This window comes from Thiohalobacter sp. (assembly GCF_027000115.1).
Lineage (GTDB): Bacteria > Pseudomonadota > Gammaproteobacteria > Thiohalobacterales > Thiohalobacteraceae > JALTON01.
This window is the reverse complement of record NZ_JALTON010000016.1, coordinates 1-56,269: the sequence shown is the minus strand read 5'-3', so window position 1 is coordinate 56,269 and position 56,269 is coordinate 1. Positions and strand designations below refer to the sequence as shown.

The 56,269-nt window shown below is 65.6% G+C and carries 52 protein-coding genes (1 of these 52 cut by a window edge); 31 read left to right on the top strand and 21 right to left on the bottom strand.

Going from position 1 to position 56,269, the window contains the following annotated elements:
- The 4 genes from hemL to MVF76_RS02325 form a co-directional block, all read right to left on the bottom strand.
- A protein-coding gene (gene hemL, locus MVF76_RS02340) for a glutamate-1-semialdehyde 2,1-aminomutase (RefSeq protein ID WP_297527177.1) crosses the window boundary here: on the bottom strand, positions 1–518 show its start. It extends 766 nt beyond the left edge of the window; 518 of the gene's 1,284 nt are visible here — the first part of the coding sequence; its start codon is at positions 516–518; the stop codon falls past the left edge of the window.
- Positions 519–656: 138 nt separating this feature from the next.
- Positions 657–1,295, bottom strand: a complete 639-nt coding sequence (gene thiE / locus MVF76_RS02335) for a thiamine phosphate synthase (protein WP_297527176.1) — start codon at positions 1,293–1,295, stop codon at positions 657–659.
- 62 nt (positions 1,296–1,357) lie between these two features.
- Positions 1,358–2,164 carry a bifunctional hydroxymethylpyrimidine kinase/phosphomethylpyrimidine kinase gene (thiD, locus tag MVF76_RS02330; RefSeq protein ID WP_297527175.1) on the bottom strand — a complete coding sequence of 269 codons (807 nt, stop codon included), beginning with the start codon at positions 2,162–2,164 and terminating at the stop codon, positions 1,358–1,360.
- A gap of 58 nt (positions 2,165–2,222) precedes the next feature.
- Entirely contained in the window at positions 2,223–2,789 is a 567-nt protein-coding gene (locus MVF76_RS02325) for a class II aldolase/adducin family protein (RefSeq protein ID WP_297527174.1), read from the bottom strand.
- A 151-nt stretch (positions 2,790–2,940) separates the two neighbouring features.
- On the opposite strand from MVF76_RS02325, the gene gspG reads away from it, so the two are divergent.
- The 12 genes from gspG (at position 2,941) to MVF76_RS02265 (ending at position 11,475) form a co-directional block, all read left to right on the top strand.
- Entirely contained in the window at positions 2,941–3,384 is a 444-nt protein-coding gene (gspG, locus tag MVF76_RS02320) for a type II secretion system major pseudopilin GspG (protein ID WP_297527173.1), read from the top strand.
- Positions 3,362–3,898, top strand: a complete 537-nt coding sequence (gene gspH / locus MVF76_RS02315; RefSeq protein WP_297527172.1) for a type II secretion system minor pseudopilin GspH — start codon at positions 3,362–3,364, stop codon at positions 3,896–3,898. Before gspG ends, gspH begins: the two co-directional genes overlap by 23 nt.
- Positions 3,895–4,266 (top strand): type II secretion system minor pseudopilin GspI, encoded by a 372-nt coding sequence (gene gspI / locus MVF76_RS02310; protein WP_297527171.1) that lies wholly within the window; start codon positions 3,895–3,897, stop codon positions 4,264–4,266. The genes gspH and gspI overlap by 4 nt, the downstream gene beginning before the upstream one ends.
- Positions 4,263–4,880, top strand: coding sequence for a type II secretion system minor pseudopilin GspJ (gene gspJ / locus MVF76_RS02305; protein WP_297527170.1), 618 nt, complete (start codon positions 4,263–4,265; stop codon positions 4,878–4,880). The genes gspI and gspJ overlap by 4 nt, the downstream gene beginning before the upstream one ends.
- Positions 4,835–5,770, top strand: a complete 936-nt coding sequence (gene gspK, locus MVF76_RS02300; protein ID WP_297527169.1) for a type II secretion system minor pseudopilin GspK — start codon at positions 4,835–4,837, stop codon at positions 5,768–5,770. The genes gspJ and gspK overlap by 46 nt, the downstream gene beginning before the upstream one ends.
- Positions 5,771–5,954: 184 nt before the next feature.
- Complete coding sequence (gspL, locus tag MVF76_RS02295) at positions 5,955–7,163, top strand: type II secretion system protein GspL (protein WP_297527168.1); 1,209 nt, start codon at positions 5,955–5,957, stop codon at positions 7,161–7,163.
- On the top strand, positions 7,160–7,651 hold the full coding sequence (gspM, locus tag MVF76_RS02290; protein ID WP_297527167.1) for a type II secretion system protein GspM: 492 nt from the start codon (positions 7,160–7,162) through the stop codon (positions 7,649–7,651). The genes gspL and gspM overlap by 4 nt, the downstream gene beginning before the upstream one ends.
- Positions 7,648–8,406, top strand: coding sequence for a type II secretion system protein N (locus MVF76_RS02285; RefSeq protein WP_297527166.1), 759 nt, complete (start codon positions 7,648–7,650; stop codon positions 8,404–8,406). Before gspM ends, MVF76_RS02285 begins: the two co-directional genes overlap by 4 nt.
- Before the next feature lie 128 nt (positions 8,407–8,534).
- Positions 8,535–8,678: a hypothetical protein gene (locus MVF76_RS02280; RefSeq protein WP_297527165.1), complete on the top strand. Its 144-nt coding sequence runs from the start codon at positions 8,535–8,537 to the stop codon at positions 8,676–8,678.
- Positions 8,679–8,691: 13 nt separating this feature from the next.
- Positions 8,692–10,374 (top strand): hypothetical protein, encoded by a 1,683-nt coding sequence (locus tag MVF76_RS02275; protein WP_297527164.1) that lies wholly within the window; start codon positions 8,692–8,694, stop codon positions 10,372–10,374.
- 13 nt (positions 10,375–10,387) lie between these two features.
- Positions 10,388–11,023 carry a hypothetical protein gene (locus MVF76_RS02270; protein WP_297527163.1) on the top strand — a complete coding sequence of 212 codons (636 nt, stop codon included), beginning with the start codon at positions 10,388–10,390 and terminating at the stop codon, positions 11,021–11,023.
- 56 nt (positions 11,024–11,079) lie between these two features.
- Positions 11,080–11,475 carry a YkgJ family cysteine cluster protein gene (locus MVF76_RS02265; protein ID WP_297527162.1) on the top strand — a complete coding sequence of 132 codons (396 nt, stop codon included), beginning with the start codon at positions 11,080–11,082 and terminating at the stop codon, positions 11,473–11,475.
- A 391-nt stretch (positions 11,476–11,866) separates the two neighbouring features.
- On the opposite strand, the gene yrfG is transcribed toward MVF76_RS02265, so the two are convergent.
- Positions 11,867–12,544 carry a GMP/IMP nucleotidase gene (yrfG, locus tag MVF76_RS02260; RefSeq protein WP_297527161.1) on the bottom strand — a complete coding sequence of 226 codons (678 nt, stop codon included), beginning with the start codon at positions 12,542–12,544 and terminating at the stop codon, positions 11,867–11,869.
- Between the two features lie 160 nt (positions 12,545–12,704).
- On the opposite strand from yrfG, the gene nudE reads away from it, so the two are divergent.
- Genes nudE through MVF76_RS02245 form a run of 3 tightly spaced genes read left to right on the top strand, consistent with a single transcriptional unit; the run spans position 12,705 to position 14,470 of the window.
- The gene (nudE, locus tag MVF76_RS02255) at positions 12,705–13,253 is read left to right on the top strand and encodes an ADP compounds hydrolase NudE (RefSeq protein WP_297527160.1); all 549 of its coding nucleotides are present in this window, start codon (positions 12,705–12,707) and stop codon (positions 13,251–13,253) included.
- On the top strand, positions 13,243–14,052 hold the full coding sequence (gene cysQ / locus MVF76_RS02250) for a 3'(2'),5'-bisphosphate nucleotidase CysQ (protein ID WP_297527159.1): 810 nt from the start codon (positions 13,243–13,245) through the stop codon (positions 14,050–14,052). The genes nudE and cysQ overlap by 11 nt, the downstream gene beginning before the upstream one ends.
- A 10-nt stretch (positions 14,053–14,062) precedes the next feature.
- Positions 14,063–14,470 (top strand): VanZ family protein, encoded by a 408-nt coding sequence (locus MVF76_RS02245; RefSeq protein WP_297527158.1) that lies wholly within the window; start codon positions 14,063–14,065, stop codon positions 14,468–14,470.
- Positions 14,471–14,672: 202 nt separating this feature from the next.
- On the opposite strand, the gene MVF76_RS02240 is transcribed toward MVF76_RS02245, so the two are convergent.
- The 8 genes from MVF76_RS02240 to MVF76_RS02205 all read right to left on the bottom strand — a co-directional run bounded on the left by MVF76_RS02240 (position 14,673) and on the right by MVF76_RS02205 (position 25,562).
- Positions 14,673–16,034, bottom strand: a complete 1,362-nt coding sequence (locus MVF76_RS02240; RefSeq protein ID WP_297527157.1) for an ExeA family protein — start codon at positions 16,032–16,034, stop codon at positions 14,673–14,675.
- A 22-nt stretch (positions 16,035–16,056) separates the two neighbouring features.
- Positions 16,057–16,854, bottom strand: a complete 798-nt coding sequence (locus MVF76_RS02235) for an exopolysaccharide biosynthesis protein (protein ID WP_297527156.1) — start codon at positions 16,852–16,854, stop codon at positions 16,057–16,059.
- Between the two features lie 568 nt (positions 16,855–17,422).
- Complete coding sequence (locus tag MVF76_RS02230; RefSeq protein ID WP_297527155.1) at positions 17,423–19,165, bottom strand: GumC family protein; 1,743 nt, start codon at positions 19,163–19,165, stop codon at positions 17,423–17,425.
- Between the two features lie 172 nt (positions 19,166–19,337).
- The gene (locus tag MVF76_RS02225; RefSeq protein ID WP_297527154.1) at positions 19,338–20,630 is read right to left on the bottom strand and encodes a hypothetical protein; all 1,293 of its coding nucleotides are present in this window, start codon (positions 20,628–20,630) and stop codon (positions 19,338–19,340) included.
- 100 nt (positions 20,631–20,730) lie between these two features.
- Complete coding sequence (locus MVF76_RS02220; RefSeq protein ID WP_297527153.1) at positions 20,731–21,294, bottom strand: polysaccharide biosynthesis/export family protein; 564 nt, start codon at positions 21,292–21,294, stop codon at positions 20,731–20,733.
- A gap of 139 nt (positions 21,295–21,433) precedes the next feature.
- Complete coding sequence (locus MVF76_RS02215; protein WP_297527152.1) at positions 21,434–22,846, bottom strand: choice-of-anchor U domain-containing protein; 1,413 nt, start codon at positions 22,844–22,846, stop codon at positions 21,434–21,436.
- A gap of 76 nt (positions 22,847–22,922) precedes the next feature.
- The gene (locus tag MVF76_RS02210) at positions 22,923–24,344 is read right to left on the bottom strand and encodes an OmpP1/FadL family transporter (protein ID WP_297527151.1); all 1,422 of its coding nucleotides are present in this window, start codon (positions 24,342–24,344) and stop codon (positions 22,923–22,925) included.
- Between the two features lie 324 nt (positions 24,345–24,668).
- Positions 24,669–25,562 (bottom strand): sulfite exporter TauE/SafE family protein, encoded by an 894-nt coding sequence (locus tag MVF76_RS02205; protein ID WP_297527150.1) that lies wholly within the window; start codon positions 25,560–25,562, stop codon positions 24,669–24,671.
- Positions 25,563–25,660: 98 nt separating this feature from the next.
- On the opposite strand from MVF76_RS02205, the gene MVF76_RS02200 reads away from it, so the two are divergent.
- Positions 25,661–26,935, top strand: coding sequence for a tetratricopeptide repeat-containing sulfotransferase family protein (locus MVF76_RS02200; protein ID WP_297527149.1), 1,275 nt, complete (start codon positions 25,661–25,663; stop codon positions 26,933–26,935).
- Between the two features lie 52 nt (positions 26,936–26,987).
- Here the strand turns inward: MVF76_RS02200 and MVF76_RS02195 are convergent, their stop codons facing one another.
- Positions 26,988–28,568 carry a tryptophan halogenase family protein gene (locus MVF76_RS02195; protein ID WP_297527148.1) on the bottom strand — a complete coding sequence of 527 codons (1,581 nt, stop codon included), beginning with the start codon at positions 28,566–28,568 and terminating at the stop codon, positions 26,988–26,990.
- 310 nt (positions 28,569–28,878) lie between these two features.
- Here MVF76_RS02195 and MVF76_RS02190 point away from each other — a divergent pair, with 310 nt between their 5' ends.
- Positions 28,879–30,771: an O-linked N-acetylglucosamine transferase, SPINDLY family protein gene (locus MVF76_RS02190; RefSeq protein WP_297527147.1), complete on the top strand. Its 1,893-nt coding sequence runs from the start codon at positions 28,879–28,881 to the stop codon at positions 30,769–30,771.
- Here the strand turns inward: MVF76_RS02190 and MVF76_RS02185 are convergent.
- The 3 genes from MVF76_RS02185 to MVF76_RS02175 form a co-directional block, all read right to left on the bottom strand.
- The gene (locus MVF76_RS02185) at positions 30,759–32,720 is read right to left on the bottom strand and encodes a tetratricopeptide repeat-containing sulfotransferase family protein (protein WP_297527146.1); all 1,962 of its coding nucleotides are present in this window, start codon (positions 32,718–32,720) and stop codon (positions 30,759–30,761) included. The genes MVF76_RS02190 and MVF76_RS02185 overlap by 13 nt on opposite strands.
- A 3-nt stretch (positions 32,721–32,723) precedes the next feature.
- On the bottom strand, positions 32,724–34,523 hold the full coding sequence (locus MVF76_RS02180; protein WP_297527185.1) for a tetratricopeptide repeat protein: 1,800 nt from the start codon (positions 34,521–34,523) through the stop codon (positions 32,724–32,726).
- 92 nt (positions 34,524–34,615) lie between these two features.
- Positions 34,616–35,185 carry a VPLPA-CTERM sorting domain-containing protein gene (locus MVF76_RS02175; RefSeq protein WP_297527145.1) on the bottom strand — a complete coding sequence of 190 codons (570 nt, stop codon included), beginning with the start codon at positions 35,183–35,185 and terminating at the stop codon, positions 34,616–34,618.
- Between the two features lie 925 nt (positions 35,186–36,110).
- Between MVF76_RS02175 and MVF76_RS02170 the strand changes: the two genes are divergently transcribed.
- On the top strand, positions 36,111–36,773 hold the full coding sequence (locus tag MVF76_RS02170; protein WP_297527144.1) for a 2OG-Fe(II) oxygenase: 663 nt from the start codon (positions 36,111–36,113) through the stop codon (positions 36,771–36,773).
- 325 nt (positions 36,774–37,098) lie between these two features.
- Entirely contained in the window at positions 37,099–38,091 is a 993-nt protein-coding gene (locus MVF76_RS02165; protein WP_297527143.1) for a tetratricopeptide repeat protein, read from the top strand.
- A gap of 131 nt (positions 38,092–38,222) precedes the next feature.
- Here the strand turns inward: MVF76_RS02165 and MVF76_RS02160 are convergent, their stop codons facing one another.
- From MVF76_RS02160 to MVF76_RS02150, 3 genes are all read right to left on the bottom strand, one after another.
- Positions 38,223–40,085 carry a tetratricopeptide repeat-containing sulfotransferase family protein gene (locus MVF76_RS02160; RefSeq protein ID WP_297527142.1) on the bottom strand — a complete coding sequence of 621 codons (1,863 nt, stop codon included), beginning with the start codon at positions 40,083–40,085 and terminating at the stop codon, positions 38,223–38,225.
- 56 nt (positions 40,086–40,141) lie between these two features.
- The gene (locus tag MVF76_RS02155; RefSeq protein ID WP_297527141.1) at positions 40,142–41,257 is read right to left on the bottom strand and encodes a hypothetical protein; all 1,116 of its coding nucleotides are present in this window, start codon (positions 41,255–41,257) and stop codon (positions 40,142–40,144) included.
- A gap of 222 nt (positions 41,258–41,479) precedes the next feature.
- Positions 41,480–43,111 carry a YcaO-like family protein gene (locus MVF76_RS02150; RefSeq protein ID WP_297527140.1) on the bottom strand — a complete coding sequence of 544 codons (1,632 nt, stop codon included), beginning with the start codon at positions 43,109–43,111 and terminating at the stop codon, positions 41,480–41,482.
- A 549-nt stretch (positions 43,112–43,660) separates the two neighbouring features.
- Between MVF76_RS02150 and MVF76_RS02145 the strand changes: the two genes are divergently transcribed.
- The 6 genes from MVF76_RS02145 to MVF76_RS02120 all read left to right on the top strand — a co-directional run bounded on the left by MVF76_RS02145 (position 43,661) and on the right by MVF76_RS02120 (position 50,777).
- Positions 43,661–44,992 (top strand): hypothetical protein, encoded by a 1,332-nt coding sequence (locus tag MVF76_RS02145; protein WP_297527139.1) that lies wholly within the window; start codon positions 43,661–43,663, stop codon positions 44,990–44,992.
- A 141-nt stretch (positions 44,993–45,133) separates the two neighbouring features.
- Complete coding sequence (locus MVF76_RS02140; protein WP_297527138.1) at positions 45,134–46,237, top strand: beta-propeller fold lactonase family protein; 1,104 nt, start codon at positions 45,134–45,136, stop codon at positions 46,235–46,237.
- A 196-nt stretch (positions 46,238–46,433) separates the two neighbouring features.
- Positions 46,434–48,383, top strand: coding sequence for a S8 family serine peptidase (locus MVF76_RS02135; protein WP_297527137.1), 1,950 nt, complete (start codon positions 46,434–46,436; stop codon positions 48,381–48,383).
- Entirely contained in the window at positions 48,380–49,285 is a 906-nt protein-coding gene (locus MVF76_RS13075) for a hypothetical protein (RefSeq protein WP_297527136.1), read from the top strand. The genes MVF76_RS02135 and MVF76_RS13075 overlap by 4 nt, the downstream gene beginning before the upstream one ends.
- Positions 49,286–49,435: 150 nt before the next feature.
- Positions 49,436–50,029: a VPLPA-CTERM sorting domain-containing protein gene (locus MVF76_RS02125; RefSeq protein ID WP_297527135.1), complete on the top strand. Its 594-nt coding sequence runs from the start codon at positions 49,436–49,438 to the stop codon at positions 50,027–50,029.
- A gap of 70 nt (positions 50,030–50,099) precedes the next feature.
- The gene (locus tag MVF76_RS02120; protein ID WP_297527134.1) at positions 50,100–50,777 is read left to right on the top strand and encodes a hypothetical protein; all 678 of its coding nucleotides are present in this window, start codon (positions 50,100–50,102) and stop codon (positions 50,775–50,777) included.
- 198 nt (positions 50,778–50,975) lie between these two features.
- Here the strand turns inward: MVF76_RS02120 and MVF76_RS02115 are convergent, their stop codons facing one another.
- Complete coding sequence (locus MVF76_RS02115; RefSeq protein WP_297527133.1) at positions 50,976–51,548, bottom strand: Uma2 family endonuclease; 573 nt, start codon at positions 51,546–51,548, stop codon at positions 50,976–50,978.
- A 192-nt stretch (positions 51,549–51,740) separates the two neighbouring features.
- Between MVF76_RS02115 and aroQ the strand changes: the two genes are divergently transcribed.
- The 6 genes from aroQ to MVF76_RS02085 all read left to right on the top strand — a co-directional run.
- The gene (gene aroQ, locus MVF76_RS02110; protein ID WP_297527132.1) at positions 51,741–52,193 is read left to right on the top strand and encodes a type II 3-dehydroquinate dehydratase; all 453 of its coding nucleotides are present in this window, start codon (positions 51,741–51,743) and stop codon (positions 52,191–52,193) included.
- A gap of 6 nt (positions 52,194–52,199) precedes the next feature.
- Positions 52,200–52,670 carry an acetyl-CoA carboxylase biotin carboxyl carrier protein gene (gene accB / locus MVF76_RS02105; RefSeq protein ID WP_297527131.1) on the top strand — a complete coding sequence of 157 codons (471 nt, stop codon included), beginning with the start codon at positions 52,200–52,202 and terminating at the stop codon, positions 52,668–52,670.
- Positions 52,671–52,782: 112 nt separating this feature from the next.
- Complete coding sequence (locus MVF76_RS02100) at positions 52,783–53,148, top strand: GxxExxY protein (RefSeq protein ID WP_297527130.1); 366 nt, start codon at positions 52,783–52,785, stop codon at positions 53,146–53,148.
- 68 nt (positions 53,149–53,216) lie between these two features.
- Positions 53,217–54,557 (top strand): acetyl-CoA carboxylase biotin carboxylase subunit, encoded by a 1,341-nt coding sequence (gene accC, locus MVF76_RS02095; protein ID WP_297527129.1) that lies wholly within the window; start codon positions 53,217–53,219, stop codon positions 54,555–54,557.
- A gap of 347 nt (positions 54,558–54,904) precedes the next feature.
- Positions 54,905–55,822, top strand: coding sequence for a 50S ribosomal protein L11 methyltransferase (prmA, locus tag MVF76_RS02090; RefSeq protein ID WP_411293538.1), 918 nt, complete (start codon positions 54,905–54,907; stop codon positions 55,820–55,822).
- A 143-nt stretch (positions 55,823–55,965) separates the two neighbouring features.
- The coding region (locus tag MVF76_RS02085) for a zinc-ribbon domain-containing protein (RefSeq protein WP_297527127.1) at positions 55,966–56,269 on the top strand (304 nt) is incomplete at its 3' end.

Here is a 56,269-nt window from a genome sequence, read left to right as displayed (position 1 = left end):
GCCAGCGCCACCGGCACGCCCGGCGAGGTCGGCACGCCGAGGGTGAGCGCGCCCGAGCCGGCCTTGACCAGCAGGGAATCCGAATGGCCGTGGTAGCAGCCCTCGAACTTGACGATCTTGTCCCGCCCGGTGAAGCCGCGCGCCAGCCGGATGGCGCTCATGGTGGCCTCGGTGCCCGAGCTGACCATGCGTACCATGTCCATCGACGGCACCCGCTCGCAGAGCAGGTCGGCCATCTCGATCTCGATCTCCGTCGGCGCGCCGAAGCCCAGCCCGCGCGCCGCTGTTTCCTGCACCGCCCGCAACACATCCGGGTGGGCATGGCCCAGGATCATCGGTCCCCAGGAGGCGACATAGTCGAGGTAACGCCGGCCGTCGGCATCATACAGGTACGGCCCCTCGCCACGCTCGAAGAACACCGGCTCGCCGCCCACGCCCTTGAAGGCGCGCACGGGGGAGTTCACGCCGCCGGGGATATGCCGCTGGGCACGCTGGAACAGGTCATGGGATCGGGTCATGGGGTACCTCGGGGTTGGAAGTCAGGAGCGGAAGTCAGGAGTCAGAAGCCAGAAGTCGGGATTCGGCAGTCAGGTGCCGGAAGCCGATGGGCCATTTTCCGGGCTGGATTCCGGGTTGGCAAGGCGCGCGGCGCCGGGCTATTCCCGGTTCCGGGAAAACAGGCCGGCCAGCGCGCGTGCGGCGGCCTCGATGTCCGGCTGGCCGAAGACGCCGTGAATGACGGCCAGCATGTCAGCGCCGGCAGCGATGAGCCCGGCCCCGTTGTCCGCGGTGATGCCGCCGATGGCGGCCAGCGGTCGCCCCAGGCGGCGCGCGTCGCCGAGCAGCGCCGGGTCGGCCGGCAGGGCATCGGGCTTGGTGCGCGAGGGAAAGAAACGGCCGAAGGCGAGATAGTCGGCCTCGGCCGCGAACCGCTCTGCACGCGCGGGGTCGGCATAGCAGGACACGCCGATGATGGCCGACTCGCCCAGCAGACGGCGCGCCTCGGCGACCGGGGCATCGTCGCGCCCCAGGTGCACGCCATGGGCCCCGGCCTTGGCCGCCAGCTCGGGATCGTCGTTGACGATCAGCAGGGCGTCCGATTCGCTGCAGAGTCGTGCCAGCCCCCGCGCCTGAGCGAGGCGGCGGTCGCGGTCCCTGCCCTTGTCGCGATACTGGACCAGCCGCGCGCCGCCCCGGATGGCCGCGGCCACGCCCGCCAGCAGGCGTTCGTCCGGCAGCAGGACCGGATCGGTGATGGCATAGAGGCCGCGCAGGCGGGGATCGGGCGGGGTCATGTCCGGGGCAACAGGGATTCCCGGCTTCCGCTGCGCTCCATCCGGGCTACACTTCGAACGTCTCACGCCTCATCCGACTGCGCCCAGAACAACCGGTTCGGCAGCGACTGGCCCATGCCGACGCGGTAGCCGTGCTTGAGCGTCTCCCAGGTGTATTCCTGGGCCTCGTGAATGGCGCTGAAGGGTTCCAGCCCCTGTGCCAGCAGGCCGGCGATGCTGGCGGCGAGAGTACAGCCGGAGCCGTGGAACTGGCCGTTGATGCGCTCCCAGGTGAAGCTCTCCAGCAGGCGGTTGTTGCCATACAGGCGGTTGACCACGTGCGGCGTGTTTTCGTGGGTGCCGGTGATGAGCACGAATTCGCAGCCGCGTTCCAGCAGTGACATGGCGCAGGCATCGAGGCTGTCCGCCTCGGGCGACAGGATGCGCGCCTCCACGCTGTTGGGCGTGAGCACGGTGGTGTGCGGCAGCAGAAGGCTGTCCATGGCCTCCAGTACCTCGTCGTCGGCCAGCCCGGTGCCCTTGCCCGAGGCCAGCACCGGATCGAGTACCACCGGGATGTTGGGATAATCCTCCAGCACCGCGCTGATGCTCTCGACCACGTCGGCACTGCCCAGCAGGCCGATCTTGATGCCGGCCACCGGCATGTCCTCCAGCACGGCGCGTGCCTGCTCCATCACCAGCAGGCCGTCCAGCGGCGCGATGCTCTGCACGTCCTGGGTGTCCTGTACCGTCAGCGTGGTGATGATGGGCGCGCAGTGGCAACCGTGGCTGACCAGCGACTCGATGTCGGCCTGGATGCCGGCGCCGCCGCTGGGATCGTTGCCGGAGAAGGCGAGGACGACGGGAACGGGGGAACTGGCCTGGCTCATGGGCGGGCGATTCTGCTCGGCTGGGATACGGCGGCCAAGTGTATCACCAGGCCACCGGCTATCGCGCCGGCAGGGTGCCGGCCAGCCGGCCCAGCAGGCTGAGCCGGGCGCTGGACTCGAAGGAACAGGTGCGCTTGTAGGCCAGATCCAGGTTCGGCGCGCACACGTACACGCCATGGCCACGGACCACGCACACCGGGAAGCGCGCCAGGCTGGCGGCGACCCGCCGGGGCGACTCGCTGACATAGTCGTCGAAGGCGATGTCCAGTACCGGGATCCTTTCGAAGTAGTAACGGCCCTCGAAGTCGTCGGGCACGAAGTCGTGGCCGTCCAGGGTCATGGCGATCGCGTGCGGGCCATGGCTGTGCAGCACCGTGGCGGCATCGGCGACCCGTCGGTACACCGCCTGGTGCAGCGGCGCGTCGAGCGAGGCGCCGTCGGGAATCTCGCCCTCGACCGGACAGCGCACCAGGTCGTCGGCCTCCAGGCTGTCGGCACAGGCGCCGGTGGGCGTGATCCAGAAGTCGTCGCCCTCGCGCACCGAGGCATTGCCGCTGTGGGAGTCATTGAGGCCGTGCCGGCGCAGCCAGCGATGGGTTCGGACCAGTGCCTCTCGGGAGTTCATGGTGAGACGCAAGATACAAGATGCAAGAGGCGGGATACAAGGGGTTGCAGGGCGTGCAGGGGCGCGCAGCGACATGCCCAACACCGGCAACGAATCGGTTAGAATGGGCGGCATTCCTGAATTTGATATGCGACAGGGCAGGGACAGAGGGATGGTCATGGGATTCGGGCGGGCGACGCCCGCCGGCGGGCGCGAGCGGGGCTTCACCCTGATCGAGATCATGGTGGTGGTGGTGATCCTCGGCATCCTCGCCGCCATCGTGGTGCCGCGCATCATGGACCGGCCGGACGAGGCGCGCATCGTCAAGGCCCGCCAGGACATCCGTGCGCTGGAAGCGGCGCTGAACCTCTACCGGCTCGACAACTACGACTATCCCAGCACCGATCAGGGCCTGGAAGCGCTGGTGAAGAAGCCGACCGATCCCGAGCCGCCGCGCTGGAAGGCCGGGGGCTATATCGACCGCTTGCCGAAGGATCCCTGGGGGCGCCCCTACCAGTACCTGAACCCGGGCCAGCACGGCGCCATCGACCTCTATTCGCTGGGGCCCGACGGTCGTCCCAGCGACGACGACATTGGCAACTGGAATCTCGAGTAACGGCCGGTTTCGTTCCGGCGGCTTCACCCTGCTGGAACTGCTGGTCGTCATCGCCCTGATCGGCATCATCCTCACCTTCGCCACCCTCAACCTCGGCGGCGACCGCCGCGCCGAACGTCTCGAAGAGGCCGCGGAGCGCTTCCGCCAGCTCACCCGGCTTGCCGCCGAACAGGCCGTGCTGCGTGGCGAGGAATGGGGCCTGGCCCTGGACGAGGCGGGCTATCGCTTCCTCTATCTCGAGGACGACGGCTGGCGGCCGGTGGCGGACCCCACCTTCCGGCCGCGGCACTGGCCCGAGGGCATCGAGGCCCGGTTGCTGCTGGACGGCCAGCCGGCGGCACTTGCCGATGCCGCCGATGGAGACGCTGACGCCCCGTCGCCCGACATCCTGTTGTTGTCCTCCGGCGAGCTGACCGGCTTCGAGCTGGTGCTGCGCGATGCCGGCACCGAGCATGTGGCGCGCGTCTTCGGCTACCCCGACGGCCGCCTCGAACGCCACGCGGAAGCGACATGAGGCAGGCCCGCGGCTTCACCCTGCTGGAAGTGCTGGTGGCGCTCGCCGTGCTGGCGCTGGCGCTGTTCGCCGCCGTGCGCGCCGTGGGCGACTACACCGGCAACCAGGCCTACCTGCAGGAACGCACCCTCGCGCACTGGATCGCCCGCAACCGGCTTGTCGAGCTGCAACTCGCGCGGGAATGGCCGGCCGTGGGCCGGGCCAGCGACCGGCTGCGCTTCGCCGGCCGCGACTGGATCTGGCAGACCCGCGTCGAGCCCACCCCGGATGCCGACGTGCGCCGGGTGCTGATCCGGGTGCGGCCGGCCAACGCCGGCGAGGACGAGGTGCTGGCCGAACTCACCGGCTACCTGGGACGGCCGGAATGAGGCGGCACGGCGGCTTCACCCTCATCGAACTGCTGGTGGCGCTGGCCATCTTCGCCGTGCTCGCGCTGCTGGCCTACGGCGGCCTGAACACGGTGATGAGCACCCGTGCGGCGGTCGCGGAGCAGGCCGAGGCGCTGGGCCGCCTGCAGCTGCTGTACCGCCGGCTGGAGCGTGATCTCACCCAGGCCGTCGACCGGCCGGTGCGCGACGCCTTCGGGGACCGGCGCCCGGCGCTGCTCGGCCATCTCGACGGCAATCTCGTCGAATTGACCCGCGCCGGCTGGCGCAATCCGGCCGGGCAGCCGCGCAGCGAGCTGCGGCGGGTGGTCTGGCGCCTGACCGACGACGGCGGCCTGGAGCGGGCGGGCTGGTGGGCGCTGGATCGGGTGCAGGGCGAGGCCCCGCGGCGCGAGCGGCTGGGCGAGGGCATCGAGCGCGCGGAAGTGCGCTTTCTCGACGAGGCCGACGCCTGGCATGAAGAATGGCCCCCGCGCAACCGGCCGCAGGCGCCGGCCCTGCCGCGTGCGGTGGAGCTGATCCTCGAGACCGAAGGCTACGGAGAACTGCGATGGCTGTTCCGGCTGCCGGACGCCAGTCCGGCGTCGCCCTCCTGACCGCGCTGCTGGTGGTGGCGCTGGCGACGCTGGCCGCGGTGGCCATGGCCACCCGGCAGCACTACGACGTGCGGCGCACCGCCAACCAGCTCGATGCCGACCAGGCCGCGGCCTACGCCGCGGGGGTCGAGGACTGGGCGCGGGTGCTGCTGCGGCGCGACCTGGAGGACGGGCCGGTGGATCACCTGGACGAGGACTGGGCCCGTGAACTGCCGCCGCTGGCGGTCACCGGCGGCCAGATCGCCGGCCGTATCGAGGACCTCGAGGGTCGTTTCAATCTCAACAACCTGCTGACCACTGACGGAGCGCCCGACGAACGCGCCGTGGCACGCTTCCGGCGCCTGCTGGAGTTGCTGGAACTGGACCCTGCGCTGGCGAATGCCGTGCTGGACTGGATGGATGCCGATCTCGAAACCCGCTTTCCGGGTGGCGCCGAGGACGACCGCTACAGCACCCGCGAGCCGCCCTATCGTGCCGCCAACGCCCCCTTCGCCAGCGTCAGCGAGCTGCGCCTGGTCGAGGGCTTCGATGCCGAGGCCGTGCGGCGCCTGCGGCCCTACCTGAGCGCCCTGCCGGGACGGGCGTCCGTCAACGTCAACACCGCGCCGCCGCTGCTGCTGCAGGCCCTGTTCCCCGACCTTTCCGCCGCGGACGCCGAGGCGCTGGTGGATGCCCGCAGCGACAAGCCCTTCGACACCGTTGCTGACTTCCTCGCCCACGACACATTCGCCGGCCGGGCGGTCGGCCCCGAGGGTCTGGCCACCGGCAGCGGCCATTTCGCCGTGTTCGCCGATGTCCGCCTCGGCACCGCGCGTGCGCGCCAGGTCTCGGTGCTGGAACGCCAGGGGGGGGATGTGAGCGTGCGCCTGCGGAGTCTTGGGGGATTGTGAGGGGCGTGAGGCGCTGTTGCCCCGGATTCCGGCCTTCGGCCTGTATCCGGGGTATGCCGTCAAATGGCACGGTGGCGTGCCCGGCCACCGCATGGCGATCCCGCCGCCGGTGGTTCGGAATCGGCCCGAAATGGGGTATGGTCACGCCTGAAACCATAACGACAGGCCAACCGCCACCGATACCATGACCGATGCCCTGCTGATCCGCTTCCGAACCGGCGACGATGCCGTCGAGGCCGCGTGGGTGACGCCGGAGGGCGAGCTGCGCACCCGCCCGGAGCGGACCGATCCGGCGACGCTGGCGGCCCGCTGGCAGGGCGAGCCGGTGTGGGTGGTGTTGCCGGCGGCCGAGACCCTGCTCACCCGCGCGACGGTGCCCACACGCAACCGCCAGCGCCTGCGCCAGGCCGTCCCCTATGCCCTCGAGGACCAGCTCGCGGAGGATCTGGAGGCCCTGCATTTCGCCATCGGCCGGGCCGGAAACGAACAGCCGGTCCCGGTGGTGGTGATCGCCCGGCGCTGCCTGGAACACTGGCTGGCGCGCCTGGCCGAGGCGGGCCTGGAAGCGACCCATGTCTACGCCGAGGGCGATCTGCTGCCGCGCGGCGAGGGCTGGGTGCTGCTGGAGACCGACGCCGACGAGGCACTGCTGCGCACCGGCGAGACGGTGCTGGCGGTGCGCCACGCCGACCTGCCCACCTTGAAGACCCTGCTGGCGCCCGACACCACGCCGCCGCTGCAGGTGTTCTCCACCCAGGAGGCCCTACCCGAGGACATCAGCCGGCATTTTCCCGAGGCCCGGCTGGAACGGGTGACCCATCCGCTGGTGGTACTGGCCCGCGAGGCGGCCCGCGGCGAGGCCATCGACCTGCTGCAGGGCGACTATGCCCGCCAGTCCGGGGCGCGCCGGCTGTGGGCCCCCTGGCGCGCGGTTGCGGTGCTGCTGGTGGCGGTGGTTGCGGTGGCGGGGCTGCGCCAGGGGGTCGAGTACTGGCGGCTGCAGCAGACGGCGGCGGAGCTGGATGCGCGCATGGAAACGCTGTACCGCAACACCTTTCCCCAGGCCCGGCGGGTAGTGAATGCGCCGGTACAGATGCGCCAGCAGCTCGAGGCGCTGGCGCGGGGGCAGGGCGCGGCCGGGGACGAGTTCCTCGCGTTGCTGGCCGCCGCCGGCGAACCGCTGGCCGGGGCGCAGGGGGTCCGGCTGAAGGGCCTGCACTTCCGCGACGGCCGGCTCGATCTCTCGGTCACGGCCCCCGACGTGCAGACCCTCGAAGCCCTGCGCCAGCGGCTTGCGCAGCGGCCCGATCTGCAGGTCGAGCTGCAGTCGGCCAGCGCCAGCGGGGAGCAGGGCGTCGAGGGCCGGCTGCGGCTGGCGAGGGTGCGCTCATGAAGCACTGGTGGCAGGGGCTGGCACCGCGCGAACGCCTGCTGGTCGGTGGCGGTGGTCTGCTGGCGCTGATCCTGCTCGGCTGGGCGCTGCTGTGGTCGCCCTTCAGCCAGCGCCTGGCCGAACTGGACAGCAGCGTCTCCGAGCAGCGCGTGACCTACGAGGCCATGCGCGAGGACGCCGGTCGCATTCGCCAGCTTCAGGCCGGCGGCGGGGCGCGCTCTGCCGGGCTGGGTGGACGCTCGCTGCTGGCCGTGGTCGACCAGTCGGTGCGCGCCGGCCGGCTGGCCCCGGCGCTGCGCCATCTGGAACCCGAGGGCCGCGACCGCGTGCGCCTGCGGCTGGAGGGCGCGGCCTTCGATGAGCTGGTGCTCTGGCTGGATCAGCTTCAGACCCGCCACGGCATCCGTGCCGAGGCCGTCGATATCGAGGCGGCCGAGGCCCCGGGGCGGGTCGATGCGCGCCTGACCCTGGCCGCGGCCGCGCCATGAGGTCACGCCTCGCCGCGGGTCTCGCGGCGCTCTGTGTCCTGGCCCTGTTCCTGTTGTTCACCTGGCCGGCGGAACGCTGGCTGAGCGGCCTGCCCGAGCCGCTTGCCGTTCAGGCCCCCGAGGGCACGCTCTGGCGCGGCCAGGCCGCCGTGCTTGCGGCCGGTCCGCTGCGTTTCGAGTCCCTGCGCTGGCGGCTGCGGCCCGCCAGCCTGGTACTGGGCCGGCTCGGCTTCCGGCTGACCACCGGATCGCCCGCGATCGAGGCCCGGATCGCGGCCGGTCTCACCGGCCGCTGGTGGCTGCGCATGCCCCGCGCCGAACTCCCGGCCGAGTTCTTCCGGCCGCTGCTGGACCGCTGGGGCATCGAAGCGAGCGGCCGGCTCCTGATCCGGGAACTGGCCGCCAGCGGGCGCGGCGACTGGCCCGACCGGCTGGAGGGCGCGCTCGTCTGGAAGTCCGCTGCACTGGCCGCGCCGCTGAACCTGCCGCTGGGCGACCTGCAGGTCCGACTGCGTGGCGAAGGCGATGCGCTGCTGGCCGAGATGCAAGACCAGGGCGGTCCGCTGGCGCTGGCCGGCAGTGCCCGCCTCGAACGCGATGGCCACTACCGGTTGGACCTGAAGCTGCGGGCCCGCGCCGACGCTGCTCGCGCGCTGCGCGATGCCCTCGGGCTGCTGGGCGCGCCGGATGCGTCGGGCGACCATCGGCTGACGCTGGTGGGTCGCCTGCCTCGTCAAATTGTGGGCGCCGACTGACCCCATCCGTCACCCTCCTCTTCCAGTTTTCGGTAACGTGCTGATTTATCGCCAGGCCTCGTGATTGGCACGGCTGATGCAGCCTCGCGCCTGTCAGTCCCGTATTTCCACAGGAGGGAGGGAAGATCATGTTTTCAGTACCAACGACAGTGCGCCGCGTCGCCGCGGTGCTGGGTGTCCTGCTGGTGGTGGCCGTCGGTGTCACCGGCTGTGGCGGTGGCGGAAGTGGTTCGGGCAGCAGCTCGGGCGGTATCTCGGGCAGTGCGTCCTGAGGGGGTAATCACGATGAAACTGCATCAATTCATTGCGCGCGAGGTGCGCGGTCTTGCGGCCGGTGCCGGTCTGGCGCTGGCCCTGGCGATGGCGCCGGTGATGCCGGCGGCGGCCCTCACGGCGGGCGCCAGCTACACGGTCGTGGTGTCGCAGATCAACAGCGACGGCTCCGTGACCAGCCTGAGTTCCACCAGTGCGACGGCCGACAGCAACGGCAAGATCAGCTTCGATCTCAGCGGCCTGCCGACCGCCGACCAGACCCATTTCGTGCTGCTGCAGGTCAAGGATGGCAACGGTAGCGTGGTGCGCCAGGGCATTGCCCCGGCACCGGGCGCCGGCGACACCAACCTGGTCGGCGTCAACCCGCTTTCGGACGTCCAGGCCGAGGCCCTGCGGGCCTCGATGACGGACAACAGCACCGATGATCCGCTGGCTGCCGCCTTCGGGCTGGTCTTCATCCGCTCGGCGAGCCTGGCAGACTCGGATATCCCCGGCCTCAGCCAGATGATGGCGACCGCGATTCGTGGCAACGATGGCATGGAGGCCTTTCTGCTCAACAACGGGGTGAGCCAGTCCGCGCTCGAAACATTCAAGGACAGGATCATCTACAACGGCACGGCCGGGACGAAGGACATGTCCGATTACGTGGCCTTCTTCAAGACAGCGGTGGACAGCGCATCCGATGATGATCTCGCCAAGGCCGGCGGCCTCATGGGCGACATTCTCATCGACGCCGGGGACGCAGCCGGCATCGATCCCCAGCTGCTGCTGGCGGCCTTCGATGCGGCCGGCGACGCCACGGGGCTGGATGCGGCCATGCAGTCGCTTTCGTCAGGCTTCCAGAACTCCGTGATGGCTGCGGTCAACGGCTTCTTCAATCGTGTTGCATCGATTGCGATCAAGAAGGAGTACACGGACGCTCTCGGGACGCTGGGTGGGTCGCAGGCACTCATTGATCGCTTCAATTCCGGCGTACAGACCTTCATTTCTGCCCAGCAGCAGATCGACACCCAGTACGGCGACTACTTTATGGACCCGCAGGCCTATCTGGCTGCCAATCCCGGCGTTACCGAGCAGCAGGTCCAGCAGGCCATCGATACCGCCTTCCAGGCCGCTTGGAGCAGTTTCCAGACCGCGATACGTTCGAACAACAGCGAGATCAGCGACATGAAGAACAGTGTCGCATCGGCCCTGGGGGTGAGCGTCAACACCCTGCCCTCGGATCTTGGCATGGAGTACGACTTCAACGGCAACCAGGTCAACTGGCCGATCCCGCAGACCGTCGCGGTGAGCTGGGTGGCAAGCGTGCTCAACGCGGGTGGCAGCTTTGGCTATACCCGCGACACCACGCCCGTGCCCACCAACATGCAGAATTGGCTGGACAGCGACGACAATCCCGGCAATGGCATCGACGGTCAGCGCCACGACTTCACCAGCATGGGCATGCCGGCCGAGTTCGCGGCCCTGATGGGGCTGATGGAAGACGTCCAGATCCTGGAAAACACCCGCTATGCCATCTGGGACAACAACAATCAGCCAACCGCCCAGCAGCGCCAGCAGGCGCGGCTGAACTTCGTCAACGGGCTGGCGACCCTTGCCGGCAACATCAGCGGCACCACCGACGGCAGCACGGCCATCAGTGCCGCCGAGCGTGATGCACTGATCAAGCTGATGATGCAACCCAGCCTTAACTGAGGCGATGCCGGCCATGCGACAGGGCCTGTCGAGCGCCCCGGCCACCACTGGAACGAGGTGGTGGCCGGGGCTGCTGTTGTGGCTGCTGCTGGCGCTGCACAGCCGCGCGTGGGGCATGGATGAGTGGGTGCTGCGGGGGACGGTCGTTCTCGGCGAGGCGCAGGGCTACGCCATTGTCGAGCGCCCCGATGGCGGTGGCCAGGTCATGCGCAAGGTGGGTGAATGGCTGGTGCCCGGCATGCGCCTGGAGACGGTGGCGGCGGATCACGCGCTGGTCAGCGAGCAGGGTGTCTCACGCCGGCTGTCATTCGGGGCACGGTTGTCCGGGCCCCAGCCCGGGCGCACGGACGGGGGCTCTGCCTTTCGCCTAGATCCGCTGCGTTTGCCGGAGATCGTCGCAGCCATTGATGTGATTCCCCATCAGCAGAATGGCAGGGTCGACGGCTATTACGCCAACGCCATCCCCGAGCCGCTGCGCAAGGAGATCGGCCTGCAGCCGGGCGATCTGGTGCGGCGTGTCAACGGCATTCCCCTTGATGACCGGGTGGACGCCGGACAGCTCTATCGCCAGCTCGAGGCCGGGCAGCTGGCCGTCGAGATCGAACGCCACGGCAGGCCCATCCGCCTGATCTACCGGTTGGGTAGCTGACGGCGCGCCTTCGCGGCGTTATTCTTTCGGTTGGCCACCCTTCGGATATCCTGAACATGTCCCGCAAGCCCCTGCCCGCCAAACTCACCTCCGAGACCAAGTGCAGTTTCTGCCCCGGCACCAAGTGCTGCACCTACATCACCCAGAAGATCCCGGGGCCGCGTTCGCGCGATGACTTCGATCATCTGCTCTGGCAGCTCGCCCACGAGAACATCCAGGCCTACAAGGACAGCGACGGCTGGTTCCTGCTCATCAACAACCGCTGCACCATGCTCGGAGATGACGGTCGCTGCCGGATCTACGCTACCCGGCCGCAGGTCTGCCGCGACTACAGCAACGACTACTGCGAGTTCGATGCGCCGGCCGAGGAGGGCTTCGAGCTGTTCTTCCGTGACTACGACGAGCTGCTGGCCTATTGCCGCAAGCGCTTCAGGCGCTGGGACGAGCGCTGAGGGATCGGGGGCAAGAGAAAGAGCGCCACGGAAACCACCGAATCCACGGAAAAGGATGAGGTGCGATGGGCACGCTTCGCTTTGCCCATCCTACAAGGGAGGTCCCGGTAGGATGGGCAAAGGCGCGCAGCGACGTGCCCATCACGACAGGGGCAGCCGGCATGTCACACAGACGGGAACGGCCGGCATGTAACACGGAGTACACCGAGGCGCAGAGCACGCAGAGGCGGTCATGGATCAAACAGGAAATGCTCTGTGCGCCCTGCGTCTCCACGGCCTCGGCGTTCAAGGGTGAACGCCAGACAGAACCGCGTGCGACCCGACACATCCATCGCCACACACCCTCATCCCTTCCGTGGATTCGGTGGTTTCCGTGGCGCTCTTGAAAAAATCAGGGCTTCCCGATCGATCCCTGCAGGCCCCGGACCAGCGCGTCGAATCCCTCGACCGCCTCGAACTCCTCGGTGTCCTTGTCGGGTCCGCGGGTGTCCGGGCGGCGCACGGCCAGCAGGTGGCGGATGCCGTATTCGCGCGCCGAGCGCAGTACCGGCAGGCTGTCGTCGATGAGCAGGGTGCGTTCGCGGTCGAAGGGTTCGCGTTCGGCCAGCCAGTCCCAGAAGGAGGGGTCTTCCTTCGGCTTGCCATAGTCGTGGGCGCAGATCAGGCGGTCGAAGTGGCCGCCGAGGCGGGTCTTCTCCATCTTGAGATCGAGCGCCTTCTGGTGGGCATTGGTCACCAGCAGCACCCGCTTGCCGCGCGCGCGGGCGAGATCAAGGAAATCGGTGACATGGGGATGCACCGCGATGAGATGATCGACCTCGCGCTTGAGCTCGGCGATGTCCATGTCCAGCACCTCGCTCCAGTAGTCCACGCAATACCAGGCCATGGTGCCTTCCGCGGCCTGAAATCGCGGAAACAGCTCGGCCTTGGCGGCTTCCAACGCCAGGTCGTTGCGCTCGGCATAGCGCAGCGGCACATGCTCGCGCCAGAAGTGGTTGTCGAAATGGAGGTCCAGCAGGGTGCCGTCCATGTCGAGCAGCAAGGTATCGATGTGTGACCAGGGGGGCATGGGTGGGGGAGTCGGAATGCAGGAGCCAGGAGACAAAGTCGGGGGTCAGGAGACAGAAGTCGGAAGTAGTGCTACCGGGTGAGGTTAGCATCTTTCCGCGAGGGGTCGCCAGCGGACGCCCGGGTTCCGGCTACACTCCCGTCTCCGCTACAATGCCCCCATGTCGAAACCACCGGAAATCCTCGGAACCCGCACCGTTGCCCGCAGCCGCCTGTTTCGTATCGAGCAGTTGGACCTGCGCTTCGCCAATGGTACCGAGGTGGTGTACGAGCGGCTGCGCGGCTCGGCCGACGGCGCGGTGCTGGTGGTGCCGGCGCGCGATGCGGAGACGGTGCTGCTGGTACGCGAGTATGCCGCGGGCACCGAGCGCTACGAGCTGGGTTTTCCCAAGGGACGCATCGAGCCGGGCGAGGATCCGCTGGCCACCGCCCAGCGCGAGCTGCGCGAGGAGATCGGCCTCGGCGCCGGGCGGCTGGAGGCGCTGATGACGGTGACGGTGGCGCCCGGCTATTTCGGTCACGTGACCCACATCGTGCTGGCGCGAGACCTGTTCCCGGCCGAGGCCGAGGGCGACGAACCCGAACCCGTGGAAGTGGTACCCTGGCGGCTGGCCGAGCTGCCGGCGTTGCTGGCGCGGGATGATTTCACCGAGGCGCGCAGCATGGTCGCGCTGTTTCTGGCCCAGGAGAGGATGAGGCATGACCGATAACAGCAGCATCGACCCCTGCGCACTGCTCGACGAGGTGCGCGCGCTGGCTGCCGAGGCCGGCTGCCGGATACTGGAGATCTACGAGACCGACTTCGATGTCGAGCACAAGGACGACGAAAGCCCGCTGACTGCGGCGGACATGGCCGCGCACCGGGCCATCACCGGGGGTCTTGCGCGGCTGACGCCGGATGTGCCGGTGCTGTCGGAGGAGTCCGCCAGCGTGCCCTACGAGGAGCGCGCGCGCTGGGACTGGTACTGGCTGGTCGATCCGCTGGACGGGACGCGGGAGTTCGTCAAGCGCAATGGCGAGTTCACCGTGAACATCGCGCTCATCCACCGCGGCGAGCCGGTGCTGGGCGTGGTGCATGTGCCGGTGCTGGGCGTGACCTACTACGCCTGTCGCGGCGGCGGCGCCTTCCGCCAGACCGGCGACGCGCCGGCCGAGGCCATCCATGTGCGCAAGCTGCAACCCGGCCCGCTGGTGGTGGCCGGCAGCCGCTCCCATCGCGGCGATTCGCTCAACCGCTTTCTGGAGAAGGTCGGCGAGCACGAGATCATCAGCATGGGCAGTGCGCTCAAGATCTGCCTGGTGGCGGAAGGCCGCGCGGATATCTATCCCCGTCTCGGGCCGACTTCGGAATGGGATACCGCCGCCGCCCAGTGCGTGGTGGAGGAGGCCGGCGGCCGGCTCACCGACACCGACATGAATACCCTGCGCTACAACACCAAGGACTCGCTACTCAACCCGCATTTCCTGGTGTTCGGCGACGACTCGCGCAACTGGTCCGAGTACCTGTGAGCCCCGCGCCTTGTATCTGCCCCTGCCGCTTCTGAACCTGATGCGTGGCCTGGCCGCGCTGGCGGCGCTGGCCTGGATGGGGCTGATCTTCTACTGGTCGTCCTTCCCGGCTGGCAGGATGCCCATGCATTTCCCCTGGGAGGACAAGCTCTATCATGCCGTCGCGTTCGGCATCCTGGCCATCTTCTATCTGGCCGCCATGCGGCCCGGCGAGCAGGGGCTGGAGCGCCGCCAGGCGTTGCTCGCCGGCGTGCTGGCCGGCCTGTACGGACTGACCGACGAATATCACCAGAGCTTCGTGCCGACCCGGGTGATGGACTTCTATGACATGCTTGCCGACCTGTTCGGCGGGGTGCTGTTTGCATACGGCGCCTGGATCTTCATGCGGAGCTGGTATCGGGCGCGGTTGTCGCGCTGAAGGTCAAGAGCGCCACGGAATCCACTGAATCCACGGAAAGGACAATATGCATTGATGGGCACGCTTCGCTTTGCCCATCCTACAAGAAATGCTTCAGTAGGATGGGCAAAGTCGCGCAGCGACGTGCCCATCGCGCATGACCCTTCCCGTGGATTCAGTGGCGCTCTTGACCGTGACTTTCGCGGCGCTCTTCGCGAGGATGTCAGCGCGGTTCGCCGCTGCCGGAGACCACGCGCAGGTCGGCGGTGTGGTCGGGCAGCAGGCTGGCGAGCTTGGCGACCAGCTTGTTGCCGAAGGCGGGGGCGTTGCCATCGAGGCTCTGCTGGGTGAGCTGGCTGTCGTTGAACAGCACCGGCAGGTTCCATTCGGTGATCAGGTCGCACAGGGCGCCGGCGCTGGCCTGGGCCTGGTCGTCCATGTCCACCAGCAGCATGTCCAGTTGGGCGGGATCGATGTCACCCTGGCCGGCGGCCTCCAGCGGCAGCTCCGCCACCACCTCGATGCCGAAGGGTTCGATCAGCCGCCGCAGGTGGCGGCGCAGCACGGGTGACTCGCCGATGACGGCCAGGCGCAGCCGGTGTCTCAGCGCCGGTGTCTCGGCCGGTGTTTCCTCGCGGTTGGCGGGCGTGGGATTGAGCGCGCCCGCGCGCGGCATGGTGTCGGCATCCGGTTGCGGTCGCGCCGACGATTCGGATTCGGTCACGGCGGCCGGCGGTTCCGGCTCGCCGGCCGCGGGGGGCGGCGCGGTGGTGGGGAACAGGCCACCGGCCTGTTTTTCGCGCGCCACCTCGTGCACCAGATCGGCGTCGATGGTTTCGCGCTGGTCGGCAAAGCCGTACACCAGGGTGGTGTCGCAGATCAGGTTGACCAGCCGTGGCGTGCCGCCACTGTAATGGTGGACCGCGGCGCAGGCTGCGTCGGTGAACAGCTCGGGCGAGCCGCCGGCCACGGCCAGCCGGTGTCGGATGAGTTCGGTGGTCTCCTCGACCGTCAGCGGCGTGAGCTGGTAGTCCACGGCGATGCGCTGGGCGAACTGCACCAGATCGGGCCGGCGCAGGGTGTCGCGCAGCTCCTCCTGGCCCACCAGGATCACCTGCAGCACCTGGTCCTTGTCGGCGTTGACGTTGGACAGCATGCGCAGCTCTTCCAGCGTCTCGGCGGACATGTTCTGGGCCTCGTCCACGATCAGCACGGTGCGCCGGCCGCGGGCGTATTCGCCGATCATGAAGTCGACGAACGCCTGGTACATCTCCACCTTGCTCATGCCCTTGTGCTCGAGATTGAAGGCGAGCAGGATCCACTGCAGCAGTTCGCCGAAGGACTGATGGGTGTTGGAGATAAGTCCCACCGTGGTGTTGTGCTGCATCTGGTTGAGCAGGTGGCGGATCAGGGTGGTCTTGCCGGTGCCGATGCCGCCGCTGATGACAGTGAAGCCGGCCTGGTTCTCCAGTCCGTACTCGAGCATGGCGAAGGCCATGCGGTGCTTCTTGCTGAAATACAGGAAAGAGGGGTCGGGCAGCAGCGAGAAGGGTTTCTCGCGGAATCCGTAGAAGGCCTCGTACATGATGCCGCCGCCTCCCGGCGGATCAGGCCTGCCCGGCCTTGTTGAGCACGGTGCCCAGCACGTTGGTGCACTCCAGCAGCTCCACCGCGCGCTGCGCGGCCTCGGCCTGGGTGCGGCCTTCCTCGACCACCAGCAGCGCGGCGTCCACGTAGGGCGCGAAGGCCAGGGCGTCGGCTGCCGACAGCACCGGCGGCAGATCGAAGATGACGATGCGCTCGGGGTAGCGGTGCTTGAGCTCGTCGACCAGTTGCACCATCTTCGGCGAGTTGAGCAGCTCGGCCGAGTTGTGCACCGGACGGCCGGCCGGCAGCAGCACCACGTGGTCCAGGCCTTCCGGGTGCAGCAGCAGTTCGGCCAGGTCGGCATCGTCGAGCAGGTAGTCGGACAGCCCCTTGCCGGGCGCCAGGCCCAGGCGCTCGTGGATGCTCGGGTGGCGCAGGTTGGCATCCACCAGCAGCACTGTATGGCTGACCTCCAGCGCCAGGCTCACGGCCAGGTTGATGGCGGTCAGCGTCTTGCCCTCGTCCTCGCCGGGGCTGGTCACGGCGAGCACGTTCCAGTCGTTTTCCTTCAGCCGCTGCAGCACCTGGGTACGCAGGATCTTGTAGGCGTCGGCAAAGGCGCTTTCCTGGGCGGTGGCGACGATGCGGTTCTTCTTCATCACGGCAGGCGAAACCTTGGCAACCCGGGTGCGGGTGTACTGAATGTCCGCGGGCCGGGCGGCCGGGGCCGAGCGTCCCGTCTGTTTTTCGGTGGCCTCGCCACCTCCCTGGACACGTTGTTCCCGTGCCTTTTCCAGTGCAACCTTGATGCGTTCCATAACAGCAACCTCGTGAATACAGGACGACGCCGTGCGTCCGCAGCCGGAGCGGCCCTCGCCCAACGCGGGCGCGCCGCTCCGCAAGTCTCGTCCCGCGAGAAGAAGTATCCCGCGGCCGGCCCCCTACTTTACCCCTTTCCGCGCACTTCGGCCCAGCGCCGGTGTGCCCGCCTTTCCGGGCTATCGGGAAAGGGGGTGAAAAACTTTAGCCGGGATAGGGGGTTAACCCCTGATCCGGCAGCCCGGCGGTGCGCTGCGTCATGACCGCCTGGCCAATCCTGTAGGCCGGATGCCGCAATACCGGGGCAGTTCGCAGGATGGACAAGGGGCTGAAAGCCCGTCCCCCGCTCCACGCCGCATCATGATGGGCATGCCGCTGCGCGCCTTTGCCCATCCTACGCGTACTGCAGGGCCGGAATCCGCGGCAGTTCACGGGATGGAAAGGGCCTGCAAGGGCCATCCCCATCTTTACGCCGCATCATGATGGGCACGCCGCTGCGCGTCTTTGCCCATCCTGCGGTCTTCGCGGCCGGGATGCAGGCCGGAGGCCGGATCCCGCCGCGGGACCTCACCCCACCAGGTTGAGCCCGGTGAGGATGCTCACCTTGCGCAGCGCGCGGAACCAGAGGACGTCCAGCGGCGCAAACAGGAAGTGCACCAGCAGCGCCAGAACCAACACGCCGGCGGTGGCCGCGCCCAGGGTGCGCCACTTGCGGCGTTTCTTCTGGCGCTGTTCCTCGTCGCTGGCGAGATAGGGAATGACCGCCAGCGGGGCCACGGCGAGCGTCGCCGCCACGCCCTTGGCGCCACGAATGGAGCGGTCCAGGCTCTCGCCGACCGCGGCCAGGCCCAGGCCCGCGCCCAGCGCCAGCACGAAGCTGAGGAAGATGATGGCCGGACGGTTGGGCTTGATCGGCTCCTCGGGCAGGGCCGGCGGATCGATGAGCGTGAAGCGCTCACCCTTGCTCTCCGATTCGAGCTGCTGGGCCACCTGCGCCTGCATCTCCTTGGCCTTGATCTCCTGGTACTTGGCGACGGCCTGTTCCAGCTCGCGGCGCATGGCGCTGTACTGGCGCTCCACCTCGGGAGTGGCGGTCAGGCGCTGTTCGTATTCCCGGAGCTTGGCCTCCAGCTCGGCGCGCCGCGCGCGCTGGGCGGCGATGTCGGCCTCGGTCGCCTGCAACTGGGCGGCCAGCGACACATAGGCCGGGTTGTCGGCATCGATCTGCTGCCCTGGCGTGGCCGGGGCCTTGTCGAGTTCGGCCTGGAGGGCGGCGACGCTGCGCTCCAGCCGCACCACGTCCGGGTGCTCGGCCGAATATTTCTCCCGCGCGGCGGCGAGCTCGGTCTGCAGCGCGCGCAGTTCGGACTGCAGGACGTCCCGGTCCGGGCCGGCGCCGGTTTCCTTCTCCAGGCCCTCGATCTCGCGTTTGAGGCGGATGACATCGGGGTGGTCCGGGGAATAGCGCGCGTTCAGGCTCAGGTACTGGGTGCGCAGGGCCTTGAGCCGGGCCTGGGGACTGATGTTCACGTCCGGGGTATAGGGGTCGAGCTGTTCGAGCTGCCCCTTCAGATAGAAGCGCCGGTCCTCGAGCGTGCGGATCTGGTTGTCGATGTCCTCGATCTGGCGTTCGGTGCGGTCCATGAGCTGGCTGTTGAGCTGCGCCAGCTCCGGCAACCGGTTGACGTTCTGTTCCTTGAAGGTGGCGAGTTGCTGTTCCAGCACCGCGATCTGGTTACGCAGCCGGTCGGCCTCGTCGGAGAGGAAGGCGAGCGTCTCGCTGGCCTTGCTGGAACGCTCCTTGAGGTTCTCGTTCATGAACAGGCTCGCCAGTTCGCCGGCCACCTTCTGCACCTTTGCGGGATCCTCGCCATTGAAGGCCACGGTGAAGGCGATGGTGGCGGGCATGGGCCGGCCGGTGCGCGGGTCGATGACCTCGGCGTTGAGCAGCTCCACCTCGATGTCGTCGCGCATGCGTTCGAGGATCTCCTCGGTGGTCTCGCGCTCGCGCTCGTCCTCGTACAGGCCGTATTTCTCGATCAGGCTCATCATGTTGGCACGGGTCATGACGCGCGCCTTGATGGTCTCGATACGCTGGGTGGCGTAGCTGGTGACCGTGGACTGCACCAGCTCGGCCGGCACCTCCTGCTCCTCGATGAGGATGGTGGCGGCGGAACGGTAGGTCGGGGGCCACAGCAGGGCCACCAGCAGGCCGATGGCGAAGATGGCCGAGAAGGTTGCCAGGATGGCGCCCCGCCGGCGCCTGAAGGCGTCCAGGTAGTCCTGAAGGTCTTTGACTTGCTCTTCCATATCCCTGTGGTCTCGTGATGCGTTGCACGGCGGGCCGGCCCGCGTCATCGGGCCGGCCAACACCCGGCCTGCCGACGTCCTCGGTCGTTGGTCGGGGTTTGTTCGTTATCTCAATGGGTTGCGCCAATCCGAGGCAACCGGTGCCGGGCCGCGACCGGACCCGTGGCGCGGGTCAGCGCGAACGGGTCAGGCGTGGCCAAGCATAGTTCAGCGCCAAGGATACGACATTTCCGGTGGCGCTGCCCAGCGTGGCCTCGCGGTCCTGCTTCCTGTAGCGGTAGGCGAGCGAAAAACTCCAGTCCCGCCGCGGTTGCCAGCGCAGGCCCGAGGTGAAGGTGATGTAGGTGCGGTCCACGGCGCCGATGGCGTCATCGGTCGCGCTGGCCCGGTACCAGTTGAGGCCGAGCCGGCCGCTCAGGGTTTCGGTGAAGCCGTGCGTGGCGCTGAAACCCAGCCGGTCCGAGATCAGCAGGCCCTGGCCGCTGGCCTGGGGCGTGATGCTGCGGCTGGCATCCACCGACAGCTCGCCCGTCTCGAACTCGTGGGTGGCGGTCAGGCCGAAGACGCTGCCGGAACTGCGGCTGGTGGATGACAGGGTGATGGTCACGAAATCGCTGCGCGTACCCGTCGCGGTGTCCACGCAGGGCGGCAGGCCGAAGAACAGGCCGAAGGCATCGAACACGGTGCCGTCCGGGCAGGCGGTCGCGCCCGTGCTCACCCGCGTTTCCGTGCGGCGGGTACCCGCGTAGGCCGACAGCCGCGAGCGTTCCGTGAATCGGTGCTCGGCGCCCAGGGTGAGCTGGGTGTTGTCGGAACGCACGCTGTCGTCCTCCCGCTGGTAGCGTGACCAGCCGAGGCTGGCGGTCAGCACGGTCTTTTGCGACCACTGGCGGTTGACGGAGGCCGTGGCCGAACGATTCTCGTAGTCGCGCAGGCCGGTCGTGGCCTCGTCGGCGTAGTCGACCCGGGTCAGGCCCAGGGTCAGGCTGCCGCGGGTCTTCTCGTTGAATATATGGGTCAGGCCGGGGCTGAGGGTGCGGCTGTTGCGACGCACCCGGCTGTAGACCACGCCGGTATCGTCCAGCTCGGTATCCAGGGTGGTGTCGCGCACCAGGCTCAGGTCCAGGGTCAGGCGTGACCGCTCGCTGGCGAGGTAGTAGCCGTTCAGGTCGAAGCGCGCATCGTTGGTGTCCAGGTCGCTGCGGTTGAAACGCCGTACCCGGAAATCCAGCACGCCTTCCAGTTCCGAGCGCTCGGTTCGGCGCCCGAAGGGCAACCGCGGGGTCAGGGCGAATTCCGCCGCGCTTTGTTCGTTCTCGGGCAGCAGGCGCACGTTGTCGTCGTAACGGCTCGTGGCCTTCAGGGACGGCTCGGCGTACCACTCCGCGGCCGGGGCGGCGAGGGGGAGGGTGAGGAGCAGGGTCGATGCACCCAGCGCCAGCATCCGTGTCACTGATCTGTCCATCCGTGTGCCTTTCTGTTGTTATGTTTGAAGAACGCCAAGGTCTTACTGAGACGTGTAGCTCGGATGCAGCGAAGCGGAATCCGGGGTTTCAATGAGGGTGTTACGGAACCACCACCACGTCCCCGGCCTTCAGCACGATGTTCTGCGCCAGGTTTCTTCCCTTCTCGATCTCCCCGTAATCGAAGGGAATGGCCTTCAGCGCGCCCCCCTCGCGCCGCAGCACCTTGATCTTGCCGGTGGCCGCATAGGGCGTCATGCCCCCGGCCATGGCCAGCGCCTGCACCACGTCCGTCGGGCGATTGATGGGAAACTCGCCGGCGCGGTTGACCTTGCCGATGACGTAGACCTTGTTGCCGAGGAGCTGTTTCGCCGCCACCGTTACCAGCGGCTCGGGGATGTACCTGGACAGCTTCTTCGCCAGCTCCGCCTCGACGTCGCTCAGGGCGCGGCCGGCAGCCTTGACCTCGCCCGCGAGCGGGAAGCTGATGCCGCCGTCCGGGCGCACCAGCACTTCCGATTGCAGGTTCTCCTCGCCCCAGACCGAGATCAGCAGGGTGTCGCCGGGATTGAGCCGGTAGATCGCCGCATCCGGGTCCGCGTTCGAGACTACCGGGCGCATGCCGAGCAGAACCGCGAGGAACAGGGCGATGGAATGCCGTGACATGAGTTTGTCGCCTTTTCGTGAACCGGCTTCGGATTCTAGGGGAGTCCGTCGGCGGGTGCAATTTCAAGGGCGCGTGAGCCCGATCCCCCCAAACAAAGAGCCCCGCCGAAGCGGGGCTCTCCAGGGGCTGGCTCGTCGCTCAGTGTCGACGCAGTCGCCGGGACATGCCTGCCGCCGCACCCGTCAGGGCAAGCAGCAGCCATTCCAGATGCTGCGTCCAGGGCGCCGGGCCTTTCGCAAGCGCGCAACCCGCGCCGCCGCCGAAGGTGCTGCCCAGCGGCGTGTCGGCGGCCGGGATCAGCTCCTTGCCGACACCCAGCGGATCCACGATGGTGCCGTTGGCCGCGCCGTCGGTATCGTTGGGTCCGCCGTCCTGGATGGTGATCTGCAGGCACTCGTTTCCGGGCAGCAGGCCGGTCGAGTACTTGCTGGTCGGGCAGACGCCGTTCACCTTGGCCGCGGAGGCTACCGTGTTGCTGGCGTTTTCCACGAAATCGCCCCAGGCCGAGCCGTCCCACTTGCGCAGCTTGGGCACCGGGGGTATGGGTTCGTCGAGTTCCAGCACCAGCGTGGCGGTACCGCCGGGGGCGACGCCGGTCACGCTGTAGTCGAAGCAGCCGCCGACACAGGCCGTGATTACGGCCGAGTCGCTGCCGACACCCGCGCTCAGGAGTTCGCTGAGGGTGACCCGGGCATCGCCATCGGTGTCGGTGGGTCCGGGGGTGACGGTGAGGCCGTTCTTCTCGCACAGCGCGCCACTGGGACCGATGTCGACAAATATCTTCGCTGTGACCGGTACAACAGGATTAACGGCTGTATTGTTGATCGTATAACTGAGCTGGTCGCTTTTGCACTCGTCGGTTGCGTTTGCGGGCGGCTGATAGGTGATCTCGCCAGTGGCGTTGTTGACCGTGACCGTGCCCAAGGCGGGTCCAGCCGTTATGCTGAGGCTGGCGGGATCGAGGTTCAGGCTTGAGTCGACGCTCTGAAGGTATGACACCACGTTGATGACGACATTGTTGCCGCCCACGGTGGCCGTGGTTCGTATGTCCGAGCCAGCCGAGCCTACCGGCCCGTTGAAGCCCGGCTGTTGGCCTGGGAAGGGGGGCGTTGCCATGGGGTGGCTGGTGCCGGTGCACTGATCACCCGGGTTGCCGCTGCCACAGTTGAAAACGGTCAGGACCGGGATGCCGTAGTTGCCGTTCCAGTCGAAGTAGGTGCCGACGGCCGCCACGTCACCGGCGGCCGTGTTCAGGGTGAACTGGTAGCTGAAGGCGCCCTGCGGCGAGGTGCCGGCCCAGGTCCCGGAACTCGTGAACACCGTCTGCACGGTGGCCGTCCAGTGGGCGTTGAAGAAGGGATCCACCGAGGTGAACACGGAACCGGTGGTCGTGAGGTCGATAGTGCCGGTGGCGGTGTACAGGCCGTTGAAGTTCATCTGATTGATGTTGATCGTTTCCACGGCCGAGGCCGGTTCGGCCATGGCCAGGCCCAGCGCCAGCGCGGCAAGGGGAAAGCGTTTCAAGGGATGTTTGATCTGTGATGTCGACATGAGAATGCTCCCGCGACGGATCAGGCCCGTCGCTGTCTATCCATATTCGATTGGTTCGGCAGTCTGACCATGGGGCTTACAGCTTGTAAGAGAAGGTCAGGCCCAGCGAGTGCTGGTACATGGAGGTCGCGGCGTTGGGGAAGTCCAGGTCGGACAACTGGCTGATGCCCGCCGGGTAGAAGGGCGTCTTGCCGCGGATGGTGTTCTTGAACGCCACCATGTAGTTCATGCTCCACTCGATGCTGGGGCTGGGCCGATAGCTGAAGCCCGCAGTCAGGTGGTGCTCCACCGTTGCCGGCGCCAGCAGGTTGAAGGCAATCTGGTCCTCCGGGATGGGAGCCTTGCCGTAGTTGTAGCCGGCGCGCAGGGTCAGCTTGGGGTTGTACTCGTACTGGATGCCCAGCTTGTACACCGTCTGGTCCTTCCAGCCGAAGCCCATGCCGTCGTCGCGGCCCAGTGCGCAACTGTTGAGCGCCGGATCGGGCGGATTGGAGGCGACACAGCCCGGCGGGAAGAAGTCGCTGGGGTTGGCCGGATCGGGACCCGGATTGCCGACCGAGGCGATGGAGCTGAACTCGATGCGCTGGATGTCCAGCAGCAGGGTCAGATCCTTGCGGGGCTTGACGGCGAAGCCGATGGCATAGTGCGCCGGGATGTCGAAATCGCCCTGCTCGGCGAACAGGCCCCGGTACTTGTCGAACTTGGACATGTACACGCGGGAGGCGTAGTTCACGCCCACGCTGAGCCGCTTCTTGAAGAATTTGCCCAGCCAGCCGACGCGAAAGCCGGCGCCGTAGGACCAGTCATTGCCGTTGTTGGACAGGTGTTCCCGGTCGGAAGTGAAGTTGAGCGGTGAGCCGGGCGCGCCCATGGACTCCAGCCCGTAGGCCCGGAAGCTCTGCACGCCGATGGCCAGCGAGAAGCCGATGAACTGGGTCTTCTTGAGGCGGTAGGCGACCGTGGGCAGCATCTGCATCTGCAGGAGATTGACGCCAGCGGTGGGGCCGCCGTTACAGGAAAAGTTGTAGAACCGGGACCCGTTGGTGTTGGGATCGCCGTCAAAGCACTCCGGCAGCGACTGGTCGAAGCGGGTGTTGGAGCCCGCGCCGATGGCCGCCATGCCGACCGAGATCTTGCGGTTGAACTTGTAGGCGCCGCCCATCGCGGGGATCAGGAAGACGTTGGCGCCGCTTGTTTCGCTGTATTCGCCGCCGAGGATGTCCGCATTGTGGGTGGACGCGCGGCGGGGTATGAAGAATTCGCCGGAAACGTCGATGCGCATGGTGTTCATGCGCAGATCGGCCAGTGTGGCGGGGTTGGCGGCTATGGAGAGGGAATCGTTCCCCACCGCCACGCTGGCGCCGCCCAGAGCCCGGTTCTTCGAGCCGTAGCCGATCAGGAAATAGCCGTTGGTCGCGGCAGCGGGCGCCGAAAGGGTGGCTGCGATGGCAAGCGCAAGCGCGCGGGGCCCGACCTTTTTCAGGCAGGTAGAGTCCATTGAACTGTCTCCTCCGAAACCCGGCCGTCCGGCAGTGCCCGTTTCTCGCTGGCAACGGAGCAGGGACATCGTCGTCTGCTACCAGATCGCTGTGCGCCTGATAGCGGCTTCTCTGCCTTGGTCGGGCCTTGTTTTTCCTTTGCCTGGATCCGGTGTGGCGTGGTCTGCCCGCGGGGCGGGTGGATCCGCGACGAACACCGGCCAGGAACCTGGGTTTGTTGTAGCCGCGGCAATCTTGCAATACGCTGAAACGGACTGTCAAGCAACGCGAACGCGCCGCCTGAAGGACGCCAATTTGTTGGCGTCCCGGCCCATGCCGCGAGCCTACATCACGAGGCCGGTCGCAAGAATCCAGGTACTGAAGAAGATCTTGAGACGAACGGGTCCGAGCCGGCGGGCAAGGTAACGCGCGACGCTGCCGCCGACCATGGCCGCCGGCGCGGCGAAGAGCACGATGGGCCAGACGATGTGGCCATCGGTACCGGCATGATAACCGATGCCGACCCACACTGTGAGCGCGGAGATGCACACGGCGATGCAGACCGAAATCATCGTGGGGTAGCCCAGAAAGAAAAGCAGCAGGGCCAGCCACTCGCCGACGCCGATCGAGATCCAGGCCGTGACCATGCCACCGGCCAGGGCGCAGACGACGATGGGCACGACATGGCGCCGGTGGAGCCGGTGGATGGCGTGCGGGTGCGGCTGCGGCTTGCGCAGCGTGCCGTACAGGAGCAGCAGGCCGAACAGGATGGAGAAATACTTGAAGATGGTCGCCACTGCCAGCGGCGGGGCCGGAACCAGATACTGCGCGAGCAGCATGCCCGCTGCCGCCGGGGGCGCGGTGATCAGCAACAGCCTGCGCACCAGCGAGACCGCGTGGCGGCCCCCGTATTCATGGCGTTTCAGGGCCACCAGCCAGGCGATGCTGCCGGCAGTCATGCCGAAGCACTGGATGGCCAGGCTGGTGGCGAGCGCGTTTTCGCCGCCGATGCCCAGCGAGGTGAACGCGGGGATGAAGACGATGCCGCCGCCCGCCCCGGTCGAATTGGCGGCGATGGCCCCGGCCAGCCCGAGGGCGAGGAACTGGCCATAGTCGCGCGCCAGGGCGAGCGGGTCCGGCACCAGGCTCAGCGCCGTCAGCAACCCGCCCATGGCGAGGATGGAAATCCAGGTGGCAGGATTGGCGCGCAGCGCGTGGACTGCATTCGAGTCGTTCATGGCCGGGGTCGCGATGCCGGGGGATCGCCGAGTCTACTGAAGTGGTGGCACGCGGTAAAATCCGCGCCGCGTTGTATTCCGATGCAGGGGAGCTTGCGTTGCGAGACAAACTGGAAAAATGGTTCCGGCAGGCGGTCGGCGCACAGCAGGCCGGAAGGCTGGAGGCCGCGGAACGCGACTACCGGCGTATCCTGAAGCTGGAAAAGGGGCACGTGCCCACGCTGATGAATCTCGGCCTGGTCCTGCGCAGGCGGGGGCGGTTTGCGCAGGCGGCCCGGTGTTTCCATGAGGTCATCCGGCTGCGCCCGGCCACGCCCATGGCCTATTTTCACCTGGCGCACATGCGCGTCCACGACTTTTCGGACCGCGAACTCGAGGTTATGGCGCGTCTGTTCGCCCGCTCCGACGTGCCGGCGAACGAACGCGTGTTTCTGGGTTTCGCGATGGCTTCGGTCTTCGACCGCAAAGGGAATGCGGAGCAGGCCATGGCCTGGTGGGGCCGGGTCCATGGGCTGGCGCGGCAGGCCGGCGCGGTGTTCGACGCCGGCGCCTACGAGCAGCACATCGAGGGGCTGATCCATGCCTTCACGCCGGAGTTGCTGGGCCGGGCGGCGCCGACTGCGGTGCCCGGGCGGCGCCCCATCTTTGTGGTCGGCATGCCGCGCTCCGGCACCACGCTCACCGAGCAGATCCTCGCCAGCCATCCGCAGGTGGCGGGCGGGGGCGAGATCATCGCCCTGGAGGAAATCGTCCGCGAGTTGGGACAGTCGACCGGCAGGCCGCTGGCCGAAAACGTGCTTCATCTGGGCGAGGCTCGACTGGAAGCGCTGGCGGCCCGCTACCTGGACAAGCTTCCCGCCCATGTCGCCGAGGCGGCCTGTTTCACCGACACCACGCCGATGAATTTCCGCCTGGTCGGGTTGATCGCGCTCCTGTTTCCGCAGGCCCCGATCGTTCACTGCAGCCGCGATCCCCTGGACAACTGCCTGTCCATCTACCAGCAGCCGCTGTCGGACAGCCACGCCTATGCCCACGACTGGGGCGATCTCGGCCGCGTCTATGTCCTTTACCGGCGGCTGATGGCGCACTGGGAGCAGGTCCTGCCCGGCAGGATTCACCGGCTCTGCTACGAACGGCTGGTCGCCGATCCCGACGGCGAGATCGCCGCCCTGCTGGATTTCTGCGGGCTGCCCTTCGATCCGGCCTGCCTGCGCTTCCATGAAACAGAGCGGGAGATCAATACGCCGAGCGATACCCAGGTACGGAAACCGCTGTCGGCGGCTTCGATCGGCAAGTGGAAGCGCTACGCGCCGATGCTGGGGGAACTGCGGGACATATTGGAGGCGCACGGCGTAACCCGCCCCGAAGCCTGAACCGACAGAACCCGGAATCCTGGAACGCGCGCGCCGGAGAGCCCCGGCGGTGCTATTCCTCCGCGCCCCCGTAGATGTTGTCACGCAGGAACCGGTAATGGCTCGGGAGCTGCCCGATCCTGGGATGCTCGGCCTTGAGCCGGTCCGCCATCTGCTGTGCTTCCGCCGCGTGTTTCTGGAACACGGCATCGAAGATGCCGACGCCCATCTCCCGCTGCTTCCCGACTGCGAAGGGCAGGTGGCCCATGCCCACCAGGATGTAGTACCAGCCGTCGTTGAACCCGAAGCCCGCGAGTGCGCCCCCGGTATCGAAGCGCTGCAGGTTGCCGGGTGCGGGCAGCACACTGCGAGCCAGGGTGAGCTTCTCGGCAAGCGCGTCGGAGATCTCGGTGGTGTACTTGACGTCCTTCCAGTAAGGGGTGTCCTCGCGCTCGGTCAGCGCATAGTGACACACGAGGAAGTCCTTGATGCTGTCGAGGAGGTCGCGGATGCTCTTGTTGTAGATGTTGACGTCAGCGATGTTGAAGCCGCCGCGGGCGCGCAGCGTCTCGGCGAGCAGGTGGACCTGGCTCTGGACGATCTGCAGCCCGGTGGATTCCAGCGGCTCCACGAAGCCGGCCGACAGTCCGATCGCGACGCAGTTCTTCACCCAGGTGCGCCGATGCTTGCCGACCCGGATATCCAGGTGCTTGGCCTCCAGCCCGTCGGCACGGTCGTCGCCCAGGAGTTCTTTCAGGAATCCGCGGAACTCGGTTTCGGCCTGGTCGGGCTCGAGGTGGCGGCTGCTGTAGACATACCCCGTGCCCAGACGATTGTACAGGGGGATGGTCCAGACCCAGCCGGAAGACAGGGCCGTGCAGAGGGTGTAGGAAACCATCTCCGCCTCCCGGCGTTCCGGGTCGAAGGGCAGGCGCAGGGCGATGGCCTTGTCGTTGAACAGGGCATCCGTGTAGTACTCGAAGGGCTCCTCGAGGGTGCCGGCAAGCAGCATGGAGCGGAAGCCGGAGCAGTCGACGAACAGGTCCGCGGTCAGGGCCTCGCCGTTGTCCAGTTCCAGCCGGTCGATCGCGCCGTCCTCGCGCCGGGTGACCTGGGTGATCAGCGCCTGGACGTGTTTCACGCCCTTGCCCTTGGCATGGACCTTGAGTCGTTCGCCCAGCGCGATCGCATCCAGGTGATAGGCGTAGGTGGCATTGGGGAGGGAGCGCACCGTCTTGCCCTGCCGGCAGATTTCGGGGACCAGGGTGCAATAGTCGTAGATGGAAAAGCGATCGTTGAAGGCCGGATCGGTGAAATATCGATAGAGCCAGTGCTGCGCGGCGGGCCGTCCGGCAACGGACCAGGTCCCGGAAAAGGGGAACCACATGGTCTTGCCGTCGGTACCATGGAAGTTGCGGAAGCAGATGGAGCTCTTGTAGGTGGCCTTGCAGGCCGGCATCCAGTCCTGTTCCTTGAGCCCCAGGCTGGCCATGAAATCGACGATGGGCGGCACGGTGGATTCGCCGACGCCGATGATGGGGACGTTCGGTGATTCGACCAGGGTGATCTCGACCCCGGGCAGCGTCTGCGCCAGGTGCGCGGCCGTCATCCAGCCCGCCGATCCCCCACCCACTATTGTTATGCGCTTGACCATGGTAGGTTCGTCTTCTCGTTATGTCAGGTGTTCATGAAAACAGCGGCAGGCAGCGCCATCGGTGGCCGACCTGCCAGAGGTTCTGTCTCCCGCCCGGGCGCAGACCCGTCGCCATCCGTGGTGCCCGCCGGCAGAGGGGGGGCAGGCCCATTATTCCGCTGCCCGGACGCGCTGGCAACTTTTCGCGCGTCGCCCGATACCGTTCTGGAACCGGTCCGGACGTTCCACTGCGCGACCCGGGCCGGGCACTGGTGCTCGAAGTCGGGTACGGGATGGCTGGGAGCTGCAAAGCGCCGGCGGCGGGGGCAGCATGAACGGGGTCCGTCCGGGGGCCGCCAAGGCCGGTGCCAGGCTGCAGAAGGCGCGCGAGCTGGTCGCGGGCGGCGCTTTCGTGGAGGCCCGCGTACTCCTGCAACGGCTGGTTCGCGGCGCCCGGCCGCCGGCGCTTGCCTGGGGGCTGCTCGCGCACGTGGAGGCCGAGCTGGGGAACCGTGCCGAGGCGCTGCGCCATGCCCGGCGTGCGCTTGCGGCCGGGGCGGCCGAGCCCGCGCTGAAGACCAACGTGGCGCGCGTGCTCTGGCGTTGCGGCGCGACGGACGAGGCGCTGGGCGCCGTTCGCGAGGCGCTGTCGGTGGCTCCGGCCCACGGCGAGGGCCTGGACCTGCTGGGACAGATCCTGATCGCCCGCAACGAACTGGACGAGGCGGAGCAGGTCTACCGGCGCGCGGTGTCCGCCACGCCGGGGGAGGCGCGCCTGTGGGCCAACCTGGCCGCGGTCGAGAGCGCACGCGGCTACCCCTCGCGGGCGGTGGCCGCCTACCAGGAGGCGAGACGGCGGGATCCCCGGCTGCCGGTGCAGAGCGGACTGGCCTCCGCCCTGCTGGTGCTGGGGCACGCCGGCGAGGCCGTCGAGCTGCACCGCGAGGCCTGCCGGACGCTGCCGCCCGCGGCACCGGCGCATTCGGGCTACCTGCTGGCGCTCAATTACCTCGAGGGGCTGGACGAGGCCGAGCTGTTGCAGGCCCACCGGACATGGGGCGAACGGCTGGCGTCGGCCTCGGGCGGCCCCCTCTGCCCGCCCCGTGCGCCCGACCCGGACCGCAGGCTGCGGATCGGGTACCTGTCGCCGGACCTCAGGGCCCATTCCGTGGCCAGTTTCCTCCAGGGATTGCTGGAGGCGCACGACCGGGGCGGATTTGAGATCTTCTGCTACTCCACCTCGCCGAGGGAGGATGCCGTGAGCCAGGCGCTGAGGGCCGCGGCGGACCACTGGCGGGCCTGCGCGGGCGAGGCCCCGTCTGCCCTCGCCGGACGCGTGGCGGCCGACGGCATCGACATCCTGGTCGATCTCGCCGGCCACACCGCGCACAACAGCCTGCCCGTGTTCGCGCTGCGCCCCGCGCCGCTGCAGTTCACCTACCTCGGCTACCCCAATACCACGGGGCTGCCCGCGATCGACGGCCGGATCGTCGACGAGATCACGGATCCGCCCGGCAGCGAACGCTGGTGCACGGAAGAACTGGTCCGCGTTCCGGCACCCTTCCTCGCCTATCGGCCCCCCCGGGAGGTGCCGGACCCGTCGCCGCCACCGGCGGCCGACAACGGCTTTGTCACCTTCGGTTCGTTCAACAACCTGTCCAAGGTCGGTCCGTCGGTGGTCGCCGCCTGGGCGGACCTGCTCGCGGCCGTCCCGGGTTCGCGCCTGCTGCTGAAGAGCCCCGCGCTCACCGATCCGGAGGTCCGGGCCATGGTCGAGGCGCGGTTCCGGGGTCGTGGCATCGAAACCGCGCGGCTGGAGCTGCTGGGACACACGCCGGGACGCCAGGCGCACCTGGCGCTCTACCGGCGCCTGGACATCGCCCTGGATACCTTTCCCTACAACGGTACCACCACCACCTGCGAGGCCCTGCTCATGGGGGTTCCGGTGGTGAGCCTGGCCGGCCGGGTCCACCGCAGCCGGGTGGGCGCCTCGCTGCTGGCCGCCATCGGGCGGCCGGAATGGGTGGCGGACGATCCCGCGCGCTACGTCGCCATTGCCGCGGAGCTGGCCGGGACGGGTACGGAGAGGCTGGCCGGGCTGCGCGCCGGACTGCGCGATGCGCTGCTGCGGTCCCCGCTGTGTGATGCGGCACGGCTGGCGCGGGGGATAGAGCAGGCCTGGCGGGCGCGCTGGCAGGCCTGGTGCCGGGATCAGGGCGCCTGATGCCGCGCCGCGGGGACGGCTTCGAGCCCCGGAATGCGCGCCCGCACCTCGTCGGACAGGGCCTCGACCAGGGGCGCGAGGCAGTCCGCGTAGTTGCGCCAGCGCTCCCGTGAACTCTTGTAGATGGGGCGCCGGACCTGGTCGTAGCTCGCGGTCGTGACCGCCCGCTCGCTGCGGTGGAACTCCAGCACGTCCTCGCGCCACTCCAGGCCGCAGAACTCCAGGAGCCTGCGCGACGCGGCCGCCTGGTCCGCGACCATGTCCTCGTAGTCGATGGTGAGGATGGGGATGTCCAGGGTCCGTTCCCAGTGCTGCATGAGGCGCCAGTACTCGCTGTAGTGGAAGCCCAGGTCCGACAGGTCCCAGGCATAGTCGTGGCTCCAGATGAACTGCTGGAAATAGATGGACAGGCAGGTGTCCAGGGGATTGCGCCGGCAGTGGATGATCCTGGCCTCGGGAAAGAGCAACTGGATCAGGCCCAGGCGCAGGAAATTGTGCGGCATCTTGTCCGTGACATGGCGGGCCGAGGCGTCGATGCCGTCCAGATGGTCGAGGTATTTCGAGGCCAGCTCGGTCAGCCGCAGGCTGCCCGCTGCGGGAAGCCGTTTCAGGTAGGCGTCGCCCGTCAGCGGGCTGTTCTCGCCGAAGGGCGCGGAGGGCGTGTCGGCCAGCATGTTGGCGACCCGGGCCAGGGTGTCCAGCTCGCCGCCGCCCGCAACCTCGGGGTGGCTGGCCAGGATCTGCTCGGTGAGCGAGGTGCCGGAACGCGGCATGCCGACGATGAATATGGGGCGGTCGCTGCCCGTTTCCGCGCGTGCGAAATGCGCCAGATTCTCCCTGGAAAAGGTCTCGATGAGGGCGTCCACGTGGGCCGTGAAGCGGGCGCGGTCGCAACGGATGTTCACCGCCTCGTTGCCTTTGCGGTAGTACTCGAAGGCCTCCGGGTAGCGACCCTGCCTGTCCATCATGCTGCCTGCCGCGAAGTACAGCGAGTAGCGTTCCGCCTCATCGGTGGCCGGGGCCGCCAGCATATCCTTCAAATGTGCCTCGGCCCTGTCGCAGTCATCGAAGTGGTGGCAGAGCCGGGCATGGACGGTGACCGCAGTGGGCGTGAGCTGCCCGCGCTCGGCCAGGGCGGTGACGATGGCGTGGGCCTCCTCGCGCTTGCCCCAGTATTCGAGCAGATTGGCCTTGCCGGCGAGCAGGGAAGGGTTGTCCGCGCCTGCGCGTTCCGCCGCCTCTTCGAGATAGGTCATGGCGCGTTCGAAATCCCCCTCGTAACGGCACAGGGTGGCGAGCCCCACCCGGGCGTCGATGCAATCGGGAAAGAGCTTCAGCGCCTGTTCGTAGTGGCGGCGCGAAGGCTCGAGGCCGCCCTGGTTTTCCAGCAGCCGCCCCAGGCCGAGATGCGCCTCGTACTGGCGGGGGTCGAGGCGCAAGGCGCGGAAGAAGGCTTGCGCTGCCTGCGCGAGCTGGCCGGCGGCGTAATGGGCCCGGCCCAGCGAGACATGGGCGGGCGCATAGTTCGGCGCCGTCTGGACCACGCGCCGGTAGATTTCGACCGCCTCGTCGCGGCGTCCCAGCAGTGCGAGCGCGCGCGCGTAGTTGTTGAGCAGGTTGGGATCGCCGGGTTTGAGGGCCAGCGCCCGCTCGTAATTGCCAAGCGCCGCTTCCGTCTCCTGCAGGGTCATCTGGGCATTGGCCAGATTGCACAGGCAGCCGTGGTGGTCGGGCGCCAGTTTCAGGCCCTCGCGCGACACCTCCGCCACTTCGTGTATGCGGCCCAGGCGGCCCAGCGCCAGGCCCTTGAGGTAACAGATGTCCGGGTTCCTTTCCCAGATTTTCTCGATTTTCTCGAACTGCGCCAGCGCGTCCCTGGGGTTGCCCTGCTCCAGGGCCGCGGTTGCCTTGCGGAACAGTTCCTGTGCCTTTTTCGGGGGCGCCTTCATGTCTCAGTAGCCTCTTTCCAGTCCTTCCAGCAGGGGCGCGAGATGGGCCTCATAGTGGCGCCAGCGGTCCACGGAACGGGTGTAGAGGGGGCGGCGCACCTGGTCGTAGCTCGCCGTGTTTACCCGGCGGCGGCTTTCATGAAAGGCCAGGCAGGCATCGTGCCAGGGCAGGCCGCAGAATTCGAGCAGCCCGCGGATCGTGGCCTCGGGTTCCCGGACCAGCGCTTCATAGGAAATCTCGAGCATGGGCAGGGAGAGCACATTGCGCCAGTGGTCCATGAGCCGGCGGTACTGGTGGTAGTGGGTGCCGATGGTGAACAGGTCATGGGCATAGGGATGCCCTTCATTGAAGTTCTGGAAGAAGATCGACAGGCAAGTATCCCGGGGGTCGCGCCGGCAGTGGATGATGCGCGCTCCGGGGAAGGCCTTTTCGATGAGTCCCAGAAAGTAGAAATTGTGGGGCATCTTGTCGGTGACCCGGGAGCAATCGCCGCCGATCTCGTCGAGGTGGGCCAGGAAGGCCGTCGCCATCTGGTCGAGCCGTTCTGCCGGCAGGCGCTCCATGAACCGGGGAAAGGGCGCCTCTTCCGGGTCCAGCATCTGGGCCTGTTGCACCAGGCCGTTCAGGAGCATGAGTTCCCCGCCCGCGGCGACCCCGGGATGGCTGGCCAGGATCTGTTCCACCAGGCTGGTGCCGGAGCGCGGCATGCCGACGATGAAGATGGGACGCTCATCCCGGTTGCGCGCGCTCGGGTATCGGCCCAGCAGGGCACGCGAATGTGTCTCGATGATCTCGGTGATCCAGTTGGCATGGCTCGTGGAATCGTACAGCTGGCGGGTTGCCTGACGGTTGGCTTCAGCATAGTGTGCGAAGGCCTCATCGTAACGATCGAGGCGATCCAGAACGCTCCCCAGGGCAAAGTGAATTTGAGCGACGGCGTCTTTGGCACTGCCGACCCTGGCCAGAGCCTTCTCTAGGTAGGCAACGGCCTCTTCGCAGCGGCCGACCCGGTGGCACAGCCGAGCAAAGATCGTCGCGATACTGGCGGGCGGCGAATCATTCTCCAACAGTGGCTGGAGCAGTTCGTAGGCCTCTTCGAAATGTCCCTTGAACTCAAGGATCCGCGCGAGCTGTGCAGTGGCGTCGATATGGTCGGGTACCTGTTCCAGGGCGCGCCGGAACCAGGGTTCGGCGTCGACGGGTGTACCGACGCAACCCTCGGTGGCTTGTGCGGTGATGACGTGCCCCATGGCGGCTAGGGCGTCAGCAGAGTCTGGCTCCAATTCCAGCCAACGCTCTATATGACGCTGGGCCGCGGTGAAATTTCCGCGTCCGCGCTCGATTCGAGCAAGGCCGCGCAATGCCCTCCCCGTTCGCGGGCGCTGGATGAGAACGGCTTCAAAATGTTTTTTCGCGGCATCCATGGCTCTTCGGTCAAGCGCCATTTCCGCCAGTGCCAGGTGCGCCCCCACGTGGTCCGGCGTCTGTTCAAGCAGTTCCCTGAGAATTTTCTCGGCGTCGTCGATATTGCCTGTTTGTAGCAGGATGGTTGCCAGTGCCATTCGGGGTTCGGGATTCGACGGGTTCAATCGAATGCTGGTCCGAAGACTGTCAACGGCTTCTTGGGGCCGGCCGACCTTGGCGAGCGCACAGCCCAGGGCATAGTGGGCCCGAGCATTACCCGGCATGGCCCGGCAGCTTTCCTGCATGAGGGGGATGGCCTCGTCGAAGCGGCCCTCCGCAACCAGGGTAGCCAGGTGACGGGCCGCGCTGGAGCTGGAATCGCTGTTAACTGTCGTCATTGTCTGTAATTTACCAGAAAACAAAAAAAACGGGCGCCTGAGCGCCCGTTTTCCGCAGTCCGGAGACTGCGTCAGGTTGTTGGCCGCGTGCCTCAGGCAGCGCGACGGCGGCGGCGTGCCACGCCCACCAGGCCGACCAGGCCGGATCCCATCAGCCAGACGGCTGCCGGAACCGGGACCGGGCTGCTGGCAGCGGCAACCACACCGTTGAAAGTGGGCTGCTGGCCGGGGAAAGGCAGCGTAGCCATGGGGAGGCTCAGGCCGGTGCAGGCATCACCGACGTTGCCGGCGCCACAATTGAACACGGTCAGGACCGGAATACCGAGGTTGGTGGCCCAGTCGAAGTAGGTGCCGACGGCAGCCACGTCACCAGCGGTGGTGTCCACGGTGAACTGGTAGCTGAAGGCGCCCTGCGGCGAGGTGCCGGCCCAGGTGCCGCTGCTGCTGAACACCGTCTGCACGGTCGCAGTCCAGTGGTTGCTGTAGAAGGGATCGACCGAGGTGAACACGCCGGAACCATTGGCAATGTCGATGGAGCCGGTCGCAGCATACGTGTTTCCGAACACCATCTGGGTGATGCTGATGGAGGTTACGGCAGCGTTGGCAGCGGAGGTGCCCATGGCAGCAGCAATCGCGCCAGCCAGAATGGTCTTTTTCATCATGATGGTAACTCCTCGCAAGTTTCCTCAAGTTTTGTTTCTCCGGAACCGCGGAAGCAGGATACCGGAGCGTTTCATCGGTTTTGCGAAGGCCCCTCCGCGCCGTAATGCAATCTCGGAAGATCTGGCGGGGGGCGCAAGCGCCTGAACACGATGCAAGTAGCGGGCCAGTTTTAGGAGAGAATGATGGCGCCCCACTTTATCCCTTTGAAAACGAAGATATATGTCGGGGATCGGGGCTGGGTGGCGAGCTTGTGCGTCGTTCATTGCCAAAGGTCAATGTCAAGTATGTCGACATTTGTGGCGGGTGTCAGCAGGTTCTTTTCGGCCGGCGAGATGTTGGACGTCGAGCGCAGATCATGGTTTCCAGCTTTCTCTACAATAGGTTAGTGGGTGGCGCATCGCTGTCTTGGTGGCGGTTGCGGGTCGTAAGGATTATCGACAGACAATCCTCCGAACTGGCGGGTTGTATTATATAAGGTGTGGTCTGGCCGCATAGTGCGTCAGGAGCCCGGGCGTGCGGGCATGGTGTAGCCCCGGATTCCGCTCACTCGCTATTCGGGTACCCTGGTGCTGGCACTCGAGCCGTAGCCGCCGCGGCGGCTTGAGTGAAGTCCCCGAAGCCCGAGCGACAATCCGCGACCATCCGCAGTGCCCGGTGAGGGTAGCGGGGTGGCCTCGTTGAATATCCAGACTGGTTTCGGGACCGCTGGATCGCGCTCCAAGATCAATGAAGTGCCGGGCTTCTCCAGTCAATATCATGCGGCGGCCCTGTGGAACAGGATGTGATGTTTGGATGCGGCGCAGCGTCCGAAAAGGTGTGGTTTTTATGATAGGATCGGGTATGCCAGTCTGCTGTAGTCAGTCGGTATCGGTTTGCGGGCAGTCCCGCTTGTGCTGAGGTCGTTTACAGGGTGCTCCACTAGCCATGCTCAGTAATGAAGTGCTGTCTTCCAGGGAGGATCTGAAGGAGAAACTTAAAGGGCCGGTTGTTGTGCTCGAGGATGCTCTTGATGCGGAAGTTGCGAAAGAGTTGCAGTCGGAATTGTTGAAGAGTGGGGAGTGGGTTCGAGAAGACGGGAGTACCTGGGGGAAGCTCGGGTACCAGCCGGGGCGGTTCGAGGTCACTAGGGACAGCATCAATATTGCCAGCGAAGATGCGCCTGCTGCCCTAAAGTCCTTGTTCCGCTATTTGATGGCGCCGGAAACGCGCGAGTGGTTTTCATACGCGAGTGGGCAGAAGCTCGATCGCTTCATTGGCTCGGCGGCAGTGTTTCACCAGGGCGACGGCATCAGTGAGCATAATGATGACCATGTATTCACTGATGGCGAGAACGTTTACAGGCGGGCGCTTACATTCAATTACTACTTGTCGACCGACTGGGAGGCGGCCTGGGGTGGTAACTTGGTTTGGAAGTCGCCGCGGATGGTCATTACCCCATCTTTCAATAAACTGGTATTGTTTAATGTGCGGCCAAGCAGCCACCACTGGGTTGAAGCGGTGCGGTGCGAGACCCCCCACAAACGGTTGTCGATAACTGGCTGGTATCTGACAAAGATTGAGAAAGAGAACTTTTCCCTGGACATATAGGCTGCCGCCGTATTCCTCGCGCTCTTTCCCGTTGGGACGTTGTAAGGTGCCGTTATCCGGTTTTTTTGCTTGGCAAAGCCAGCGTTCTGGGCTAACTGTGAAATCCTGGCGAGCAGCCAACTCGCCTATTGCACCAAGGCAACAGCGGGGTCTGGTGCCGGCGGCGGCATCCGGATGGTTGTGGCTGATGGTGCCGAAGTATAGATATTTGCCCCGAATGGTCGTGTTGCCGGTGGTCACGGCCTTCGTGGAGCCGGGAGGGGTTGTGTTCATTTCCTTGCTGGAAAATGTGTTGGATCAAGGTTAACAGATAGATAGGTTGGTTATGATCGATTTGGCGACGAAGCTCGCGGAAGCATCGACTTTATGCGATCAGGGTGATCTGCCAGGTGCCCTGAATGCCTACCAGAAGATTACCGAGGATGTTCCTGACTGCGCCGAGGCCTGGTTGATGCGCGGGTCACTGGCGGTCGAGCTGGGTCATGTATCCGATGGGATGAATTTTATCGAGAAATCCAGAAGTCTGGATCCAAATAATCCCGATTTGTATATGGTGCTTGGGCAGATTAGCTCGGCCCTTGGTAATCTGGCCGAGGCCGTGGAACACTTTTCCAAAGCCGTGGAGCTTGATGCGGAGGATATCGGGGCAGTCTGTGCCCATGGGGAAGCATTGCTGAGATCGGGGCGCGAGGAGGAGGCGCTGGAGGCCTTTAGGCGGGCGGTCGCGCTTGATGATGGTCAGCCGGATGTGTGGGGTTACCTGGGGTATCTTTATGCCAGGACCGGCGATGTTGCTTCCGCCGAAGATGCTTACCGCAAGGCGCTGGTGCTGGGCAACCGTGATGAGAGCTTGATCATCGGCTGGTGTCTTTGTCTGCAGCAAAAGGATTTGGATGATGACGGTGTCCTGCTGCTTAAAGATATCGTATCGCGAGTGGATATTGCGGAAATCCAGTATTTCGCCTCGAAAGTATTTGTTGCCTGGGGGCTGAACGAAGAGGCATTGATGGCCATTGAAAAGGCCTTGGCGCGGGACTCGGATAATGAGAAGTATCGGATTCAGCGGGCCGACGTGTTTTATGCGCAAGGTGATTTGCAGAAGGCGTTCGAGCTCATCAAGCCATCATTGGAGCGACAAAGACCGCATGTGGAGGCTGCCTTGGTGCTTGCCAAGTTTAGTCATGTGGTGGGTCTTCGGGAAGGCTGTCTGAAACTGCTCAACATGTTGGCTGAGGATCCGGATTTGTCCGATTTTGATGCCGGGCGTATTGATGAGGCGATTGCCTATGTAAGTAGTCAGCAATTGAAAGGCGGCTAGCGTCAGCATAACCGAGGCTGGATGGTGTCGGGACTGTTGGACGTTTGTCCTGCGGGTTCAGCGGTTGTCGATTGCAAGATAGCCATCGAGTTGCGTCTCTGACCACGCCGTTCGGCCGTTGCTCCTCTGCATTACTTCATGTTCAACGCATTCAGTAACGGTGAAATGTATTTCTCGTAATGCTCCCAACGTCCGATGGAATCCGAGTAGAGTGGTTTGCGGACTTGGTCATAACTTGGGGTCGCTATAAATCGCTGGGTTTTGTGGAACTCCAGGCAACTGTCGTTCCATTCCAATTCCAGGAACTCGATCATTTCTCGGATCGTTGGCTCCGGGCTGGTTACCAACTTCTCATAATACACTTCCAGTATTGGGATATCGAGAGTCTGTCGGTAGTGTTCCATGAGTTTGTTGTACTGCCTGTAATGTAGTCCCGCGTGTTCAAGGTTGTTCGCATACTGGAACTGTTCGCTGAAGTCCTGGAAGTATATGGACAGGCAGGTGTCGCGTGGGTCGCGACGGCAGTGAATGACCCGGGCGCCAGGAAATGCGAGCGCGATCAATCCCAGATGCAGGTAGTTTCCCGGGTATTTGTCGATAACCCGCGGCGCGTCGGGCGCCACTTCATGCAGTCGCGCAAGGTAATTGTTGGCGATGAAGTCCAGGATCTCGTTGGTAATATCTTTTAGGCTGAAAGGGTACTCTAGGCCGGATTTTCCGAGGACGGCGATCGATTGGATCAAGTCTCCGATATCAGTAAGTTCTCCGACTCCATAAATATCAGGGTGGCTCGCTAGAATCTGTTCAGTGAGAGTCGTCCCGCTTCGCGGCATTCCCACTACGAATACAGGCTTCTGCGAGGATAGGGTCGAGCGTGGCGCGGATGCAATGAAGTCCTGGCTGAATATGGTGATCAGTGAATTGACCAGGTTGGCGTGCTCTTCCGGGTCATAGTTCTGAGGGCGGAGCGAGTTCGCGCTCTGGTAGTGTTCGAACGCGGCATCATAATTTCCGATTCGGTCAAAGTGTCGGCCAAGGGAAAAGTGGAGTTGGCCTTTCATTTTGGGTAGGTCTTCATGCTGAGCCAGAGCTTGGAGTGCATATTCGATGGCTTTCTCGCACGCGTCGAAATGGTGGCATAGACGGACGTATATGTCGCCCAGTTCCAAATTGTTTTTGATGGTTTTCGTGAGGGGGAGGAGGTTTCGGAATGCCGCATCGAGATTTCCTGCGCGTTCATCTAGCGTGATGATACCAAGGAGCGCGTCGAGGTTATTCGGTTGGGTGTTCAGTGCTTTCTCGAATGCCTGGCGCGCATTATCAGGGTCCCCGTTGGAAATGTAGGCGTGGCCCAGAGTGATGTAAGCCTGAGCGTAATTGGGGTCGATATCAGTGGCTTTCTTGAGATCAACTATCGCCGGGCCGATCTTCCCGGCAAGCATTTGTGCCTTTGCGCGCTGTAAAAGAAGCTGGGGGCGCGTTGGGTATAAATTCAGGGCGCGACTGTAGGAGTCGATGGCCAGCGCATAGAGCCGTTCTGCGAGTTGTATGTCACCCAGAAGCTGCAGCGCGTCTGCCGAGTTGGGCGCGAGCTTCAGTGTTTCCTTCAGTAACGCTTCCGCCTCGCCGGTTTTTCCTTGCTTGACCAGCGTGAATGCGAGGTTTTTCATGATCTCCGGTTTCCCGGGCTGAAGTTCCAGCGCTTTTCTGAACCAGGTTTCGGCGTCCTGGAACTGCCCGTCGGCAGCATAAGCCATTCCCAGGCTATTGATCGTATTGGGGTTGTTTGGCTGATGTCTGTTGGCCTCGAGAAAATGGTCGATTGCCGCAGAGAATGCGCCCAGTTGGGCGTTCAGGGAACCCGCCATGATATGGAGATTCGGATCATGTTTCGAGCGACGTAGCAGAGTCTCGCATTGATGTAGTGCCTTTTGAGGTTTGCCTTTGTTAATAAGTTCAAGGATCGACTTGTGGCTGATCGGCTTGTTGGTCATGGTATCTTGACTATGGGAGGTGTGTTATGCCCCTGTTTGCGCAGGGAGCGATTCTGTCATTTCTTCTGGTCGCGGACTAGTAATTCCGTCAACTTCTCTGGGTCAAGCCGGCAGTACAGTATTTCATAGCTTGCGGCAGCGCCACTGCCGAACTGGAGGGAGCGCGCTTGTTGCATGATGGTGCCGCCTTTGTGAAGCCGAATGAGGACCGGGTCGAGGCCCGCTGCATCGAATTTCTCGAACAGGTCGCTGATGCGACGAACGCGGTGCCTGTAAGCATCGGGATTGTCGCCGGATCCTATCGTAAAAACGAAATCACAGTCACGCTCGATGGTTCTTGATAAGTGCCGGAGAAACTCGCGGCTGTCTCTTATCATGGCAGGTTCCATGCGCAGCATGGTTACCAGGTTTCTCTTGGGTATATCGTCTTCCGCCAGTCTTACGAGGGCCTCTTGCGTATCACAGATGTAGCCTTTGACGGCGGGGCTTCCTAGTTTTTCGTAATTCTTGAATGCGGCCTCATGTCGAGGGTCTAGGTCATTGATGACAATGTCGTGCGCAGCCTGATGAATGGTGTTCAGCGTGTACAGGTAATGGTCCTCGGAGGTGGCTTGCCGTGCCAGTATCGGGTACAAATGAAAAAAACGGATATCCTTGGCCCCGCTCGCCACGCCAAGACCCAATTGACGTATTGCTGAAGGCTTTCGGGTAATGAGGCCCAAGGCCCGCAGGAGCATGTTGGTTCGAACAGCATCCATGCCCGTGAGTCTTTGCATCAGGTTGCGACGGACTTCCGGGTTTCGTTCTGCCAAGTCCAGTATTTGATTGGCCTTGTGATTTGTTATGCCCACTCGTAGTTCCTCTGGGCTAAGAGTGTGGTGTTCCAGAAGAACGATACAGGCGGCGATATGTGAAAAAAACAGGCGCGACTTGATCTTGGGCTGCGCCTTAGGAAAGTCGATGATACGGGTGTTTCTTGGCATGCCATCGAGTCGGGAGAAGGGTGCTCCCTGAGCGACACTGTCCATGTCATCGATGTACGTTTCCAACAAAGCCAGATTTGAGCGGTAATCAGGGCGTTTTGCAGCCCTTCTTAGGCCGTCCAGCTCCGAGGCAAGCGCGGTTTTCAGGGCACCTCCGGATAGCATGAAATTTCTTTCTGGTGACAGCATGTGTGAGACTCAAGGAAGTTGTCGGTTTGTGGCCTGAAAGGTCCCGTACGCGGTCTGGGTGCCTGCCCATGGATCCGTGCCAGGTGGTGTTGGACGGTGGCTCCACATGGCGGCATTTCCCGGGAAATAAAACCCCAAGTAACCCCTCGTTGGTTTGGTCGACGGCCATTCGCGTACTGGGGCGAGGGGCACTGTCATTAGGGATATCACCTTGTCCTTATGCTACAGGAAGAAGTGTGAGAGGTGTTTTCCCGCGTACCCATCGCTTCGAGGTAAGCTCAGTGTATCCTCGCGCTCGAACTGTAGCGGATAGAGTCCGGTCGAGAAGGCGCGGACCACATGCACACCGAGATCGGCCAGGCATTCCGGCGTGCAGTCAACGGCGTGGATGTCGATTTCCGCATTCCGGAAACGGTCGAGCAGGGCATCGAGATCAGGCGGGCAGCTCGTGCAGTCATCCGCCTGGGCCATATCGGCTTCGTCGAGGAAGCGCAGATGCGGGCGCGGGACGGCCGAGGCGTAGAGCTGCATGCGTTGCGCAATACCGTCCACCTTGGCCGGAGGGTGTTGCGTCAGCAGGTCCGGCATCATTTTCAGGGCACGGACCAGGTTCATGGCATTCAGGCGGAGTTCCCGCAGTGCGCCGTACGCTGCCTCGTCCAGGGTCAAGCCCGCCCCGAAACCGAACAACAGGGCAGGGCCCTGCTCCGGGTGGTCGCTGGATATGGCCAGCAGGACCACGGGGATCCGCAGGGGCGAGGGAATGAGGAAGGCCCGGGAGGTGAGAGGTGGTATGGTGGCGGCGGCGGCAGTGGCTGCCGCGACCGACGTCAGTGCCTGTTCCTGTGGCGGTGGCAGTTCCAGAAGACGGGCACGACCCGGATCGTGCCAGAAGCGTACGAAGGCATCCCTTTCGACGAGTTCCACAATACCGGACGCCACGGCATCCCCGAAGCTGCCGTGGGCGCCATAACCGCTGCTGGTCGGCTTGACGTCACGGAAAGCCTGGTAGCTGAACAGGAACGGCAGGGGGATGGCGCGGGGTGTACCGCGCAACAGGTCGACTCCCCAGACGGCCTCGTTCTCGGCCTGTTTTTTTTCCGCCGCCGAAAGCGGGCGCCGGTAGAGTTGCATGTAGCCGTCGATCAGCTCCGGATCGGCCCGCTCGGCGCGGGCGGGTGTGACATGGAGGTTGAAGGCGTAGCGCTCCGCGTACTCCATCAGCGCCTTGAGGCTCGCGTGTGCCGGGTCGGTGTCGTAACCCGTGGTCGCGGCATCCGTGAAACGGCCGTCCGGCACCACCATGCGGTACAGAACCCGGGCATGATGACCGTCCGCGATGAGGTTCGTCAGGCGGGGGTCGTCCAGGCGGGACCGGTTCATCATCATTGCCCGGTGCGCAAAGCCGAAGGAGAAAACACGCCGGGAAAGGTTTTCCGGGTTGAAATCGGGTGAGGGGCCGGTGAGTTTGAGTTCGTAGTATTCGGCGGCCTCGGCCGGTGAAAGGGCAGCTTGTGGCGGCTGGCAGCGGGGGCAGTCCTCGAATCCGAACAGGCGGAAGTTCTGTCGGGCGGCGCCGGGTTTCAGTGCCTGGGCGACCCACTCGTCCGTGTGCCTGGCGGCCTTGTCGAATTGTCTGGCCAGCTCGAGGGCGGCTGGTGGGAGGCTGTGCAGTTCCGGTGCGGCAGGAAACTGGGCGCGGTGGCGGCGTTCGAAACAGAGCGGACAGAAGTCGGTGGCGTCCGGCGGCACGAACAGGAAACGGCCATCCGTGACGTAGGTCCGGTTCAGGCGGAAACGCACGCAGGCCTTGCCCAGTCGTTCGAAAGGCGCTGTGCCGGAAGACGAAGACATGGTATCTCGTGTTGCATATTTGCAAGCGGGTTATCCATGATACCCGCCACGCGACCAGCATGCATGTCGGCAACTGTCGGTTTTGTTTACGCCATGCATGCATGCTGAAAAACCATTTTGCAACAGTGGGTTGATGCCTTGCGGCCGGTTTTCGGGGTGTCGGATGACCTGACATCCAGGCATCCGGGTCCCTTGTCGCCGGTGTCCGGGATTTGGGCTTTCTTGTTGCAAGTCGCGGACTCTACAGCAAAAAGATCCGGGAGGGGGTGCAACCGCGGGCATGCTGGATCAAAACTTGCTTGCCTGTGGGCACAAGAAATGCCCGAAGTTCGCGCGGGGTGGGTGGTCGCGTGCGGCGTACCGGGCTGCTCGGCTGTCGCCCGGAAAACCGGACGACAGGGAAAAACAACGACAAGACACAGGCGGTCGCTAAGGGGCTGGCGCCCGCATCAAGGCGGGATGGCAAGAAACCCGATTGCAGTCATAACACAACAGACACACTATTCAGGAGGAGTCATGGCTCGCCCAGTTGCAATCTCAAGAACGGCAGTGGCGGTTTCGGTCGCCCTGCTGGTGGGTTCCCAATCCGCGGTGGCGCAGCAGTGGGTCAAGAACATCGACGCCGCGACCTACAACGCGACCGGTACCATCACCTTCGATGACTGGGGCTATGTCGGCCCGGGCGGGCGGACCTACAACGACACCGCGCCCCTGAACGGCGGGTTCGGCGGTCCGGCGGAGGGCAACAATGCCGACCCGGCCGGCGGCATCAGCCAGATCCAGCACGTGGTGACGCGGGCTGCGGACGGGCTCACGCCGGACGGGCCGCAGACCCTGTACAGTGACTTCGGGGCGCCTAGCAACACCTTCACCGACGCCAATCTGGACACCCAGGTCAACTTCTACAAGTGGGGCTACACCACCAAGCCCGGGTCGACCTTCAACAACATGCGGATCGACTATGACGGGGACTACCTCGTCCGCCAGGAGGACATGACCTTCCAGTTCTACGATGTCTTATCCTATCAGCAGGAGCTGGGAGCCGATGGCGTGCTCGATCCCAACGCGCCGCCCGACGGTACCTACAACACGGGCCTGGCCTTTCAGCCCTATGCGCTGTCGGATGCCATCGGCTGGTGCGGTTCGGTGATGGCATCCAATCCCGCCGCCCAGGAGGCCATGGGCGGCATGGTCACCTTCGACTTCGCCTTCGATGTCTACTCCTATAACTTCACCACTGGCCAGTATACCTACTTCAGCACCGAGATCGTGCGCGGCTTCAAGATGACCAGCTTTGGTGAGTTCACGGTGAATGTGAGCCCTGGGGCGGGAGGGTATGTGCAGCAATTCAGTTCCCGCGCGGTGGTCAACAATACCAATCCGAACGACGTGGATGCCGTCGCGGCCGGGCTGGCCAGTGGCACGGCGCCGACCGATGCCAATTTCTACAACCTGGTGTCCTTCCATGGCGCCGACGTGCTTTCGGTGGCAGGCAAGTGCGGGGTGCTGACGGCCGAATGGGCGGCGGGTCAGCGCGGTGAGGGTGTGTACAAGTTCTCATCGTTGCTGGATTACACCGACCGCACCAGTTGCGAGGCCGCGGGTGGAAGCTGGCAGAATGCTTCTTTCCCGGGGTTTGCCTTCATCATGCGCGCCGACGGCATCCGCGTGATCGACGCCATGGACTACAGCGTCTATTCCGATCTGAGCAATGTGCCCAACACGGATGCCAACGGGGTCGCCTACAACTATGACGAAAACGGCAACCTGGTCGCGATCGCCGACCTGAGCGCCGTGCCGGTGCCCGCGGCCGTCTGGCTGTTCGGCTCGGGCCTGGTGGGGCTCCTGGGCGTGGCGCGGCGCCGGCGGGCGCGCGTGTGATCCGGGGCGCCTGAGTTCCGCTTGCGGGCAGGGCGAAGGGGTATTTCCTTCGCCCTGTTTTGTATCCGGGCGAGGCTGTCCCGTCCCCGCTGCGGCCGAAGGACGACCGGGTATTTCACTTCGGTGGAGGAGGATTCAGATATGAAACGCAGGATCTGTGCCGGTATCGGCGTGGCCATGCTGTCCGCCGTTTCCGTATCCGCCATGGCCAGCACGGTGGGCAAGGTGTTCGTGGCCGGCGACGGTTCGGACAATATCGTGGTCATCGATGCCCACACCAACACGGTGGTCGCTACCATTTCCACGGGAGCGGCCAGCGCGCCGCACAACCTGGTGGCCAGTCCTGATCGCCGCTATGTCTGGGCGACGCTCAAGGATGCGGGTCAGGTCGCCAAGATCGACGCCCTGACCAACAGCCTGGTGGCCACCTATGGCACGGGCGGCTATGCCCCGACGCATCTGGCGGTCAGCGGCGACGGCCAGTGGCTGTACGTGGTCAACAACACCAGCGACCAGGTCGTCAAGATGAGCACGACCGACGGCTCGATCGCCGCCAGTTATGACTTCGGGGGCGGACCCAGTCAGGCCTACGGCCCCCATGATGTCGATGTGTCGCCGGACGGCAGCCAGGTGTGGGTGGTGGACGAGGCGCGCAACGTCGTGTCCGTGCTCGACGCCAATCTCGGCGCGGTGCAGACCGATATCGCAGTCGGCAGCCGCCCCATCCAGGCGACCTTCAGCATCGACGGCAGTACCGCCTATGTCACCAACTACGACGACAACACCGTATCGGTCATCGATGTGGCCACGCTGGCCGCGACCGGTGCCTTCGACATGGGCGGCGGTGGCGGCATGGGGCCGATGGGACTGGTGGCCGATCCCGATGGCAGCACCCTGTGGCTGTCGGGTACCGCCGGCAACACGGTCCATGGCCATGATCTCACGACCGGCGGGGTCAGCTATGCCGCCATTGATGGCCTGATCGGTGCCCATGGCCTGGACATCAGCGCCGACGGCCGCTATCTCTACACCAGCATTTTCTACGATGCCATTTCAACGAGCCGTGATGCCGTCGCGGTCATCGATGCCGATACGGCCACCGAGGTCACGCGCTTCAGGACCACGGGCGCCTACAATCTGCATGGCCTGACCTATGTGGCGCCGGTGCCGGTTCCGGGGGCGGTCTGGCTGTTCGGCTCCGGCCTGGCGGGGCTGGTTGGCCTGGCGAGGCGCCGCCGCGGCTGAGGGGGCGCGGATGGCATGGTGGCGCACGGCATGGCTGTTGTTCGGGGTCTGTACCTTGCTCCTGCCGTCCTTATCCGCGCACGCCGCCCAACTCGAGGCGCGGCTCGCGCATAGGCTGGATCGGTTGGCCGGGGATGCCCGGACTGCGACGGCCCGCGTCAAGGTCATTCTCGAGGGGGGTGTCCTGCCGGCGTCGGTGCGGAATTTGATCGAGGCGCAGGGTGGGCGGTTGCGCTTTTCCTCGGAGCGGAGCCGGCAGCTTGAGGTCCCGGCCGGCGCCCTGTCCCGCCTGCTGGCCGTGCTGCCGCCGGACACCCGCGTGCGCCTGCCCTTTCCCCACGAGCCGCTGGCGGTGACCAGTCAGGGGGTGGCCATCCAGGGTGCTGCCGATTTTCACGCCCTGGGTGTCGATGGCGGCGGGGTGAGGATTGGCGTCATCGATCTCGGTTTTGCCAGCCTGGCCGCATCGCAGGCCTCCGGCGACCTGCCTGCCAACCTGGTCATCACCGACTACACGGGCACGGGCAACGGCGGCACCACTCACGGAACCCAGGTGGCCGAAATCCTGTACGACATGGCGCCGGGTGCGCAGTTCTACCTGGCAAAGGTCAGCACCGACCTGGAACTGAGTCAGGCGGTGAACGACATGCTGGCCGCGGGTGTTCGGATCATCAACCACTCGGTGGCCTGGTACGGCGCGGCCTTCTATGACGGAACCGGGCCATTGTGCGGGATCACGGACACGGCGGAACAGGGCGGTGCGTTGTGGGTCAACGCGGCCGGCAACTCGCGCACCAAGCACTGGCTGGGCCAGTTCAGTGATGCCGACGGCGATCTCCGTCACGAGTTTTCATCCGGCCAGAACTGGAACAGCCTCAGCCTCAACGCGGGGCAGGCGGTGACTCTGGTGCTGAACTGGGATGCCTATCCGGTTACCGGCATCGACTACGATCTCCATCTTTACGACGGCGATCCCGATGCCGGCGGCAATCTGGTGGCCAGTTCGACCAATCGGCAGCGGGGGACGCCTTCCAGTGTCCCCTACGAGGCCATCGACTTCACGGCCGCCACCGCCGGGACCTATTACCTGGTGGTGACCAAGCGCTCTGCCAGCACGGCGGATGTGCCGCTGAGCCTGTTTTCCCTGGGGCCGAGCCTTGATACCCGTGTCCAGGCCAGCAGCCTGGTGCAGCCCGCCGATTGCGCGAGCGTGATCGCGGTGGGCGCGGTCAACCTCAGCGACGGGGCGGAAGGCTTCAGCTCGGAAGGGCCGACCACCGATGGCCGGGCCAAGCCGGAGATCGCGGGCACCGACCGGGTGCAGACCTCGCTCAGCGGCAGCTTTGCCGGCACTTCGGCGGCTTCTCCCCACGTGGCCGGGGGCGCGGCCCTGCTGCTGGCCCGTAATCCCGGCTGGTCGGTTGCCAGCCTGCGCGCCGAGTTGACGGCAACGGCGGAGGACGTGGCCGGCGCGGGTTTCGATTACCGCACCGGTCAGGGGCGGCTCAGCCTGGATGCCGACGGCGATGGCTGGAACCACGACACCGACAATTGTCCCTTGATCGCCAACGCCGCCCAGGTCGATACCGACGGCGATCTCGCCGGCGATGCCTGTGACGGGGACGATGACAACGACGGCCTGTCCGATGTGCTGGAGCTGGCCATTGGCAGCAACCCGCTGGTTCTGGACAGCGACGGAGACGGCCTCGACGACTACTTCGAGGTGGCCTTCGATGGCGATGCGACGGGCTATGTGGCGGGTCAGGACCTCTCGCCGGTGCTCGCCGACACTGATGGCGACGGATTGAGTGATGCGGCCGAGCTCGCATGGGACGGGGATCCGGCCTACAACCCCGGGGCGGATCTGGATCCACTGTCTGGCGATACCGATGGCGACGGGCTTCCCGACGGCAGCGATCCCGTCCCGCTCCTGTTCAATTATGCCGATGGCGATCTGGCGCCGCCGGGCGCCCCGGACGGGGTACTGGATGCCGGTGACCTGTTGCTGGCCCGGCAACTGGTGCTGGGCGAGCGTGCGGCCGCTGCGCTGGATCTGAGTCATGGCGATCTTTATCCTCCGGGCGCGCCGGACGGTGTGATCGATCTGTCGGACCTGGTACTGATTCAGCAGAGGTTGGGCCAATGATGAAGGGTTGCCTGGACATGATGGCGGGTGTCTCGCGGTGTGTCGGCATGTTGCTTTTATTGGTGGCGCTTGCCGGACTCGGTGGCTGTTCGGGCGTTCAGACCTACCCGGCGGTGAGCCGGGCCGGCGACACCGTGACCCTGGCCGCCGGCCGCCGGCTGGGTTTTTCCCGGGACACGGTCACCGTCACCATTACGCCCTCGGCCGGTGCGCCGGTGGTGATCCCGCCGGGCGATCCGGCCATTCGCGCCGTGTTCAATCTCTATCCCGATCCCCTGTCCAGCCTGCGCGTCTCTGCCGGCATCGACCAGGATCTGACGCCCGCCGCCCGGAGCTATGGTACCGCGATCGAAGAGGGTTTCAGCGGGGGTGACGGCGACTGGTGGCAGACGGTGGTGTTCGTGGATCTGCCCGCATGGCTGCCGGCCGGGAATACCCGGGTCGAGGTCAGCAATCCGGCGGGCGAGTCCGTCACGGCGGAGCTTCTGGTGATTGCGGGCACCGGTCAGCCCGAGGACTTCGAGGCCGAACTCAACGGGCCGCTGACCCCCGAACAGCTCGCCGGCCTGGCGCGGGTGCCCCATTACACGGTGCGTTTTTCGGGATCGGTCGTGCCCCATGCCATTCAGGTGGAATGCCTGCACGATCCGGATGCGGACAACGGCGGGCAGGGCAGGGCCTGGGTGGTGAACCCGAGGGGGGACCTCAAGAGCCTGCTGTGGCGCGACGACGGCACGCGATTGCGTGTGCTGCTCACGCCGGCCGGCACGCAGCCCCTGCAGGACCTGAACGATTTCAAATTCTATGTCGCCGGCGGTCTCAGCGGCCTGCAGGTGGTGGAAGTGCGTGCGGTGGACGGCGCCGGCAACCCGCTGCCGGGTATCACGGCGGTGATCGAGTGAGGTGCGTCCGCCCTGTTTCCGTCCGGGAGCAGGGCGGACTCCGGTTGTGTCGGTGTCTGTCGGTGCGAATGACAGCGACCGCCGCGGATCGAAGGGTTCGTGTGGTTCGGAGGAACCCGTTGCCATAACCATGACAGAGGAGAAACAAGGATGAACCGCAGAAACTGGATTTGTACCCTGACCTTCGTCGCCCTGATGGCGACAGCCGGCCTCGCCCGCGCGGCGGCCCTCACCTGGGTGGATTCCGGCAGCTTTTCGGTTGTTGACGTGGTTGGCGGTGGCGTCAGCCTGACCGGCAACGGTCCCTTGCCCGAGGCCTTCACCGGCAGCGCGGCGACGATTGCGACCGATGCCTCTGCGACCTATGCCGGTCTTGCGCAGGGGAGCTTCCTGGGCAATCCGCTCGACTTCTATTTTGCGCAGACCGGCGTGGATGGCGGCAGCCATCCGTTGCCGAGCCTGGATTTTGCCAACGGGACGGCGGACTTTGGCGGTCTCTATGGGAACTTCAATGGTGAGGAGTTCTACATGGGAGGCACGGCAACCCTGACCCAGGTCAGCGCCACGAGCTGGGATGTTTTTCTCACCAGCGAGCAGGCGAGCGGCCCCTTTGGCGGGACCACGGTTGGATTCTCGATGACGGTTGCGGTGACGCCGGAGGCCTTCGTGCCCCTGCCCGCGGCCGTCTGGCTGTTCGGTTCCGGGCTGGTCGGCCTGATGGGTCTGGCCCGGCGGGGCCACTGAGGACGTCTGCCGGCCCGCCGGCGTGGAAAAGGCGGGCCGGATTTCCTTTCGAAAAACAAGGAGCGTAACCATGGGAAGAAAGCGGTGTTTGGTGTGGGGCCTCGCAGCCCTGCTGGGTTCGGGGCAGGTGTTCGCGCTCAATGTGCGCCCCCCGCTGGCACTGGATGGGAGTCTGTGTTTTATCGATAGCTCCGGAACTACGCAGAATTTCGTCACCGATGGCGGCGGTCCCTGCGCGACGACGTTCGGAGAAATAGACGAACTGTTGGGGACCGGCAACCTGAGCGTGTGGGATCAGGTTCTGCTCGACAACAACATGTCTGCGACCTTGACCCTGTTTGGCGAGGGGACCCACACCTGGACCTATGTCGGTACGGGATCGGATGCGGGGCCGGCAACCTATGCCTATACCTTTACCGTCGGACCCGGCCAGGTGGGCGGGGGCATGTTGTTTGACTGGAGCGACAGCGGTATCAGTTATCCCTTTGGTGTCGTCAATGTCTGGGATGTTACTTACGGTTGTGCCAATCTCCCGTGGGTCTACTCGTGCACGACTTATACCAGTACCGACTGGGATGGGGATGGGCAGCCGGGTGGTGCGGTGCAGGATGCTTTCATCTTCCAGGGGCTCAACGTGTCGTTCGATTTCTACGCCACGCCCGTGCCCGTCCCCGCAGCCGTCTGGCTGTTCGGTTCCGGGCTGGTCGGCCTGATGGGTCTGGCCCGGCGGGGGCGCGCGCCAGCCTGAAGGGATCCAGGTCCGATATCACGGATTGTTCGCGGCGCCTGGTGAAGTCCGTGGATGCCGCGGGCAGTCCGGTGGCCGGCATCGGCGCGCAGCTCCAGTACCACCCCTGAATCCCGCAGGGCGGGCACCGCCCGCCGTCGCGCCGCTTGGCGTTGCCGTGGTGCGCGGTGCGTATCCGACGGGTTCGGGCGCTGTCGTTCAGAAGAGGCCGCTCAGGTCGAGGGCGAGGGCAGGCAGGGTGGCGGGGGTGATGGCCGTGAAGGTGTCGGGGTGGATCTCCTGCCGGTAGCCGGATTCGGAGGGCTCGCGGAACAGGGTGAGCGCTTCGTTCTCGACATCCACCAGCCAGGCCTCGGGGATGCCGTGGCGGGCGTAGAGGGGGATCTTGATTTCGCGGTCGTAGCGCAGGGATGATTCTGCCACTTCGATGACCAGGAGGACGTCCCTGGGGCTCGGATGTGCGGACTTGTAGAAGTCTTCCTGCGGTCGCAGCAGGGCGAGGTCGGGTTCGGGTTCGGAATATTCGTCCAGACGGAGGGGGTTTTGGGTCCACACGATGACCTGCTGGCCAATTTTCTGGTGTAGAAGGTGGGCCAGCCGGCTCACGGCCGCAGCGTGTCTGCTCCCTATCGGTGCCATGTCGATGATCTCTCCCTCGATCAGTTCCACCCGGGCGTCCGGCCCGAGAATGCCGGCCTCGGCCATGCGGTAATAGGCGTCCACATCCAGCCGGTGGCGGTGTAGCAGACTCTCTTCCGCGGTCGTCGACATCTTTACGCTCCTTGCGGGAATTTCCGGGTATCAAGATACAAGCGGCAAGATGCAAGATACAAGGGCGGGCATTTTTTCGCGCGGGATCATGGCAATCCGGCGGCGGCTGGGGCATAATCCACTCATCGTGATTTCCGCATTCCGGCGGCGATCTGCCACGAAATCACCTGGAACAGGTGCGAAGCTGCTGTCATGCACCAGATACTCGTCTTGCACGGCCCCAATCTGAATCTCCTGGGCGTCCGGGAGCCCGGCCACTATGGCTCCGAGACCCTGGCGGCCATCATGGCGCGCCTCGAAACCCTGGGCGCGGAGCTTGGGGCGGAGGTGCGCGGCTTCCAGTCCAACGCCGAGCACGAACTGGTGGAGCGCATCCATGCCGCCCGCGAGGAAGGGGTGGGGTTCATCGTATTCAATCCGGCGGCCTTCACCCATACCAGCGTGGCCCTGCGGGACGCCCTGACAGCGGTGGAGATCCCCTTCATCGAGGTGCACCTGTCCAATGTCCATGCCCGCGAAGCCTTCCGGCAGCGGTCCTATTTCTCCGACATCGCGGCGGGCGTGATCAGCGGCCTGGGCGCCCTGGGCTACGCGCTGGCCCTGCGCGCCGCGGTGGAACACCTTTCAAGTGAGCCCGCCGGGTAACACATCATGGATATACGCAAAGTCAAGAAGCTGATCGAACTGCTGGAGGAATCCGGCATCGCGGAGATCGAGATCCACGAGGGCGAGGAGTCGGTGCGCATCAGCCGGCATGCCTCGGCGCCTGGACCGGCCGTGGTGGCCGCGCCGGCGCCGATACCGGCGGCGGCACCGGCGTCCGCACCCGCATCGGCCGCGCCGGCCGCCGCCGAACCCGCGACCGAGTCGGGCGCCGACATTCCGCCGGGTCATCAGGTGACCTCGCCCATGGTGGGCACCTTCTACCGCGCTCCCTCGCCTGGCGCCAAGCCCTTCGTCGAGGTCGGTCAACACGTCAACGCCGGCGACACCCTGTGCATCATCGAGGCCATGAAGATGCTCAACCAGATCGAAGCCGACAAGGCGGGCACGGTCGTCGCCATCCTGGCCGAGAACGGCCAGCCGGTGGAGTTCGGGCAGCCGTTGTTCGTGATTGATTGAAATTCGAAGAGCGCCACGGACGACACGGAGAACACGGAAGGGGGAATGTTGTTTTCGGGCCTGGAGTCCGCAGGATGTGGCAAGGGACTGATGCATTCAGGGAGGAATGCGGATGTTGCTGGAAGAGGACCTGACCTATGGCATACGCGGTGCAGCGTACGAGGTCTACCGTCAGTTGGGTGCCGGGTTCCTGGAGAAGGTTTATGAGCGGGCGCTGTTGCGGGAACTGCGCCTGCGGGGCTATCGAGCGGAAGCGCAGGTAGCCCTGAAGATCGAGTACAAGGGCGAAAGGGTGGGCGAGTATCTGGCTGATCTGGTGGTCGAGGACAGGATCATTCTCGAACTCAAGGCCCAGCCGGCGCTTTCCCCGGCCCATACTTCGCAGTTGTTGAACTATCTGCGCGCAAGCGGAAAACAGGTGGGCCTGCTGCTCAATTTCTGTTATCCGAAGGTTACGATCAAGCGGGTGGTATGCTGAAACAATCCGTATTTTCCGTGCCTTCCGTGTATTCCGTGGCGCTCCTGATCTCTTGGTAACCGAAAACAATGCTGGATAAAGTCGTCATTGCCAATCGTGGCGAGATTGCGCTGCGCATACTTCGGGCCTGCCGCGAGCTGGGTATCCGCACGGTGGCCGTGCATTCCACGGTGGACCGGGACCTCAAGCACGTGCGGCTCGCGGACGAGTCGGTGTGCATCGGCCCCGCGCCGGCGGCGGAGAGCTATCTCAACATCCCGGCGCTGATCAGCGCGGCGGAGGTGACGGACGCGGTGGCCATTCATCCCGGCTACGGCTTCCTGTCGGAGAATGCGGACTTCGCCGAGCAGGTGGAGCGCAGCGGCTTCATCTTCATCGGCCCGCGGCCGGACACCATTCGCCTGATGGGCGACAAGGTCTCGGCCATCCGCGCCATGAAGGAGGCCGGGGTGCCCTGCGTGCCGGGTTCGGACGGGGCGCTGGGCGACGACCCGGACGAGAACCTGCGCCTGGCGCGGGAGATCGGCTATCCGGTCATCATCAAGGCCGCCGGTGGCGGTGGCGGGCGCGGCATGCGCGTGGTGCACGCCGAGGCCGCGCTGCTCAATGCCATCGACCTCACCCGCAGCGAGGCCGAGGCGGCCTTCGGCAACGGCACCCTGTACATGGAGAAGTTCCTGGAACGGCCGCGTCACGTGGAGTTCCAGGTGCTGGCCGACGGCGAGGGCAACGCCATCCACCTCGGCGAGCGGGATTGCTCCATGCAGCGCCGCCACCAGAAGGTGGTCGAGGAAGCGCCGGCGCCGGGGATCACGCCCGGGCAGCGAGCCGAGATGGGCGAGCGCTGCGCCGAGGCCTGCCGCCGCATCAACTACCGCGGGGCGGGCACCTTCGAGTTCCTGTATCAGGATGGCGAGTTCTATTTCATCGAGATGAACACCCGCGTCCAGGTGGAGCACCCGGTGACCGAGATGGTCACCGGCGTGGACATCGTCAAGGAGCAGTTGCGTATCGCCGCCGGTCGGGGGTTGTCGTATCGCCAGGAGGACATTCGTTTCACCGGTCATGCCCTGGAATGCCGCATCAACGCCGAGGATCCGCGCAGCTTCATGCCCTCGCCGGGCACCATCACGCTTTTCCATCCCCCCGGAGGGCCCGGCATCCGCTGGGACTCGCACATATATCATGGCTACAGCGTGCCTCCGAACTACGATTCCATGATCGGCAAGCTCATCGCCCACGGCGAGACCCGTGACTCGGCATTCGCCCGCATGCGCGGCGCGCTCGCCGAGATCATCATCGACGGCATCAATACCAACATCGCGCTGCACGAAGACATCTGTTCGGACGCCGCCTTCCTGACCGGCGGCACCGATATCCATTACCTCGAGAAGAAGCTCGGTCTGTGACGGCAAATGTGTTCGCCGGGCCAGGGTAGGATGGGCAAAGGCGCGAAGCGACGTGCCCATCAGGGTCATGCTGCCATTGTGATGGGCGCGGCCCTGCGGGCCTTTGCCCGTCCTGCGCCTTGTCTCCCCGGGCAGCGGCCCGGAGGTAGGATGGGCAAAGCGAAGCCTGCCCATCGAAAAGCCGCGTGGGCCTTGATGGGCACGGCCCTGCGGGCCTTTGCCCATCCTACGCGCCGTCTTCCTGATCGACGGCCCGGAAGGGGGGTGGGCAAAGCGAAGCCTGTCCATCAGGAAACCGCGTGGCGCCCGTCCGTGACGTCCGTGGCGCTCTTGTCCTCTCCACCACCATGCCCTGGCTGCAACTGAGCCTCGAGGCCGGGGCACAGGACCCCGAGCATCTTTCCGATCTCTTCACCGGCCTCGGTGCGCTGTCGGTCACGCTGGTGGACGCCGCCGACGAGCCGGTGCTGGAACCGGGTCCGGGCGAGACGCCGCTGTGGTCGCGCACACGGGTGGTGGCGCTGTTCGATGCCGGCATCGACCCCGACGCCGTTCGCGCCGGGCTGGCGCGGCACATCGGCGAGGCCGCGCAGCGCATGACGGCCGAGCCGCTGGAGGACCGGGACTGGACCCGCGCCTGGCTGGACGACTTCGCGCCCATGCGCTTTGGCGAACGACTGTGGGTGATCCCCGGTGACATGGCTCCGCCCGAGCCGGACGCGGTGAACCTTCTGCTCGATCCCGGGCTGGCCTTCGGCACCGGCACCCACCCCACCACCGCGCTGTGCCTGTCCTGGCTGGATGCGCATCCGCCGGCCGGGCGGGACGTCATCGACTACGGCTGCGGTTCCGGCATCCTCGCCATCGCCGCGCTGAAGCTGGGTGCGCGGCGGGTCCGCGGCGTGGACATCGATCCGCAGGCGCTCACCGCGAGTCGCGACAATGCGCGCCGCAACGGCGTCGACGCCGCCCTGAGCCTCTTTCTGCCCGACGAACTGCCCGCCGGGCCGGCCGATCTGCTGCTCGCCAACATCCTCGCCAATCCCCTGATCGAGCTGGCGCCCACCCTCGTTTCCCTGGTCCGCCCCGGCGGCCGGCTGGTGCTCTCCGGCATCCTCGCGGCGCAGGCCGACGCCGTCGCGGCGGTCTACAGGCCCCACGGCGAACTCGAACCGGTTGTCGAGCAGGACGGTTGGGTGCGGCTGGTGGTGCGGCGGCCGATCACTCCCCCGGATTCCGCTCGCGCTTCATCCGGGCTGCGCTGAGCGTGTTTGTGTAGCCCGGATGAAGCGAAGCGTAATCCGGGGCGGCGTGGCACGCCTATGACGCCGGTCGTGCCTTTGTCGACCGTCTTGAGTAGGATGCACCCAGGCCGATTCGCCGAGCCGGATCACTCCCAGGACCCCGAATGCGCACCCGCTGCCCCGATTGTCAGCACGAGTTTCCCGTCACCACGAAGATGCTGGCGGAGGGCCACGGCTGGATGGCCTGCCCGGCCTGTGGCGAGCGTTTCGATGCGGTGCCGCGGCTGAGCGACGAGGCCCCGGCCAGCGACGCGGAGGCGCCGACGAGGGACGAGTCGGCGCCGGAAGCCGCCGAACCGGAAGCCGCCGAACCGGAAGCCGCCGAACCGGAAGCCGCCGAACCGGAAGCCGCCGAACCGGAAGCCGCCGAACCGGAAGCCGCCGAACCGGAAGCCGCCGAACCGGAAG

Bases quoted from the DNA above. Each gene is read 5' to 3' on its own strand.
- thiE (WP_297527176.1), bottom strand. From the start codon at position 1,295: ATGACCCCGCCCGATCCCCGCCTGCGCGGCCTCTATGCCATCACCGAT.
- thiD (WP_297527175.1), bottom strand. From the start codon at position 2,164: ATGAGCCAGGCCAGTTCCCCCGTTCCCGTCGTCCTCGCCTTCTCCGGC.
- MVF76_RS02325 (WP_297527174.1), bottom strand. From the start codon at position 2,789: ATGAACTCCCGAGAGGCACTGGTCCGAACCCATCGCTGGCTGCGCCGG.
- gspG (WP_297527173.1), top strand. From the start codon at position 2,941: ATGGTCATGGGATTCGGGCGGGCGACGCCCGCCGGCGGGCGCGAGCGG.
- gspI (WP_297527171.1), top strand. From the start codon at position 3,895: ATGAGGCAGGCCCGCGGCTTCACCCTGCTGGAAGTGCTGGTGGCGCTC.
- gspJ (WP_297527170.1), top strand. From the start codon at position 4,263: ATGAGGCGGCACGGCGGCTTCACCCTCATCGAACTGCTGGTGGCGCTG.
- gspK (WP_297527169.1), top strand. From the start codon at position 4,835: ATGGCTGTTCCGGCTGCCGGACGCCAGTCCGGCGTCGCCCTCCTGACC.
- gspL (WP_297527168.1), top strand. From the start codon at position 5,955: ATGACCGATGCCCTGCTGATCCGCTTCCGAACCGGCGACGATGCCGTC.
- gspM (WP_297527167.1), top strand. From the start codon at position 7,160: ATGAAGCACTGGTGGCAGGGGCTGGCACCGCGCGAACGCCTGCTGGTC.
- MVF76_RS02285 (WP_297527166.1), top strand. From the start codon at position 7,648: ATGAGGTCACGCCTCGCCGCGGGTCTCGCGGCGCTCTGTGTCCTGGCC.
- MVF76_RS02280 (WP_297527165.1), top strand. From the start codon at position 8,535: ATGTTTTCAGTACCAACGACAGTGCGCCGCGTCGCCGCGGTGCTGGGT.
- MVF76_RS02275 (WP_297527164.1), top strand. From the start codon at position 8,692: ATGAAACTGCATCAATTCATTGCGCGCGAGGTGCGCGGTCTTGCGGCC.
- MVF76_RS02270 (WP_297527163.1), top strand. From the start codon at position 10,388: ATGCGACAGGGCCTGTCGAGCGCCCCGGCCACCACTGGAACGAGGTGG.
- MVF76_RS02265 (WP_297527162.1), top strand. From the start codon at position 11,080: ATGTCCCGCAAGCCCCTGCCCGCCAAACTCACCTCCGAGACCAAGTGC.
- yrfG (WP_297527161.1), bottom strand. From the start codon at position 12,544: ATGCCCCCCTGGTCACACATCGATACCTTGCTGCTCGACATGGACGGC.
- nudE (WP_297527160.1), top strand. From the start codon at position 12,705: ATGTCGAAACCACCGGAAATCCTCGGAACCCGCACCGTTGCCCGCAGC.
- cysQ (WP_297527159.1), top strand. From the start codon at position 13,243: ATGACCGATAACAGCAGCATCGACCCCTGCGCACTGCTCGACGAGGTG.
- MVF76_RS02240 (WP_297527157.1), bottom strand. From the start codon at position 16,034: ATGTACGAGGCCTTCTACGGATTCCGCGAGAAACCCTTCTCGCTGCTG.
- MVF76_RS02235 (WP_297527156.1), bottom strand. From the start codon at position 16,854: ATGGAACGCATCAAGGTTGCACTGGAAAAGGCACGGGAACAACGTGTC.
- MVF76_RS02230 (WP_297527155.1), bottom strand. From the start codon at position 19,165: ATGGAAGAGCAAGTCAAAGACCTTCAGGACTACCTGGACGCCTTCAGG.
- MVF76_RS02225 (WP_297527154.1), bottom strand. From the start codon at position 20,630: ATGGACAGATCAGTGACACGGATGCTGGCGCTGGGTGCATCGACCCTG.
- MVF76_RS02220 (WP_297527153.1), bottom strand. From the start codon at position 21,294: ATGTCACGGCATTCCATCGCCCTGTTCCTCGCGGTTCTGCTCGGCATG.
- MVF76_RS02215 (WP_297527152.1), bottom strand. From the start codon at position 22,846: ATGTCGACATCACAGATCAAACATCCCTTGAAACGCTTTCCCCTTGCC.
- MVF76_RS02210 (WP_297527151.1), bottom strand. From the start codon at position 24,344: ATGGACTCTACCTGCCTGAAAAAGGTCGGGCCCCGCGCGCTTGCGCTT.
- MVF76_RS02205 (WP_297527150.1), bottom strand. From the start codon at position 25,562: ATGAACGACTCGAATGCAGTCCACGCGCTGCGCGCCAATCCTGCCACC.
- MVF76_RS02195 (WP_297527148.1), bottom strand. From the start codon at position 28,568: ATGGTCAAGCGCATAACAATAGTGGGTGGGGGATCGGCGGGCTGGATG.
- MVF76_RS02190 (WP_297527147.1), top strand. From the start codon at position 28,879: ATGAACGGGGTCCGTCCGGGGGCCGCCAAGGCCGGTGCCAGGCTGCAG.
- MVF76_RS02185 (WP_297527146.1), bottom strand. From the start codon at position 32,720: ATGAAGGCGCCCCCGAAAAAGGCACAGGAACTGTTCCGCAAGGCAACC.
- MVF76_RS02180 (WP_297527185.1), bottom strand. From the start codon at position 34,523: ATGACGACAGTTAACAGCGATTCCAGCTCCAGCGCGGCCCGTCACCTG.
- MVF76_RS02175 (WP_297527145.1), bottom strand. From the start codon at position 35,185: ATGATGAAAAAGACCATTCTGGCTGGCGCGATTGCTGCTGCCATGGGC.
- MVF76_RS02170 (WP_297527144.1), top strand. From the start codon at position 36,111: ATGCTCAGTAATGAAGTGCTGTCTTCCAGGGAGGATCTGAAGGAGAAA.
- MVF76_RS02165 (WP_297527143.1), top strand. From the start codon at position 37,099: ATGATCGATTTGGCGACGAAGCTCGCGGAAGCATCGACTTTATGCGAT.
- MVF76_RS02160 (WP_297527142.1), bottom strand. From the start codon at position 40,085: ATGACCAACAAGCCGATCAGCCACAAGTCGATCCTTGAACTTATTAAC.
- MVF76_RS02155 (WP_297527141.1), bottom strand. From the start codon at position 41,257: ATGCTGTCACCAGAAAGAAATTTCATGCTATCCGGAGGTGCCCTGAAA.
- MVF76_RS02150 (WP_297527140.1), bottom strand. From the start codon at position 43,111: ATGTCTTCGTCTTCCGGCACAGCGCCTTTCGAACGACTGGGCAAGGCC.
- MVF76_RS02140 (WP_297527138.1), top strand. From the start codon at position 45,134: ATGAAACGCAGGATCTGTGCCGGTATCGGCGTGGCCATGCTGTCCGCC.
- MVF76_RS13075 (WP_297527136.1), top strand. From the start codon at position 48,380: ATGATGAAGGGTTGCCTGGACATGATGGCGGGTGTCTCGCGGTGTGTC.
- MVF76_RS02125 (WP_297527135.1), top strand. From the start codon at position 49,436: ATGAACCGCAGAAACTGGATTTGTACCCTGACCTTCGTCGCCCTGATG.
- MVF76_RS02120 (WP_297527134.1), top strand. From the start codon at position 50,100: ATGGGAAGAAAGCGGTGTTTGGTGTGGGGCCTCGCAGCCCTGCTGGGT.
- MVF76_RS02115 (WP_297527133.1), bottom strand. From the start codon at position 51,548: ATGTCGACGACCGCGGAAGAGAGTCTGCTACACCGCCACCGGCTGGAT.
- aroQ (WP_297527132.1), top strand. From the start codon at position 51,741: ATGCACCAGATACTCGTCTTGCACGGCCCCAATCTGAATCTCCTGGGC.
- accB (WP_297527131.1), top strand. From the start codon at position 52,200: ATGGATATACGCAAAGTCAAGAAGCTGATCGAACTGCTGGAGGAATCC.
- MVF76_RS02100 (WP_297527130.1), top strand. From the start codon at position 52,783: ATGTTGCTGGAAGAGGACCTGACCTATGGCATACGCGGTGCAGCGTAC.
- accC (WP_297527129.1), top strand. From the start codon at position 53,217: ATGCTGGATAAAGTCGTCATTGCCAATCGTGGCGAGATTGCGCTGCGC.
- prmA (WP_411293538.1), top strand. From the start codon at position 54,905: ATGCCCTGGCTGCAACTGAGCCTCGAGGCCGGGGCACAGGACCCCGAG.